Here is a 57,671-nt window from a genome sequence, read left to right on the forward strand (position 1 = left end):
AGGAAATATGGGTTTTTACTCGATGCTCTAGAGTGACAAAGTTAATCGGTTTATTAATGAAATCAACACAGCCGGCATTCCAACACTGTATTTGGGTTTCGTCATCATTGCGTGAAGTGATAAAAATAATCGGAATATGCCGCAAGATGGGAGAATCTTTAAGTTTGGCGCACACCTCCCAACCATCCATATCTGGCATCATTATATCCAACAGGATCAAATCGGGCGGGTTTTGCTCGGCTAAGCGCAGCGCTTCGGCTCCACTCGCCGCACTGTAAACGGTAAAATCGGCACTCAAACATCCGCTCATGAGTTCACGATTGAGCAATTCATCGTCAACCAACAAAATACTGGCCTGCTGGCTGCGATCTTCTATGTCGTATTGCACGGCCTTAACCTGTCGTTTTCACATCCTTGCTTAAGCTAACTTTAGCATACATTTACCCTAGCCTGACTTTGTTAGCGCCGCCCAAACCGCTTGATTTAAATACAACAGTATGATTTTCAAATTATTTATATTTTGTGCTCTACCACTAAGCAAAGCGGTTAAAGCTTTTGGAATTATGCGTAAAAACTAGTTGCTCACCACTATTCTCAAGCCATAAAGCAGCTAGGTTGAATTTAGCGTCACCTACCAAGATCTGACGCGGATCAATGCGCTGCTAGAAAAAGTGGGCGAACTCGGCGCCTTCAAGGTTTTGGTGGGCACTTCATCTAAAACGGAAGATTTTCTCAGCGCAAATTTCTACGTGAAAGAAAATAACTTCCTTTGCCATAACTAAACAGGCCTCTCAAGCTAGCTTGAGAGGCCGTTTTTTTTAGCCTTATCGCTATTCTGATTCAGTGTTGCTGAATTGAGCACTCTCTTCATCGTCAAAATAGCTCATGTCTCGGGTATTCTTTTGTACTGCAATCGCGGCAAATAAGCTGAGCGCATAGGCCATGGCATAGAAGCCTTTTTCACTTAAGGCCAGGCTGGCATTAAACAAGCCCACTGCCAATAACACCAGCGCAGCGACAAATGCAAACCAACTCACTGCATAATAAATGGCAGTCACTTTTAGCCCTTCTAATTTATCACGTACCGACTTCTGTAAAGAAATGGCAGAAAACAAACCAAACAGCAACAAAGTAAAATAATAGCCCTTTTCATTAAGCTGCATCGCAGCATTCCATAAGCCAATCAGATAGGCTCCAGCGCCCAATAACAGAGCAGTCCATGAAGCGCCAACAAAGGCTGGGGTAGGTTGAACAAATGTCTGTTTTTTCATATCCTTATGCTTCCTTAGATTGACACTTTCTGTATCGCTATTCGGTTGATTGAGAGTCTCTAATTGATCGTTTAACTGGCTCATAAGCAGCTCCTTCATTGGTTAATCCTTAAGTCTTTACAGCAGTGCTTGCGATACATCGTTCGGCAACAATATGGCAGAGTGTTCGAGTAGCTGCTGTTGTTCTAAGTAACGAGCAATGGTAGTGAAGGTAGCGGTTTTCGGCTTACCTTGATGATCTGCGAGAGTTACATCATCAAACAGTAGTCCCCCCATGAACAATTTAAAGCGATTAACCTTGATGGGCTGGGCTTTGAAGTGGGCCCGAGCCAAGCGTTTTAACTGCTTAGTATCACTGGTGGCAAAGATACTGGCATTAAGCATGTCCAAGGTATACTCGGTACAATTCTGAAACTGACTATTAAAAGGATTAGCCAACACCGAGTAATTAGGGTTATGTAACAAGTGATTGTCGCCACTATTAATCAGCTTTAACAAACCGGCTTGAAGCTGTTTATTGGGAATAATGATGCCCGCCTTTAAGCTGTCGACGCCCCAGAAGAAGTCCACTGGGTAGTCAGTCACCAAGCTGCTATGGCCTAAATCTCCCAGCTTTTGATACAAATTGTAAATCGCATAGCCTTTGGCGTTTGTCCCATCATCTAAAGTGATATTGGAATACACCGCCAAGGCTGTATGAGTAAACTGCACCCCCTCGGGTAAGTCAGCTTGAGGGCGCCCCACTCGGCCAATAATAAATACGTTGGCGCGGTATTTGGCGGCATAGCGCTCCACTTCCTTAGAAAACTTAGCGATGGCCTCTGGCTCTAATTTTACATCTTCGGCTGGCGCACTGCCGGCAAAGCAAAGTGCACTCGATAAACTGAATAAAGCCAAAACAACTAATTGTTTAATTCTCATCATGAGTCGTTCCTTCTAGTGCTAAGTGGCGGCTTATTGAATGACGATCACGTCATCAATTTCAAAAGGAATGGGAGCATCAACGGCCTTGGCTATACCTTCTGCACTGCTTGCTGCAACACTGCCAGTAACGCCAACAGAAGCGGCGGGAATGACCACCGATGCTCCAACAGGACCACTCTCAGCGCCACTTTGGGCAGCTGTACTTCCTGCTGCAGCGCTAAAACCACCAACCAACATAACGGGGGTAGTCGCAGTACTTACCGCCACTTGGCCACTGCCTTTAAATCCATTGGAGGAAGCTAAAGCGGAATGTTTAGCCGATTGATTAAAATGTTGACCAGACTCAGTCGCAGCTACATGCAAACTAGTAATAGCAAGACTAGCGATAAGTAATGATTTCCATGTTTTCATAATATCTTTCCCGGTGATTAAGTTCGTATTAACCATAAGATCCCGGAAATTAAGTGTAAACGCCGCTGTATTATGTTTATTATAAATACCCAACAAGTATAGTATTTGTATACCATGAGCCAATTAGAACAGATTAGAAACACCCTTAAGCAGGTATTTCGCCAGCAGGGTTTAACCTATAAAGATGTTGCTCAGCAGCTAAATATGAGCGAGGCCAATGTAAAACGCATGTTCTCAACCAATAGCTTTTCGTTAAGCCGTTTAGAAGAAATGTGCCATATTGTTAAGCTCAATCTTATTGATTTGTTTTTGTTAGCCGACCAAGAAAAAGAAAAGCTCACCCACCTCACCAAAGAACAAGAACAAGAACTAATCGACGACCATAAACTCTTTTTGGTGGCCGTCTGTGTACGCGACTCTTGGAGCTTTAATGAAATTATTCAGCGCTATCAGCTCACTGAGCATGAATGTATTCGCTTAATGGCTCGCTTAGATAAGCTGAAAATGATCCAATTACTGCCCAATAACGCCTACAAACTGCTGATCGCGCAGGACTTTCGCTGGTTACCCAACGGTCCACTGGAAAGGTTTATGGAAAAGATCGTGCTTAACGAATTCATGAATTCCCGCTTTAACGGCGACGACAGCTTTCGCTTTTATTTACGTGGCCATTATTCACAAAGCTCCATCGAAATAATTTTACGTAAGCTGAACCAACTCACTAAAGAAGCTGCTACGCTCAATCAACAAGATGCTTCACTACCATTGGAAAAACGCCGCCACACCGGAATGTTATTGGCTTTGCGCCCTTGGGAAATATCTATATTTGAAAACTTAAGCCGTGACAGTAGTAAGACAAATTAACAAGCTAACTTGTTGCTCTAGATCGTTTCACTATGACTGAATCAATACTAAGGACCAGCCATGTTTTATCGAAGCACACATTTTGCCAAGCCAGTAAGCCTGCTATTCGGGCTGCTTAGCCTAACCCTCAGCAGCCTCAGTTTGGCTCAGTCTAGCGAAGAAAACTGCGTCAATATTAATTCTCAAGCAAAACTCATTGAGCAATACCTTGAACAGGCGCCTTATCGCCAAGCTATTACATCGAGGGTCGAAGAATTTTCCTATCAACCCAGCGCCAGCTATCAAGACTACTTACACTACGCACAAAAACTCATCGCTAAGCGTAATCCTCGCGCGATGATGGCCTGTCCAATTAATACCCCCAGCTATCAACTGCTAGCCACACAACAAAAATGGCTGGGCATACCTAAGGTCATTCAGTTACTGGCACCTTTTGAGCTACATCATCCCGATAACGATAAGGCAGTATTGTTGATCCACGGCTTAACTGACTCTCCTTTCCACTTTCACGATCTGGCTTGGTTCTTTTACCAACAAGGTTATGACGTACGTACACTGCTTTTACCCGGCCATGGCACCGCTCCTTCAGACTTAGTGGATATTGACTACCAGCAATGGCAACAAGCGGCAGACTACGCCATCAGCCGCAGCAGTGAAGATTATTCAGAACTGTATTTGGGCGGTTTCTCTACCGGCGGCGCGCTAATTTTGCGCCACCTGCTGAAGCACCCCAACAATGATGAACAAATAAAAGGCGTACTGCTGTGGTCTCCAGCTTCTAAAGCTGCCAGTAGTTTTGCTTGGTTAGCTAAGCCAGTTAGCTGGTTGCGCACCTGGCTAAGTAAAGATGCCGACATTGATTTCGCCAAGTACGAATCCTTTGCCACCAACGCCGGGGCTCAAGTCCATACGCTAATGAAATTACTGAGAAATGAATTAAAACAGGCCGAACAACTACCGGCGATTCCCCTGCTAATGGTAGCCAGCGAATACGACCAAACCATTGATACTCAAGCCAGCCTCGCCATCTTACAAGACTGGCAACAGGCCAACCCGAAACTCCAACATCAATTGATTTACTACGGTGAGCAACAAAGCCTACCCGCAGGTTTAAACGAGCAAGTGAAGCTTAATATTCCCAGCTGTGCCACGGCTTCTTGTGAACAAATCCAGCAGGTTGCTCATACAGCAACCATTAATGCCCCCAGCAACCCTTACTACGGTGAAAACGGGGTTTACCGCAACTGTAGCCATTATTTGAGTGATGTAGCTAGCTATCTGCGTTGTAAGCAAAGCGATGAAATAGTTAAAGGCGAAACCAGCAAACAGAATTTACAGCGTTATCCTACTCTTCAGCGCCTCACTTATAACCCTTACTATCAGCAAATGCTGCAGCAAATCAACGCATTTATGCAGCCTTAATCTCAGGCTATTAGGGCAGAACACGTCGCGCTGGGCCAAGCTGGCCCAGCGCCAACAAATCAGTTTTATTTTATAAAAAAGCGTTATTATTCTACTATTTATCCTTGGATATTTCTTAAAAATAGGTTTTTAAGCTACAAAAAACCTCACCTCCTCCATCGCCTCATTGGCTAAAAACAAAGAAAAAAACGGCCAAATTCAAACAAATTTATGAGCAATCCGAACAAAAAACACCAAGCATTAACCTTAATAATGATTTAAAATAAGTTTTTTTAACTCAAATCAAAGTAAAAAACAGCAATAAAAACTATTGTGAGTTAATGAGCTTATTTCTTATTCGTTTTACTAATTAATCACAACAAAAAGAACTAAACCAGAGAGTTTAGAAAACCCAGAGGTATATATGAGTGTAACCACCACCAGCGAACCGATCCCAAATAAGGGAGGCATAGCCCGCTTTCTAGACGTGATCGAGCGTGTCGGTAACAAACTGCCCGATCCAGCCATGTTATTCCTTGGCTTAATGTTAATTGTGTGGCTAATCTCCGCCGCCCTCGCGCAGCTCAGTTTTACTGAAATTGACCCTCGCAGTGGCGAAGCCATTGTTATCAATAACCTGCTTAGCGCTGAGTGGCTCACCACTTGGATGACCAGCATGGTGAAAATCTTCACCGGCTTTGCCCCTTTAGGCGTAGTGTTGGTAGCTGTATTAGGGGTGGGCGTAGCCGAGCGTTCTGGTTACATTAATGCCGCCTTAAAAGCGATGTTGAAAGTCACACCAGCTAAAATGATTACCCCCGCTGTGGTGATGATCGGCGTAATCTCTAGCGTCGCCACCGATGCCGGTTATGTAGTAGTGATTCCTTTAGCTGGCGTTATTTTCCATGCCATGGGGCGTCATCCCATCGCCGGTATTACCGCAGCCTTTGCCGGTGTTTCTGGCGGTTTCTGTGCTAACTTCATTCCTTCAGGTTTAGACCCGCTACTACAAAGCTTTACTCAAAGTGCGGCTCAATTATCTAACCCTGATATGCAAGTGAACCCACTAAATAATTGGTTCTTTGCCTCAGCTTCTTGCTTACCGATTGTGGCGACTATCTGGTACATCACCGATAAAATCGTCGAGCCACGTCTGCAAAAAAACAGCCCTATTGCCAAAGATGACGTCTCTGCCACAGACATGCATTCTCGCGACCCTAAAGAAACCTTTGCCTTTAGGGTGGCCAGCTTAGTTATGTTAGCTTTGATTGGTTTATTGGTATTAGCCGCTTGGGGTGAAGACTCGAGCCTGCGCGACGCACAAGGCTCCCTCACCAGCTTTAGCGCACCGATGATGCAAATCATTGTGCCACTGATTTTCATCTTCTTTGTGATCCCAGGGGTGATTTTTGGCTACCTCAACGGCAGCTTCAAAAACTCTAACGACGTAGTAGCGGCCATGTCTAAAACCATGGAAACCATGGGCCACTACATTGTAATGGCCTTCTTCTGTTCTATGTTTGTTTGGGCTTTTGGCCAGTCTAACATTGGGGTATTAATGGCGGTTAAGGGGGCAAACTTCTTACAAGCCATTGGTATGGCGGCACCTGCCACCATCGTGGGCATGATTGTATTAGTGGTATTGGTTAACCTATTTGTGGGTTCTTCATCGGCTAAATGGGCACTGATTTCACCGGTGCTAGTACCGATGTTAATGCAAATGAACATCTCACCCGATCTCGTGCAAGCGGCATATCGTATTGGTGATTCTAGCTCGAACATCATCACCCCATTAATGCCTTACTTCCCACTGGTAGTTGTGTACTGTCAGAAATACATGAAAAATGCCGGTATCGGCACCTTGGTCGCCACCATGCTGCCTTACTCGATTGCCTTAGCTATTTTCTGGACCTTATTCCTACTCGCCTACTGGGCCTTGGGTTTACCGCTAGGCTTGGGTGCCAGCTACATTTACCCAGCTATGTAGTTTGGCTTGAATAAACAACTAACGCGCCGCTGTGGCGCGTTTTTTATTGGTGCGTTTGGCGGTAGCAGCGCGCTGACCACCCGCCTTACTCCGCCGCGCATAGTTTTTACGCCCGGCCTTGGCGGGCTTGGCTAGGCCAACAAAGGCCTGAGCACTCACCATCGCGCTTTGTTCCACCAGCTGATGCAGCTGACTTTGCAGTTGCTGCATAAAGGCCTGATAACTGTGTTGACGCTGACTAATGGCATTTAATTGCTGCTCCCAGTGCGCGGTCATATCTGGCCACACACATAATTCTGGCAAGGCAGCGACCAAAGCCTTAGCACTGTCGCTAGCATGAATTTGCTTGGCCTGACGCAGCAAAAAACCGCGCTTGAATAGCAAGTCGAGGATCCCCGCTCGGGTCGCCTCGGTGCCCAAACCGTCAGTCTCTTTTAATACCGCCTTTAAGCTGGGATCTTGCACATACTTGGCAATGCCAGTCATGGCCGCCAACAGGCTAGCGTCGGTAAAGGCTTTGGGCGGCTGAGTTTGTTTATCCAGCACTCTGGCATCAATACAATGTAGTTTTTGTCCTTGGCTAAGTGGCGGCAGCGTTTGTTCCTCGTCATTCTGTTTACGGGGAAACAAAACCTTCCAACCTAAGTCTTGCACCTGATTGGCGCTAGCCTTAAACAGGCCCTCGGCAATCTGCACTGTGACCTCGCTATGGGCATAACGATAATGCGGATAAAACTGCGCCAAATATTGGCGGGCAATTAACAGATAAACGCGCCGCTCCGCTTCGCCGAGTTTGCCCGCTGCTTGGCGCTTGGTGGTGGGAATAATCGCATGGTGAGCATCTACCTTGGCATCGTTCCAGGCCTTGCTACGCAACCTGGGATCGGCCTCACTACAGGCTTTGGCCAATTCTTCACTATTGGCCTTAAGCGCGGCGAGCACCTCCGGCGCCTCGCCATGATGTTGCTTAGGCAAGTAGCGACTATCGGAGCGCGGATAGGTAATTAGGGTGTGCCGCTCATACAGGTTTTGGCAAATATCTAAGACCTGCTTGGCGCTATAGCCATAACGCTTGGCCGCATCAATTTGCAGGCTAGAGAGGTTATAGGGCAAGGGCGGCGCTTGTTGCTTGTCTTGCTGCTTGAGCGTATCCACTGTTGCGGGCTGCTGCTGAATCCGCTTTACCACATGCTCGGCTAGGGACCGACTCAGCACTCGACCATCCTCATCTTGATAAGGCAAGCAGGCCTCACTAGGCTGCCACAGCGCCTTAAAGCGCTCGCCTTGCTGGGTTTGCAGCTCGGCTTCCACCTGATAAAAAGGGCGGCTAACAAACTCGGCAATGGCTTGGTCACGCCTCACCACTAAACCCAGTACTGGAGTTTGCACTCGCCCCACCGACAGCACCCCAGAATAACCCTGCTGTTGGCCTTTAAGGGTATAAGCGCGAGTGAGGTTAATCCCATACAGCCAATCGGCGCGAGTTCGCGCCAAGGCCGAGCTAGACAGCGCAGCAAACTGCTGGTTGGGTTTTAACTGTTTTAAGGAGCGCGCCACCGCCGCGGGGGTGAGATCACTCACCAACAAACGTTGGCAAGCTTGCTTTAAGGCCGCCTTGGTTTTGCAGTGCTCGATGACTAAATCCACCAGCAACTGCCCTTCACGGTCTGGGTCGCCGGCATGCACCAAGCTAGTGGCTTGCTTAATTAAGCCTTTAATCGCTTTCAACTGGCTAGCGGTTTTAGATTTAGCCCGCCATTGCCACTGCTCAGGGAAAATCGGCAGGTGTTCAAAACGCCATTGCTTGTATCTGGCATCGTAATCGGCGGGTTCGGCTTGCTCTAGCAAATGACCAATACACCAAGTCACGCAGTCACCATTGGCCAGTTCAATATAGCCTTGATACTTTTTCTGAGGTTTAGGTAACACCGCAGCAATGGCCCGCGCCAAACTGGGTTTTTCGGCAATATAAAGACGCACAACGACAACCACTGTTATTTTATACAGTCATTCTAGTATAAGTTGGCGTTTTATTGGAAGGTTTTCTGTTGGCTAAGGTTATCAAGGGAAATAATTAGAAGTAAAAAAACAAGGGTTAACTTTGAATCCACTACTTAAACTACTCTAAATGAAGCACCTTGTGTCGAACTGCATTACGAATGAAGTGGGTGCAGGAGTTTAAATACCTCCTGCTATCCTATTATGGCTTTATGCCAATTCAGCTTGGCAGTGCTTGCAAATAACAGCTTCATTTTTTACTAACTCTGCGCATTTAGGGCATTTTTTCTGGGTTCCCGACTCAATTGCTGCAGCTTCAACCTTTTCAGTCACTGGAGAAACTACAAGAGTAATTATCAAACCAATTAATGGCGACAAAATTAAAGAGATCAGAAAGAAACCTATTCCTGAACGCCCTTTATTTGCAGCCAATACTCCGACGCAAACTGCAAAAACTAACCATAAAATAACTCCGATCATAATGTTTACTTCCTTGTTGTTAATAATTTCATAAAGCCATAGCAATAATGATTCTCAGTGAAAGCGCCAACTTCCTCGCATTCATCATGATTTAGTCAAACTAAAATCACACCGTTAAAGGCAAAGTCACAATCGAACAGCACCGCGATATGTCTATATCTGAGCCGCTGTTCATAGAAAGAATACTAATAAAGAAGCCACTGATGTCGCCTATTATGTCTATACATTGATAGATGAACTCATAAATAATGGCGCCATATAGAGCAATATCACCGACGTTTATAAATCTATCAAAAAAAACAGGAGATTGGCTAGTTATCTTTGCGTTATTTATGACATTGTGTTTTTTGCAGACTTCACTTGAATAGCTGAAACAGGATGGGCACTCTATTCATTCGCCCTAACCAGCAAATTATAATCATCCACGGTAAGAATGGCACTCTCAACTCTCGCTAATATCATCCTGCTACGCAACTATTTTATCAATTCTTCTCTAGCCAGCTTTGTACACCTAGCCAAGCATCTCTTGGCTGAGTTTAATCGTGGCTGCAACGTTTTGCGCCGCAACTAATAGGTTAGCTTCGGCCTGCTCTATCGCGTGGGCTAAATCACAGGGGCCGGGCACGATGGAAAAGACCGCGTTAATACCATGCTCGTGCACCACCTCGTAACCCGGTAACATGGCTCCGGCAAAGGCAATCACCGGCACGCCATATTGCATGGCGACTTGCGCCGCACCATAGGGAGTTTTACCAGCAATGGTTTGGCTGTCGATGCGCCCTTCACCGGTAATCAACAAGTCGGCACCTTCTAGGCTGCTCGCTAAATCCACCGCTTCGGTAACAATTTGCACTCCGGGGCGCAATTCCGCCTGCATAAAGGCTAACAAGGCCGCACCTAAGCCGCCAGCGGCGCCACTGCCTGCTACGTGCATAATGTCGATACCAAACTGACTAAATACCACCGAAGCAAAACGCCCCAGTGCGGCGTCTAACTGGCGGATCATCTCTGGCGTGGCCCCCTTTTGCGGGCCAAATACCGCGCTAGCACCCTGCTCGCCGCAGAGGGGGTTATCTACATCGCAGGCCACTTCTATTTCAACTTCGGCTAAGCGCGGGTCTAGGCCTGAAATATCGATGCGTTCTAGCTCGATAAGCTCGGCGCCGCCGCGTTTTAGCGGCTTGTTAAACTGGTCAAAAAACTGTGCGCCCAAGGCTTGCAACATGCCCACACCGGCATCGTTGGTGGCGCTACCGCCCAAGCCGATAATCAGTTTAGTCGCGCCCGCATCTAGGGCGGCGGCGATTAACTCGCCAGTACCGTAGCTAGAGGTTTTACGCGGATCGCGCAGGGCCGGCTCCACTAAATGCAGCCCAGAGGCGGCGGCCATTTCAATCACCGCGGTTTGCTTGTCGCCGAGCACACCAAAAAAGGCTTCCACTTGATTGCCTCTTGGCCCAGTAGCTAAGACCGGCATAATTTGCCCGCCCGTGGCATCTACCATGGCCTGCACCGTGCCCTCGCCGCCATCGGCCAGCGGCACTTTACAGTATTCGGCATCGGGGAAAACACTTTGAAAGCCTTGTTCTATCATCTCCGCCGCTTCCATGGCAGTTAGGCTTTCTTTGAATGAATCAGGTGCAATAACAATCTTCATCGGCTGTCCTTATCTATCTATGTTCCTAGCAACTGACTAACGCTGCGGTAAACAAGTTTGAGTATAGCTGCGAATTTGTTCACTTAAGTCTTTCATTAACTTACCTGCTAATTGCCAATGATGCCAGTATAGTGGCACCCGCACTTGTAGCTCGGGCAGCAGGTTAATCAGTCGCCCATCGGCTAAGTGTTCGGCCATTTGTAAGCGCGGATTTAAACTGTAGGCACCACTGGCTAAAGCCAGCTCGATAAAGGCTTCAGACGAACGCACCGTATGGCAGGGGTACTCTCCCGGCTGCAAAGAAAAATGCTCGGATAAAAATTGAATGTGCATGTCATCGTGCTGGTCAAAAGACATCGCCGGCGCCTTGCTCAAACTGTCACGATTCACCCCTTGAGGAAAAAAGCGCTGGGCAAATTCCGGCGTTGCTACACATAAATATTCCATGTAACCCAGAAACTGGCTATCACTGCCAGCTATCGGTTTTGCCTTGCTGGTGACGCAGGCCAGCACTTCACCGCTACGCATCCGTTGCCAGGTGCGCGATTCATCTTCCACATATAGGTTCATTTCCACATGCTGCTGTTGCAAGGTGGGACTTAAGGCCGGAATGAGCCAACTGGCTAAGCTGTCAGCATTAACCGCCAAAGGCAGGGCCTGAGCCCGCTTATCGCCCAAGCTTAGCTGCTGAGCCAGTTCGGTTTCTAGCTGTTGCACCCGCTGGTAGTGGCCTAATAACTGCTGGCCCAATTCAGTCGCCATTAAGGGCTGGGAGCGGATCAATAAGGGCTGGCCCAGCTGATTCTCTAGGCTTTTAATTCGTTGCGAAACTGCCGATTGGGTAAGGTGTAAACGCAGCGCGGCACGCTCAAAACTTTGCTCACTCACTACCGCCTCTAAGGCTTTAAGTAACTTGTAATCGATATCGGCGAAACTCATTAGCAAAACTTATTTAAGATTAAAATTATTAGCTATATTAAAGCAGATTAGCTGGGTATAGTCCTGCCATTCCCCCTTATTTATTGGATATTATGTTTAGCAGTTACTTCACCGGCCTCAGTTTAATGGCCTCGCTGATCATGCCAATTGGCATGCAAAACGCCTTTGTGCTGAATCAGGGGATCCGTCGCCGCCATCACTTACTGGTAGCCAGCTTTTGCTCGATGGCCGACGTATTTTTTATGAGCTTAGGCGTATGGGGCGGCGCACAACTTTTCAGCACCTACCCGTGGCTGCTGTACAGCATTAGCGTGCTAGGTTCGGGCTTCATGCTGGTTTATGGTTACCAGTGTTTGCAGCGCGCTTGGCAAGGCAAGAGTCAATTTGCGCGGGGTGAAGCGAAACACGAGCTAAAGGCGATCATTCTAGCCTGCTGCGCTTTTACCTTTCTTAACCCTCATGTGTACATCGATACCATTGTGATCCTGGGAGGTTTTGCCGCCAATATCAGCACCGAGCATAGACCGATGTTTGTGGCTGGCGGCATTAGTGCGTCTTTTCTGTGGTTTTTTAGCTTGGCTTTATTGGGCGCAAAACTCGCGCCTTGGTTGGCTAGACCGCGCGCCCAGCAAGTCATTGACGGTGTGATTGGGCTGATGATGTTTGGCTTGGCCGGCTACTTATTAAAGTTTGTATTTGGCTAGGCTCTATTTCGCCACTGCACGCCGCCAATTGGCGTGCTTGGCAGTTAAATTAAACCTAGATTTCATAGTTATCGCGCTTGCCCACATCCAGATATAGCGCTTGGCGACACTTTTGGTAACTAATATAAGAGCACAGCCCGGCAATCACTAGCAGCAAGATCCCGCGCGAACCTAACCACGGTGAAAACCGCAGACCATATTCCAGCGCCAGCAAACCGCCCAACCAACGCAGCTGCCCCAAGTTAAAACAAAAACTCTCTTTAAAGGCGAGCCCTGCCACAACGGCGTAAAAACAGGCCAAGGAAAGGTAGGATAACAGCGGCCAATGCCATAAATAAAAGGCCATGGCCAGCCACAAACCCAGCCAGGCTAGGCCTTGTATAAGGTAACGTATAGCCTTGCTATAAAGGTGTAAATTAAAGGCTTGTAAGGCTACACAGCCCGCCAATAACCATAACGGCTGCCAGACCCATTGGTTCACCAGCAGCTGATAGGCGGCCGCGATAAAACTGAAGCTTAAACCAAGCCAGCCTAAGCGGTAGCTCAACACACTAAACACATCGATGCGGTCTAGATTTTCTTTATATTCAGGATTGGCCACCAGCATGCTCCTTATGCACTAGCGACAACAAGATTAGCTGTATTAAAGCGCTGGCCACAGAAAATAGCAATCGCTACTAGGCATTTTAGCGAAGCCTAACAAAGCCCAGAGAATAACAATATTAAGGCTAAGCAAGCTACAAAAAAGCCACCCGCAGGTGGCTTTATCAAACAGCTAGACCACTCGCTAATTAGCGAGCAGCTTTAATGTGGTCGGCAATTAGGAAGGCCAACTCTAAAGCTTGGTCAGCATTTAAGCGTGGATCACAGTAAGTGTGGTAACGCTGAGCTAAATCGTGCTCGGTAATTTGGAAAGCACCACCTACACATTCGGTCACGTTACGTCCGGTCATCTCAAAGTGAACACCACCGGCATAGCTGCCTTCGGCTTTGTGGATTTGGAAGAACTGCTGTACTTCGCGTAATACGTCGTCAACCCTACGGGTTTTATAACCATTTGGCGCTTTAATGGTATTGCCATGCATTGGGTCACAGCTCCAAACAACATTCTTTCCTTCACGCTCAACCGCTTTAATTAAGGCAGGTAGGTGATCAGCCACTTTATCAGCGCCCATACGCACGATCAGGTTTAAGCGACCGGCTTCGTTGTTCGGGTTAATAATGTCGATAATTTTTAGTAGCTCTTCAGGATCGGTAGTCGGGCCAGCTTTAAGGCCAATGGCATTTTCTACACCGCGCAAGAACTCAATATGAGCATGGTCGATTTGACGAGTACGGTCACCAATCCACAACATATGTGCCGAACAGTCGTACCACTTACCGGTTAAGCTGTCACAACGAGTCAGTGCTTGCTCGTAAGGCAATAGTAGCGCTTCGTGGGAAGTGTACAGGTTGGTTTCACGCAATTGCGGTGCGGTTTCAGGGTTAATACCACAGGCATTCATGAAGGCTAAAGATTCTTCAATGCTACCGGCAATCGCTTCGTAACGCTCGCCTAGTGGGCTCTTCTTAATGAAGTCTAGATTCCATTTGTGCACCTGATTTAAGTCGGCCAAACCACCTTGGGCGAAGGCGCGAATTAAGTTAAGTGTTGAGGTAGATTGGTTATAAGCTGCCACCATGCGCTGCGGATCTGGCACCCGGCTTTGCTCATTAAAGTCGATGGCATTAATAATGTCGCCACGGTAAGAAGGCAAGCTAAGGCCGTCGATGGTTTCCATATCGTCGCTGCGTGGCTTAGCAAATTGACCCGCAATACGGCCAATTTTAACCACTGGCTTTTGCCCACCAAAGGTGAGCACCACAGCCATTTGCATCAAGGCTTTAAAGGTATCGCGAATATGACTAGTACGGAACTCGTCAAAACTCTCGGCGCAATCTCCCCCTTGCAATAAGAAAGCCTCACCCTTAGCCACTTTGGCTAAGTCGGCACGTAAAGCACGTGCTTCACCAGCAAAAACTAGCGGTGGCTGATCGGCCAAGTGGGCTTCAACTTCTTGTAGTTTTTGTTGATCAGGGTAAGTGGGTAATTGTTTTACTGGTTTGTCTCTCCAGCTTGAGGGGGTCCATTGCGTCATGTTGCGTTCTCGAAACTCTAGTAAAAACCCCATAATAGGCATTCTAGAGCGCAAGAAAAGCGCTAATTTAAGTTTTTTTACTCACTATGAATTTTTATCTAATTATTAAGCTAAACCAGCTCAATTAACTGGTTCAGCAGAAGACCGTTAGTTGTTTATACTGAAGCCCCACCAAGGAATGGCGCTTAACAAGGTGATAACACGTCTAAGGAGGCTAGCGCTGTAACTTGTATTCTAGCGCTTGTTTCACACAGGGCCATTCAGCCTGAATAATTGAAAATACCACGGTATCGCGAAAACGCCCCTGCGCATCAACGCAGTGATGGCGTAATACCCCATCCTGTTTTGCCCCAAGCCGAGCAATGGCCGCTCGCGAAGCATGATTATGCCAATGGGTGCGAAACTCAACCGCTATCGACTGTAAGCTCTCAAAGGCATAACTTAGCAATAACAGCTTAGTCTGAGTATTCACCGCAGTGCGCTGATAGGATTTAGCGTACCAAGTATGGCCAATTTCTAAGCGCCGATTAAGCGGGTCGGCATTGCAATAGCGGGTACTACCAATGAGTTGACCACTGGGTTTGTGGATCACCGCAAAGGGTAAGGCCACACCACGTTGCTGGTCATTTAAGGCGGTGTCTACGTACTGGTCAATAGCAGCGGCGTTCGGCACGCTGGTATACCACAGCTGGCTTAAATTACCGTCAGCTTCGGCGGCTAACAATGCTGACTTGTCGGCAATGCGCAGCGGGCGTAATAATACCTCCCCAGCTTGCAACTCAGTTTCAATTAAATACTGACCTTCGCTCATGTGTGCCTCCTTGCTCTGCTCTAAGCTGTACTCAGGTTAATACGCAACAGCATGAATAGAAAGAAAAACTACCCGCAGAACATTTATCCGTAAGCTTAACTACACTTAAGTCAGGTAAAAACAAGGAGGACAATAAATGGGCATTATCATTTGGTTATTAATTGGCGCCGTAGCTGGTTGGTTAGCAGGCAATATTATGAAAGGTGGTGGCTTCGGTTTAGTGGGCAACATCATCGTTGGCATTGTAGGGGCGATTATTGGTGGCTTTGTATTTGGCCTGCTAGGTTTTAGCACCACCAGCATGCTCGGCTCGCTCATTACTGCGGTAGTTGGCGCGGTAATTCTGCTCTACTTAGTGAGTGTGGTAAAAAAATAGCAGCAAAAAATTAACAAAAAGCCAGCACGAAGCTGGCTTTGTTATTAGAGTTAGGTGTTTAACCTTTTACAGCACCTGCTGTTAAACCGTCGATCAACTTACGAGAGGTCATAACAAACAGTATCATTAGCGGTACAACGGCAATCGCAGCACCAGCACAAATTGCTCCCCATGGTACCTGACCAGTACCTTGTAAGGCCCGTAGCGCTAGCGGTACGGTAAACATCTTCATGTCGTTCATTACTACCAATGGACCCATGAAGTTGTTCCATTGACCAATGAAGGTAATCAAACCAAGCGTACCGAAGGCTGGAGTAATTAGTGGCACAACCACTCGCCAGTAAATCGCAAACTCGTTACAACCGTCCATACGTGCCGCTTCAATTAGCTCTTTTGGAATAGCACTAGCAATGAACTGACGCATCATGAAGATACCCATCGCACCACAGGCCATTGGAATATATAGCGCACGTGGTTGGTTCATCCATTCCAATTGAGACATGATCAAAGCAGTTGGAATCATGCCTAAGAACGGTGGCAATAACATGGTGCCCATAATCAAGATGAACATAATGTTGCGGCCTTTAAACTCGAACATCGCAAAGGCATAACCGGCCAATGAACAGAAGAACAAGTTCAAGATGGTGGTCATTAGCGCCACATAGAAGCTCAAGCCGATGTTGTGCCAAAAATAAGGTAGAGCGTCTAACAGAATGCCCACGTTATTGATGAACTCACTACCGAACCACACTGGGGGTGGCACCGATAGAATGTCAGAGTTGCTATGCGTAGCGAATACAAACATAAAGTAGAACGGCGCTAGCATGATTATCGAACCCATGCCCACAATAAAATACGCGACGATATGGCTTTTAGTAATTTTATTCATAATTTGGTCCTACTTCTTCTCACCAAGTAATTTATTGTTACCCCAGGTGAGGAAGGCAATCAAAGCAAACAGAATCCAAGAAATAGCTGATGCAGTACCAAAGTCACCTTCAACAAAGGCCGTAATATACATGTGCATGGCCGCAGTTTTACCCGCTTGTTCAATACCACCAGTACCACCGGTAATAATGAAGGGTTCTTCAAACAACTGCAGGTTACCAATAATGGTTAGAGTGACCGCAAAGAACATCATCGGTTTAAGCATTGGTACGGTAATGTACCAGAATTGTTGCCAACGTTTTGCACCATCAACGGTAGCGGCTTCATACAAATCTTTTGGAATGGTCTGCATCGCTGAAAGATACAATACCGTGTTCCAACCCACGTAACGCCAGAATACAACGAAGGCAATCATCGTTTTAGTGTATTCAGGTCTATTCCAGTCAACGTTAGCGGTTGGGAATAACCATGCTAGTGGTTGAATATCGCCAACAGACCAGTTACCCGCAGCAGTAAACAGCATGTTAATCACACCGAAATCACGCGAGAACAAAGTGGTAAATACTAGCGAAATCGCCACTGAAGAAGTAATAAACGGTAGGAAGTACATGCCTACAACGGTATTACGACTGCGCTTAAAGCTAGTATGTAAGAAATAAGCCAAGGGAATTGCAACAGCGTGTTGCGGAATACCCGCGGCTAATGCGATCCAAATGGTATTAAATACCGACTTTTGGAACCAATCATCGGTTAGAGTAAAGGTGAAGTTCTCGATCCCTACCCATTCCATGGCACCTAGGCCTGAAGCTGGTTCCCAATAGTGAAACGACAAAAACAATGAAAACAGTAAGGGAAACAACCCAAACACAGAAAAAATAATAAAGAACGGACTGACAAACAAGTAAGGAGCCCACTTATAGCCACTAGCGTTTAGTCGCTGCTTTAGGGTCCGCTTTCTTATTTTAGCTACTGGTGGTCTTACGGCAGACTCTACAGAAGACATCTTTAACTCCCGACAAAAAATAGAGAGGGAGACGAGCTCCCTCGGTGTTAATGTTAACGTCTAGCGCGACGTTTGATTTGTTTCGCAGCGTTAGCTAACTCGGCATCGATGTCAGCATCACGCTCTAATACAGCTTCTAAAGCATCGTTTACGATTTGCTCAGCCACTGGATCATGCTTGTGAACATCCATTGCTGGAATTTTAGCCGCAGCTTCTTTCCATTGAACGCGAGCGACTTGGCCACCTAAGTACTCAATAGGTTGATTAATGAAATCATCTTCTTGAGCTTCAAGTAACGCAGGGAACGCGTCTAAGTCACGGAATGCAGCAATTTGCATTTCTTTGTTCATAGTCATGAACTTAATGAATTCCCAAGCTTCCGCTTTGTGCTCAGCTTTCTTAGGAATAGCGTAGAATGAACCGCCCCAGCTGGCAAATGAACCTTCAGGTAGGTGAGATGAACGCCATAGGCCTTTACTTTCTGGAGCAATCCAGCCAGCTAAGTGACCACCTAACCAAGCACCCATCATTTGTGAAGCGATGGTGCCGCGACGTAGACCTTCGGTCCACTCTGAGCTCCAAGCACCAACTTGAGCGTCGATACCAGCTTCACGAACCGCTTTAGCTAAGCGGAAAGCTTCTTTAAAGCGTGGGCTTTCAACAGAGATATTATTTTCAGAATCGAAGTAGATACCTTCACCATCTTTTAGGCCACTACGAATCACGATATCTTTAATATCTACGGCACTGGCTACTAAGTAAGAACCAGTGGCTTCTTTAATTTTCTTACCAGCGGCAATGTAAGAGTCCCAATCTTTGGTTAGGTCTTCTTTAGTTACGCCAGCTTTTTCTAAAATATCTTTACGGTAGAACAAAGCACCAGGACCGATGTCAGCAGGCATCGCTGCTAAAGTACCAGTACCGCCAGTCGCTAAAGGAATGGTGAACTTAGAAAACAAATCTTCATACTGTCCAGCGTTATAAGGGGCAGCACGCAAGTCTTCTAAACCGCCAGATGCGGCAAAACGACCGATGTAACCGTATTCCACACCCATTACATCCGGCAAGTTACCACCGGTTGCTAGAGCAGTGGTCATCGCATTATGGTGATCACCATAGGCTAAACTTACCAACTTAATTTCCACTTCTGGATGTAACTTTTTGTAGAGTGGAATGGCTGAGACAACGGCTTGGTCAAAGCTAGGAAACGAAGCCACGGTAATAGTGGTCTTAGCCCAAGCAGAGGTAGCAGACAAAGCTAGGCTTGCGCCCAAAGCTAACGCGACTGTTCCAAGTTTCTTTTTATTAAACATCCTATTCTCCTAAGTACATGAATTTTATTATTATTCAGTATCGCAACTGGCTAGTGCGCCAACGCAGTAAAGCGTAGGGAGTAACTAGTTCATTTGTGGCATGATTGCCTTTCCGGTTTCATTATCAAACAAGTGGATCCGCGAAATATCGAAGAACAACTCCACTTTATCGCCCATATCAGCGTTTACATCGTCAGAAATAGCCACTTCAGCAATAAAACGAGCACCGTCTAGCTCACACTGAATGTGGTAGGTAGCGCCTAAAAGCTCGACGCCGATAACATCGGCTTTCACACTACCAATAGTTGCTGAGTCAATAGAACGCTGATGGAGATACAGGTCACTTGGTCGAATACCGAGAGTACAATCTTGATCAACCGCAGCGTAGCTTGCCGTTAATGCTATCTCTTGGTCAGAAAATACCAAGCTCGAATGATTAGCCGCTTTTTTCAAAGTAGCGGGAATCATATTCATTTCAGGTGCACCAATGAAAGAAGCCACAAACTTATTAGCTGGCTCTTCAAAGATTTCTTTTGGTGTACCTACTTGTTCAATGTAACCATCTTTAAGAATCACAATGCGGTCAGCAAGCGTCATCGCTTCTACTTGGTCGTGGGTTACATATAGAGTAGTCGTGCCAAGCTTATCGTGCAGGCTCTTAATTTCTGCGCGCATAGAACCACGCAGCTTAGCATCTAGGTTAGATAAAGGTTCATCAAACAAGAACACTTCTGGAGTACGCACCATCGCACGGCCCATTGCCACACGTTGACGCTGACCACCAGAAAGCTCTTTTGGTTTACGTTGTAGTAATGGGGTTAGCTCTAACATTTCTGCTGCGTATTTCACACGCTTAGCAATCTCGTCCTTAGGCACGCCTGTCATTTTTAAGCCAAAGGCAATATTTTGCTCAACACTCATGTGTGGATATAGCGCGTAGCTTTGAAATACCATAGCAATGTTTCGCTCCATTGGGTGCAAATCATTGACTAGTTCATCGGCAATAAAGATTTCACCATCTGAAATATCTTCCAAGCCGGCTAACATTCTTAAAGTGGTAGACTTGCCACAGCCCGAAGGGCCTAATAGCACCACAAATTCGCCATCATTAATATGTAGGTCAAAACTTTTCACCACTTCGGTTTTACCGAAGCGTTTTTTCAGATTATTAAAAGTAACTGCTGCCATGATGTTTCATTTCCAAAGTTTAAAGTGGAGAGGCCCTAGCCGAGTGAACAGAAGACTCTATTAAACAACTCGTGTAAGCGCTTTCTTGATTGCACTTTAGCTAAGCCTGAAAAGGTATTCAAATGAATAAAGGTTAAGATTTGAGGCCTGTCATAAAAAAAACGGATATCATGACAATTCACAATTATTAAACAATAAAACATAAATTGAGCGCTTACATAGCGCCTATTTGGCACAAATCCAACTAGCGGACTTTGCCTACTTTCCCCTATCACAACCTATGTTTCAGAATAAAAAACTAAGAGTTAATACAACTCCTCAAATTTTTCTCTGTATTGTCGTGGAGTCATTGCCATTTCACGCCTAAATAGATGATACAGGTAGTGCTGATTTGAGAAGCCAGCCGCTTCGGCAATACTACTCACGGGCACTTGAGTGAGCCTTAATTGTTGTTTCACAAACTCCATTCGCAGCTGATGTAACTGCTGATGCACGGTTTTCCCAAGAATTTCTTTGAAACGAGTTTCAAGAGTTTTGCGAGATACCGCACAATAGTCCACAACCTGTTCAACTTTTATCCGCCGATGGAAATGATTATTTAGAAACCACAGAGCCTTAGTGATTAACGGGTCACAGAGTGTTGAACCACCTAAGGAATCACCTTTAACCAACTGTTTTGCTTTAACTAATACTTCCTTATCCAGTACCGATTGATGCTGGAGTTGAGCCAGTAACAAAGCTAAAGCTTGTTCCGCCATGGCCGCGATAGGCAGCTCTACCGAACATAAGGTAATCTTCGATAAAGCGCTTTCAGTAGGATCTGCATCCACCCCAATTAATGAATAATCTTGAGGGATTCTCAAATCTTGTTCACAACAAAGATTGCTAAACTGGCGCGCTTGGGTATCGGAAGCCGCTACCACACCAATCGGAGTAACCGAAGCGCTAAGGTGTTGCGGATCCAGCACGACCTCTTCTAGCTGGTAGCGACGCAGTAGTTGCTCGAAAGCCCGCCGCCGCTCCTGCAACCAAGCGGAAGAGCTGTCGGCAAAGCCGCTGTAAAAAGCCAACTTGCGGATCCCTTGAGCTAAAAATGCTTGCACCATCAGCTCTACTACACTGTTGTTGTCAAGGCATACACGACTTAAGCCATCGTTAGCAGACAATGCCAAGCGGGCACCAGAGAGAGCCACCAAAGGAAGCGTTAACTGGCGACAAAACTCTGCAATACTAGGCTTAGCAAAATCACCAATAACCCCGGCAAAACGCTGCACTTCACAACAGCGTGCTTCGGCGAGTTCCATGACTTCGCAAGAATGAAAAAACGGCTTAGACGCAGCCGCGAGAGTGATGCTTTCTAGCATCTTTCGATCGTAGGGGTGTTTTACATCCAATAACAGCAGAATGGGTTTATGCTTCTGCACGTTAATATCCTTTTTGATAGGCCTAAACACTCACAAGAGAGCAGGCAACTTGGCCTGAGTTGCTCAGGCCAAGTAAGTTTTGGCTAATCGTTACTCCTGTAGCCACAAGATGTTTGTTACACAACGTGGATAGTAAAGGCTACCAATGGGTTTGCCAGAACTAAACTGATCACAACAAGCATGCTGACTAGCACCAATGGTTTGCCAACGCTGATGTGCAGCATCACTAGCCACATTGTCGGCAATATCCAATTTTAAAACCTTGCGAGCAACATACTGATTTAAATAAATTTTACTTACCCAAGAATTATCTGCAGTGGACGACAGTTTCCACGCACCATCGGCATACAAGCAGTAGTTTTCATTCAAAATGAAACTAAAGTGGGTCTTCAATGCACTGATATAACGAGCATAAGGCCCCTGCTCAGATACCGCGTCTAATAAACCCATTTCGTAAGGGTAAACCAAGGCTTCAATGGCCGGAATAATAGCGCTGCTAGAGTGACCGTCTAACACAGCAGGAATATAACCCAATTGCGGGTCGAGACTATCGGCGAGCTTATCGGCACAACGTTGCGCTGCAGTTAAGGCGAGTTCAGCTTGTTGCTGTTCACCTAAATCTTGCATCACTTTAGCGATAGCCAAATAGGCTGCCCAGCTCTTGCCTGCGAGGTAAATATTACCGCGCGCCTGACCTAGGCTGTGATCGAGTGAATCATAGGTAGTAATTTCACCGCCCTGCTCGGTACGAGCCGATTCAAAACTCATGATGCCATCGCGTTTTTCCGCATCTGGATGGTCTCGGTTTAACAACGACTGCAAACAGTCAATCAATCGGCCACGTTGCTCGGTCGCAAACTGCGCATCGCCAGTTTTACTAATATAAACACCACAGCACAATACCCAGTTGGTGAGCTGCTCATAGGTCATGTGACTAAAACAGGCGCGGTCTAAACCTGCCATTTCATAAGAGCTTTGCCCCTTAGGACTCCAGTTATTTGCTACCCCCATATCATGGGTAAACGAGATCCCTCCACGATAGTTTTTCTCTGGCTGGTCGGGGTGGAAAATCTCATCGTAGAAGCTGTAATGGTTAACAAATTGCTCTAGGGTATTTTTTACCGTCCAAGGGTTTTGCTGCAGTTCAAAAAACAACATATCAACGGTCAAGTCTAGCGTATTCATCATCAAATACTCGCCTTCGTTAACCACCCAAACAGACTCAGTGCCATCAAATAACCACTGGGTTGAACCGTAGTAACTGCGAGTAGCATGGGCGACTAAAAACTGCTGATGTTGATTCAGCTTACTAGCGGCTAGCTGTTGGTCATTTTGTTGGGCAATGGCGGCATAATCATCAAAGTGATTAACAGCATATGCTAAGACCTGCTGCAAGCCGGTAAAATGCTGGGTGTAGTAATACTGCATGGCACGGTTATAGGTAACATTACCGGCCAAATAAAAACCTAATACTAGCGGTACGGTCACCTTCTCACCGGCCTTAACGTCGATCATCAAACCCGCCGTAGGGCCTAACATGAAACACTCGTTGTTGCCCATCTTGCTCAATGCACTTTGCACCGAAAAATGGCTAAATGCACGGGCATTGGGGTGCTGGCTAGCAATACCAATTTGATCACGGCAGCTCACACCAACTAAGCCTTGCTCGCCACCGTCAATTAGCTTATTCCAACGTAACTCGTCGCCTTGCAACGCAAAAAAGCCGGTCCAATCTTGGTCGCTAGTATTATCAAAAGTCAGCTCTACGTATACCGCCGGGCAACAAGCCTGCTGTAGTTTTTGCTGCTGCGCTAGCTGCGGATCAGGAATATCGAAAAACGGGGTGATAATTTTGAAGCTGATACCCGGCGCGGCAAAACCGTCGGTCGCCCAGCGGTAATCTCGGTTAACATCTTCAAAAATATGTTCTTTTAAACTAGATACATCATCCTTTTGCACATAACGTTCGCTTTGATCCTTAGCGCCTTTGTAAAACGGAAAGGCATTTACCACACCTTCACCATCTTGATAACCGATAAATACATTACCAGCGTATGGAGCTCCCAGCTCTAAACCCATTCCTCCATGAGCACCAAATTCCCCTACAGTAAAACTGGCTAACGCACCCATCGGTGAATGGTGAGCATGAAAAAACTGCTGATTTTGTTCCATAACAACTCCTAAGGAATGATAAAACGGGACGCTTTAGCTAATATCAGCCCTCAATATGGCTTAACTAGCGAAGGACCCAAACTACTGTGGACGATTTCCAAAGCTTTATGTAAGCGCTTTCACGAAAACGAAATGTACCCAAGCTAAGGCCTCGATTCAAAGGAATAAACAGGAAGTTTTGAGTTTGGTCATAAAAACACAGCACTTAAATAAATTCGTTAATAGTCCTTAAAAAAAACGTAACGCCACAAACAACAAGGAGCCTACCGGCTATAAACTAACAAGCCCAATCGTTGGCTAAGAGAATTGTTACTTAGACGTACACATTACCCTGAATCTGCCAGACAGACTTGAGGGCTTACGGGCTCAAACCAACCATATGAAACGAGCAAGAAGCAAGGGATAAGTAGAATAACTCCCAAATGTGGCCATTTAGGCATCAGTAGAGTGCTCAGCGCGGATGTTTTAGCCTTTATCTAGACAAACAACAACTTAGTTAACCTGAACCAGGGATAAGAATAGAAGTGAACTAAAAGCTGGTTCTGCGATCAGATCTTTCGACCAAGAGAGAACAATCGCAAGGGAACCAACTATGCATAATTAGTAGACTTATTTTGCCATGTCGATGGCTTTAGTAAGGCTTTTCTAGCTCAATGGCAAAACTTCAACTTGAAAGTGGTGAACGTACGCGAAACCGCAAAGGACGCATGTCTGAAAGTGAAATAATGACCATCATTATCGCTTTTCATATGTCATATCAACGTGATTTTAAGAACTGCTATCTCGGTATCATCCACCGATATTACAAAAGTGAATTACCTACTTTACTGAGCTACACGCGTTTTCTTGAAGTGATGCCGTCAGTGCTCGTTCCTTTAAGCCCCTTCTTCACTCACGTGAAAGGAGAGCCTACAGGTATTGAGTTTATTGATTCTATCAGTATCAAAGTCTGCCATAACTTACGTATCCCAAGACACAAAATGTTCAAAGGGACGGCAGCAAGAGGTAAAGGTACGATGGGTTGGTTTTACGACTTTAAACTTCACATCATCACGAATCACCTTGGTGATATTGTTGCAGCCAAACTGACGCCAGCAAATACTGATGATAGGAAGCCTGTTCGTGAATTATCAAAGGGGCTATTCGACAAGCTTTATGCCGACAAAGGCTATATCAGTAAAGCGCTCACTGAAGATTTGAAGGAAGATGGGATTACACTGATAACAACGCATCGAAAAAATATGAAGCCGAAAGCCATCGCAGCTTGGGGTCGAGCGATGCTGTCGAAACGGTTCATTATCGAGACGATAAATGGCCAACTAAAGAACATATCTCAGATTGAACATTCTCGTCATCCTAGCTTACACGGGTTCATGCTGAACTTACTAGGAGGCTTAATCGCTTACTGTTTAAAACCAAAAAAGCCATCACTCAACATCACCAATGCTGAAAAGTCTGGGTTGGTGGCGATGGCTTAAAGTAATTTCAGGTTAGTTAGAAGAAAGCGAGTCATTATCACGGTGTCAAAATGAAAACAGCACACCAAGGTGTGCTGTTAAAACCGCGTCATTAGGCGAAGCATGTATCTTAAAGAAGCAAAGGCCAACAAAGCACTCCCCTTGCTTCATTTAAAAAACACCAGCTCGATATTCTAGATGTATGGCCTAAGAGTTGTGCTAATAGACCGAACTAAACCTAATATTTTTCAGATGATAGGTCACTCCCGGACTACCTTTACCAAAGGTGATCGCAAACGCCCCATTCTTTTCATCATTTGGCATAGCAAACTGATAAGTAAATACTTGAGGCTGGGTAGTGACACGCTCAGGTCGATGGAAATAGGTCGTGTATTCCCCCCCATCTTGCTGAACCACAAATGCGATATCGCTAGGTACATCAGCTGAAGCTTCTACACTAATCTCATACTTCATGTCTTCAACTAAGAACAAAGGACGTTTCAGCTGAATATTCCATTCATTGGTCGCTTGTTTCTTAATTTGAACATCAGCCTGTTCATCTGCCACCCTAAACTCAGCAACACCATCCCCCCAGCCTTGCAAGCCAGCGCTAACCTCTTCCCAATCTTTCCCATCATTTAAGGTATAAGTCACCATAATAGGAACACCGGTAGGAGTGTAAGCGATATCTTCAATAGAAGAATTGGTACTTGCACAGGCCACTAACAAAGAAGAGAAAGCGATAGCGGAAATAAAATTCAAACTTTTCATCTTTAGCTCTCTTTATTAAAGTCACCACGCATTGTGGAATACGTGGCGACCAGATCAGTGCTTATTCACAAGTCCAAGCAACGGCACCCTCAGGAGCAACGGCACTGTTACTAAGTACTACGCTACGGATTTCATAGGTAACTTCCGCATCGTTCTTAATAACAAAACGTAGCGGCTCATTTACCTTGGTGATGTCAAACGTGTCACTTGGTGTGATACAGCTCATAGGGATGGCCACTTTTTTCTCGCCTTGGCTTTCCAAAGCAGCTAATTGGTTTTGACTAAAATAAAATGCGCTACGGTTTTTCCAGTCTTCGGTGCCAGTAGTTGTTTGCATCTGAACCTGATGGGTTGCACTTGACTCTGCTGCAACTAGTACCGAAAGGTCAATCAACATAGTACCGTTTTGGTAATCTGTTAAATCAACTGAAGCAGCATCATTAACGATAAGAAAATTAACTTCTGCTGCGTCACCGCTACCAGAGTTAAACGTCTCCATCTTCCATACTCCACTTTCTACACCGGTATCTTTTACCGCTGCAATCTTGAAAGAGTTAGCTTTCTCGTAAGTGTCGTCTATATTCTCTAATACTTTGTGGGCATAACCATCGGTATTAGACCCAACTTTAATGCTCCAATCTCCAGCTGCAATGCCGTTTTCCATGAGGCTTAAAGTGTTGACTTCTGCTGGTGGGGGAGTTACTGGTTCTTCCGGTACAGTAATATCATCACATGCCACTAAAAAAAGTGAACCCGCTAATACTGTTGTGGCAAATACCATTTTATTATTCATTTCCATATCCATCTCCATTTGTTTAATTAAGGCCAATAGCGCTTACACTGAAAAGCCATAGGCCTATTCTAGCTCTGAGTAATAAATAGGAAATAGACAAGCCGCCGCTAGAAAGCCTTTTCATGGAAAATCATAAAACAACATAAGCAATGTCAAAATTTCAGCACATTTCACCTGAGGAAACGCATAGCTGAACAGGCAAAGCGCTAACTATTTGATAACTAGAGCACTAAAAATTGTGAGCCAACAACGAAAAATCGCCCTATTCAAGAGTCTAACGGTGAAAAAGCGCTGCTTTTGTTCACATTTACCGAAGTGCTGGAGGATCCCCTCATAAATCTTTGAGTCCCGCAGAGTGACTCAACCAGCGAAATTCGTTAATTGCCCAGCGTATTCGCTGCTCTGTGATAATGTACTCAGTTCTTCGCCGTACTTCTTTTCCTAACCTTACAACAGATAAAACCGCCCGTTCACGGATGGTATTCGCCTGAAAGTGTCGCTGCCAACCCACTTGCTGAGCCACTAAACCTAACCACCACAAAATAATGTCAGCCAGTAAAGCTATCAGCAGCAGTACGTCATACCGGCGTGGGCATCGTGAGCGACTGTGGCGTAAACCAAAACCGTATTGTGGGCTTTTTAAGTCTCGAAAGGTTTCTTCTATTTGCATCCGTTTGGCATATAACTTCGTCACTTGTATCGCATTAAAGAGTTCGGGCGGTAAGTTAGTGGCGAGTACCCAAGGCTCTTTGGCTGAGCGGTGATACAGCTTCTTGGCTGAATGGTTATTACCTGAGCGACGAGAGCGTTTATCTTTACGGTGTTTATCCTTGGATTTAAATACATATAAGTGACAGGGCATGGGTTTCTTTCGCGCTACTTGCACAGCGCCTATATATTGCGCTTTATTGTTTGCTGAAGCATAAAGCGTTTTGGTGAGTACCCATCGGTCACGAAGCTGATAACAGACCTCGCCACGTAGCCTACCCAACCAATACCAGCCATAAGAAGCCACTTCTCTAAACCAGGTGTTGCGATAACCCGCATCCGTCACTATCAGCGGTGTACAGCCTGTTGGTAACACACTGGCTAGCTCAGATAAGAACTGATTATGACTACGAGGTGCATTGTAATCTTTGAACTCGAAGGTGCGTTCATACAAGGTAATGGAACGGCCTTTTATTGAGACAGAAGCGCGTAATGTCATCATCCGTAATTGCTCACGTACATCAGCCCAATCGACCAAGACCACAGGCATGGGATTAGCCCCGCAAATCTGCCGAGCATGCCATTGGTATATCGCTAAACGCTCACTATTTAAATGGTGGTTACCGAGCAAGCGGTCTATACGTTTAATGCAGTGTTTAGGTGAAACCCTGCTGGTTATATTGCGCCCGAGTTCAGTGAGAGACAATTTGTCGCCATCTAGTAGTGATGTAGTGGCAACCATCAGAGAGTTAAGGCGTTTTTTGTGAATATTGGGGCACAGCTCAATAAGCATTTGGTGTAGAATTTGAGTTTCGCGCATCCTGACTGCCTCCGTGCAGGTTTGATAGGATTTGTTTTTGGCGAAATTAATTAGATCAAACAACAGGGTGCGCGTCTACTTATATGAATTCTCAAGAGATTATGAGGGGATTCGCTAGACCGAAGTGTTAGGCGTGGCCAGATGGCAAGCTAGAACGGTAAAGCTGATATATAAAAAGAATAAAATGTAGGGAATCAGCTTAAGGGGCACGAATAGATAGAAGACTCAAACCACCTACTGTGTGTAAAAAAGTTAAGTCCTAAAAACCTTACAAATAATAAGCCTTTTGATTTTTAAAAGGCTTAAAACTGGCTCATCCAAGCTGGCAACTAATAAGAAATGGATTTTATAGTTCAAAAAACCAACAATAATTATATTGTCGGCTTTTATATATTATTAAAAAGACCCCTGTTAGTAATGAATAAACCGAGTGTCTAAAGTAAGTGAAAAAGAGTTTAATCTTTTTGATTAATCTTCGCTTCCAACTCAGCCACTTTGGCTTCTAATTCGGCGAGCTTTTGGCGAGTGCGCAGCAGTACTTGAGTTTGCACCTCAAAGTCTTCTCGGTTAACCACATCGAGTTGGCTCAGCTTGGCCTGCACCACTTGCTTCACCTTGCGCTCAAACTCATCGCCCACATTTTTTAAGCCAGGAGGAACCAGCTCGCTCACTTGTTTGGCTATTTCTTCAATCTTACTCGGATTAATCATTCGAATCTCCTTAATTTGGTCTCATTCTATAGAAGCTTAATAGTTGGCTCAAGCTCAGCCCTTTGGCTTAATAACGCTTGGCCAAGGCCCCTTCCAACATGAACATCCGTTGCAACTCTCCGCGCTCGCGCAAACCAAGCAAGGCCTGTTTAAGACGCTCGGCTTGTTGCTGTTGCGAAGACTGCTTCGACCAATATAAATGCCCATAACGTGTAGCAAGGTGGTATACCGGCGTGACCTGATTAGCGTGAATATGCAAGGCTTGCAAACCGTAATAAATTGAATAGTTGGTCGCCACCAATACCTCGATTCGATTTAAAACCAACATTTTAAGTGCTTGCTCAATGTGATTAAAACTGACCCGCTCGATGTTAGGGTTGTCGTCAATCTCAGGCCCATAAGCAGCGCCGCGCATTACCCCGACTCGCTTACCGTGCAATTGTTTTACACTGGAAATAGGCGCTTCACCCGCATTAGCCAAAGCCAACACTTTAACCGTAACAACTCGCCCCAGATCAACGGCGATGGCATCTGACTCAGGGCTAGCAAACATCACTGCAAAGTCGCTTTCACCACTGGCGATTTCTTTAATCACACGCGGGTAAGGAAGCATTTGATTGCTCATGGCTATGCTAGCTTCTGCACTTAACGCTCTGGCAAAACGCAACAGTAAACCTTGTTCTACCAGTTCGGGCTCAAGATAACCCCAAGGTTTAATGATGGAGGTAGCAAATTTTGCGGGAGCGAGGGACTCAGCCGATAGGCCAACGCTAAACAACACCAGTAATAGCGCTAAGCCTTTCACTTTTAAGCAGTAAACAAACCTAATGACTAAGCGTAACAAATTGCGCCCCCAGCACCGTCGCTAGCACCTTGGCATTTAGCTGCAAAGACAAGCCGCGCTTACCGGCACTGACCACGATTTCCGTTAAGTTGTCGGCACTGCTATCGACAAATGTGGCTAGCCGTTTTTTTTGTCCAAAGGGGCTAATTCCCCCTTTTACATAACCGGTAGTGCGCTCGGCAACCGGCACCTCTGCCATGCGCATTTTTTTAATTTTAGCCGCTTTGGCTAGGGCTTTAAGGTCGAGTTGGCCAGTAACCGGCACTACCGCCACCACCATGGTTTTAGGGTTATGTTCATCACAGGCCACTAAGGTTTTAAACACCTGCTCGGCAGGCAGGCCAAGTTTTTCGGCGCTATCCAAGCCAAAGTTACCCTGCTGAGGATCGCTTTTATATTCTAAAAGCTGAAAGACTTGTTTGGCTTTTTTAAGCTGCTGCACTGCTGGCGTCATGTCTTCCTCTTTTTAATCTGTTAATTATTGGCGGCTATTTGCCAAAAGCGTTGCATTAGCGGCTCGTGTAAACGGCGCGACAACATACATATTCCCATGTCGAAGGGCTCTAATTCTACCCCCACAGGAATGCTTTGTATGCGCTCACGCACTGGGCTGTTGTCTACCACCACTTGCGGGGCAATGCCCACCCCACCACCTAAGGCTACCATGCTGACTATGGCCTCGTGTCCCGCCACTTTAGCATAGACATCGGGGCGAATACCCATTTGCTTAAACCAGTGGTCGATGCGCGCCCGCGCCGGACCATGCTCGGGCAAAATAATCGGTATTTGCTCCCAAGGTATTGGATCTTGTACCAAGAGTTTACGAACATTGCAGGCAATGGTGGGGCCAATAATCGATAAGGGCACCTTACCAATACTGGCAAAAGCGATATTTAAGGGCAAGTGTTCTGGGCGCGCCGCCAAAGCGATGTCGACCTCGCCATTGGCGACCTTATCAACCGCCAGCGCCACATCGCCGGTTTCCAACATAATGTCGGCCTTAGGGCAGGATAGACGGTATTTATCTAAAATATCGGGAAGGTGGCTGTAACTCGCCGTCACCGAACAATAAATGGTGAGCTCGCCGGCGAGTTCGGTGGAATGCAAAGACAAATCCATTTGCAGCTGCCGCCATTGCTCTAACCATTGCTCGGCAAAACTACGAAAGCGCAGCCCTGCATGAGTGAGTTGTACACTGCGTTTGTCGCGAATAAACAAACTACTGCCCAGCTCGTCTTCCAAACGTTGAATCACTCGGCTCAAGGTAGAGGCACTAACATGCATGGCGCGACTGGTTTTAGCAAAATGCAGGCTTTGGCTTAGGTGTAAAAACAATTCGACACTTCTTACATCCACGGGTTTTCCTTCTTTTGCCAAACAGCTTGTATTTCACTTTGTGCAATACAATATCCCAAAATCATCATTTTACGCAATTCAATTTTAGGTTTATATTGAGCCCATCACGAGACAGCAATAAGAAACGCATCCAAAGAGGTGCCTTGGGATCTCGTAAACACAACGAACCAAACAATCATCATTAATTAACGCTATTTTTACGGAGTCGAACATGGCTAATTATTTCAACACCCTAAGCCTACGCGAAAAGCTAGAGCAATTAGGTAAATGTCGTTTTATGGATCGCAGCGAATTTGCTGATGGTTGTAACTTTATTAAAGATTGGAACATCGTTGTGGTGGGCTGTGGTGCTCAAGGTCTAAACCAAGGCCTAAACATGCGCGATTCAGGCCTAAACATTTCTTACGCTTTACGCGAAGCCGCCATCAAAGAAAAACGCGCGTCTTTCGTTCAAGCTACCGACAACGGTTTTAAAGTTGGCACTTACGAAGAATTGATTCCTCAAGCCGACATGGTACTAAACCTAACTCCAGACAAACAACACAGCAACGTTGTTGAAACTGTAATGCCACTAATGAAAGAAGGCGCAACTTTAGCCTACTCTCACGGCTTCAACATTGTTGAAGAAGGCATGCAAGTACGTAAAGACATCACCGTAGTGATGGTGGCGCCTAAGTGTCCAGGTACTGAAGTACGCGAAGAATACAAACGCGGTTTTGGTGTACCAACCCTAATCGCTGTTCACCCAGAGAACGACCCTCAAGGTAACGGCCTAGCGATTGCTAAAGCCTACGCTTCTGCCACCGGTGGTGACCGTGCTGGCGTACTAGAGTCTTCTTTTGTTGCCGAAGTTAAATCTGACCTAATGGGTGAGCAAACCATTCTTTGTGGTGTGCTACAAACTGGTGCGATTTTGGCCTACGACAAGATGGTTGCTGAAGGTTTAGACGCTGGCTACGCTGCTAAACTCATTCAATTTGGTTGGGAAACTGTAACCGAAGCGCTTAAGCACGGTGGTATTACCAACATGGTAGACCGTCTATCTAACCCAGCTAAGATCAAGTGTTTCGACCTAGCCGACGAGCTTAAAGACCTAATGCGTCCACTGTTTGAAAAACACATGGACGACATCATCGAAGGCGAATTCTCTTCAACCATGATGAAAGACTGGGCTAACGACGACGTTAACCTACTGAAATGGCGTGAAGAAACCGGCCAAAGCGGCTTTGAAAATGCCCCAGTATCAGACGTAGAAATTACCGAGCAAGAATTCTTCGACAAAGGCATTTTATTGGTTGCCCTAGTGAAAGCTGGCGTTGAGCTAGCCTTCGAAACCATGGTTGCTGCTGGCATCATCGAAGAAAGTGCTTACTACGAGTCTCTACACGAAACTCCGCTAATTGCTAACACCATTGCTCGTAAGCGTTTATATGAAATGAACGTAGTAATCTCTGATACTGCAGAATATGGTTGTTACCTATTCTCTCACGCTGCCGTGCCACTATTGCGCGACACCGTGAACAACATCAGCCTAGAGTACATTGGTAAAGGTTTTGAAGAGCAAAGCAACGGCGTTGATAACGCTCGCCTTATCGAAGTAAACGAAGCACTACGCAGCCACCCTGTAGAAATCGTAGGTAAGAAACTACGTGGCTACATGAAAGACATGAAGAAAATCGCCGTAGGTGGTTAAGCTTCTCGCTGTTAGCTAATGACGATTAGCTAAGGCAGAAAATACCAAGCCCCGAGCCAAGCTCGGGGCTTTTTGTTTTTAATGCTCCGCATTGGATCAAAAGCTATTTCTTTCGCCTTCGGCGACGTCATTTTTCTTTTACGAGAAAAAAAACGAAGCAAAAAGAAAGCTCGCTCTGCATCTTCTTAGATCCTGCGTTGCGCATTCACAAGGGCGTTGAAGTAAACACTACGCTCAAACAGACTTCAACTTATATCCCTTGTTCATTTACGCTACTCGGCGAAGATGATGTGATTATAAATACAAAGTAAGATCATAAGCTTGGTGACTTATGATAACTTTACTCAATAAGAAAAGGTGGAGAGCATTAAGTGGTGGATAGAAACTATAACTTTAATTGGAATACCCTTCTAACAACAGAAAACAATGAAAAGTTTTCTGCCGACAAACTTAACCGCGCTACTTACGCTAAATTTCTAACCAAGTTTCTCCTTGCCCATTCTTCCACAGGCTACGTGCTCAATCTCAACTCTAGTTGGGGTACAGGCAAAACCTACTTTCTAAAACGATGGCAAGCATCTATCAAAGAAAAGCACCCCACGGTTTATATCGATGCTTGGAAACAAGACTTCTCTGATGATCCAATGATGACGGTAGTCGCTTCTATTACCGCTCAACTTCGCGACCAATCACAAGATAAAGATGAACAAGCAATAAGAAAAATAGGAAGTAAGGTGTGGGGCTTTTGCAAACATGCCGCGCCCGAGATAACCAAAGCCTTAATCAAAAAAGCCAGTGGTGTAAACCTAGACGAAGTAATAGAAAAAGGCACTAGTGACAACTTCACCAACAGCCCAGAATTTACCGATGCAGCGGGTAAAGTCGTCGCAGCTATGTTTAAAGACCACGAACAAAAACTCAAAAGCATCGACGATTTTAAAACCAGTATCACCGCCTTTATCGATGCAGTAAAAGGCTGCTCAGAAAAGCAAAACCCTACTTTTATTTTTGTGGATGAACTCGATCGCTGCCGCCCATCCTACGCGGTCGAGATGTTAGAGGTGATCAAACACTTCTTCGATATGCCAAACGTAATATTTGTAGTAGCCACCGACACTGAGCAACTACAGCATGCAGTTAAAGCCGTTTATGGTAACGACTTTGATGCCAACGTTTACCTAGGACGCTTTTTCAAACGTCGCTGCACGCTAAAAGAACAACCACGCTTAGAATTCATCTCCAACCACCTTGATTATTTAACCAACGCGCAAACAGATGAGTTTTTTCCAAAAATCTGGCCGCAATTAGATGGCGACAAAGACTACTTTTTCGAGTTGTTAGCTTCCATATCAGATATCTATACTTTGTCTCTACGAGAAACTGAACAACTAGTAGATAAAGTTCTCGCTATTCTAGTCAACCTTCGTGATGAGAAAGTCGACTTACTGCAGCTATGTTCATTAATAATTATTCATGATAAGTATAAAGAGTATTATCAAACTTTAGTGGAAAACCAAAACGCAACCAGCTTGATTAGAGCTGATTCGATTCAAGCTATGCTTCCTAATGTAAGATTGAAGAATAAAGTTAATATAAAAGTCACGCCCACCATTAACTTCCCTGATATGCAAATAGTAATAGATCGTATTTCAAGAGACTTGGATTTTAAAGATGATAAATACGAAGTCGACTATCGAGGCTTATGGGCAACTCAGCTAAACTTGTTAATAAAAACGGAGGCACCGGAATTTTTAGATAACATATCGAAATCTTACAAACACGGGCATAGTATTAATACATTCGATATGATAGGCCTTGAGCTGTTAAAAATGAACATACCAAGAACCAAATATCAAGACTGGGTAGAACTAACCACTAGCTTTGAATAACACTGAAGATAGCCACACCGAGTCCCTTCATCTTCGCCGAGTAGCGCAGCCAAACAGCGATAAAGCCGAGCACTGTTTGAGCGAAGCGAGTTGCGCAGGCGCGCTGTTTGATGAGCAACGCAGGAATTAAGAAGATGCGGGGTGGCCTTTCTTTTGTATACTTTTCTTAGGCCAGCAAAGAAAAGTATATCGCCGTCAGGGCAAAATCAGCACTATCAGCTGACGCTATCAATCGACTAGTTCGAAACACATACAGCAAAGAAGCTTTTGCTCTTATAGGCTCATAAATAATTAAAACTAACTCGCCCTAGCCAAAACCCTATTTAAGACGGGTTGCACCATCAAAAAAGGCCTCAATCTTGAGGCCTTCTATAAAACAAAGTGACCGACTAACGATGACGCCACCGCGATAAAGCCACCAACAACAAGCCCATTAGCAATAACATTAAGCTGGAGCTTTCGCTGACTGGTGCAGGGGGTAAAGCCGGTAATAATTGCGGTTGCTGCCAATCAAAGCCATGGCTATGGAACTCGCGCGCGCCGCTATAACTCTGCGCCGCTACACTGCCATCAAATACCGCGCCGCCAGTGATGTCGGCGTCCAAGGCAAGTACCGAACCCACCACAGCCAAGTTATTAAAGTCTATAGATTCGGCCTCAACGAAATTCCAAAGAATATTGCTGGCCCCTAGGTTGTTGGCGTCGCTTTGTTTGGTAAAACCATTGCCGGTTAAGTTTACGCCACCAGCAATATCAACGTCATAGCCCGTCACATTAATCACTACGGTTTCAGCCATGCCTGCATCTAAAGACAAATTGTTGTTCTGGGCGAAGATGTCGGCGAAATCGACATTAAATACCGCAAGGTCTTGGCTACCGCTATAAGACAAGTGGCTACCGTTTAATACTGCGTTACTTGGCAGGCTGGCGAAATAGGCAGAGTCCGCACGCAGCTCCGCCTCCACCGCCGCAAAGGTCGCAGCCAAATCGAATGGGTTAACCGCATTAATGCTTTGAACGGAGCTACCGCCACCATTAAGGTTAACATTACCCGCAACATTGTAAGCACCGCCATAACTTAAGCTACCGGCGTTGAGGTTAATGTTAGAAGCATTGACATCCCCTACTATGGTCACACTGTCTACACCCACGCTAGTGGTTTCACGAATAGCAAAAGTTGGCGAATGCCCAGCTGCGTTTAAACTACCACCTAACAGCGTACGGCCTTCTACTTCACCACCTTGGTAGTGGTAATCACCGGTCAAAATGAGGTTGTAGTCATTAAGCACGCCGGCCTGAGCGCTAAGTGAAAATGCCCATGCAGCAGCCAGACTAAGCAAACGACGAGAAATCCCCAAATACATAAAAACTTTTCCTATCAGTACAGCACTTGCTCAAAAATAACACAAATGAAATTATATTAATATTTTTCAAACAATTACAAACAAGCATAATAAATTGACCAAGCCGTTAAGCAGGAACCGAACCAACTTTCAAAAGATCATACAAATCATGCAATTGGAGCAACGACTCTAATAAATGAACATACAATATGGCATACACTGTAAAAAACGTTGACAGTCAGGTGCAGCTTAATCCTCCAGGTAAAATGTCCTTCTCGCCACTTCCTGCCCGTTTACATGCAGGGCAACAGAATGCTCTCCAGCATAATAGTTACGAGTAGAAATTGGCTTAAAAGAATGGCTTTTTTCCATAGCAAAACACTCATCTTTGGTTAAGGCTATATTTTTTAACTTAAATACCTTGGCAGCCTTCTGGCCATTGGCCTTCATGAAATGTACGGCGTAATCTACCACCCAGTTTTGCTGTGGCTGGGTAGCTCGCAGGGCAAAACCAAAAGTGAGCGCCTGCCCCTGCTTCACTTGCTGGTTCAATAAGGCAAACTCTTCCACTACTAGCGCGGGCTTCGCAGTGTAACCCAATAAGGTAAAGCTTCTCGGGTGGCCTTGTTTTATTAAACTTCGGGTTGCATGTTTAATCAGCCATTGGCGCGGCTTGCTCGCATTAGCCAGCCAAGACTGACATAAATCTAGCACCCACTCTGGGTGGTCTTTGCTAATGTCATTCAAATTATTGGCCACCGAACGACGCACGTATAAGCTAGCATCATCTTTTAGTGCATCTACTATCGGTAATATTGGGCTAGGATCGGCAATTAAGTCCTTTAGTTGTTTGCCCCAAGGCAAACGTGGGCGACAGCCTTCACTGGCTAAACGCCGCAAATGCTCGTCTTCAGCCTGGCTCCAAACCAATAACTGCCGCCAGCTTTGTTCTGGGTAACGCTCGATAAAAGGACGAATAGCAAACTCGGCGCTAAAGCGAGGCGTTAAAGCCGCCAGCACCGTATAGGCTAATTGCGGTTGCTCAAGACCGGCAACGGCAACATAGTCAATTAAGGGCCACACCGCAAAGCCGCTCATTCGCTCAGCTTCTGGCAAGGCATCCCAATAGTCTGGCAAGGCGGTTAATAACTTGGCGCTATGGGCAAAGTCCTGCGGCAGGTGCTGCACTAAGGCATTAATAATATGCTGCACTCGTTGTTTAAGCTCTAAGCTGGCCAGCCCATCGCTGGCTAAAGCCACAAAATGCTCACGCTTAAAATCTGGGTAAACGGCCAGCAAACTATCTGCCATCGCTTGGACTACCGCTGTGGAAAGGCTGTTTTTCATTACCTGCTGCTCACTGTGCTTAACTACTTACTCACGCCATTTTCGCTGCGAGAGGTTGGATTTTCCCAAGTTACATGCTGCGCATAATATTTGTAAATTATCGATATCTAAGGCCAATTCAGGATGACTTGAGCGCGGTTTGATGTGATCCACATGAAGTACGGTATTAGGGTCATGCGCTGGCGAAGCCCCGCAACAAGCACAGCGATTATTATCCCGCTCAAATACTTGTCTACGTAAGTTCAACCAAGCTTGGCTACTGTAAAAATTAACCTGTTGACTTGCTACTTCATCCAGCTCACTGGCATCACTAAAGCTAAGTGGAGCTTCATCCGGGCTATATAAAATGGCACGGCATCCCTCGCTAGACTGATGTTGTTGCAACCAGCGCAGTATCGCGCGCTTGGCTCCGGCCTCGGTTTGATAGGGCTTTCTGCGGGTGCGGCCAGCAACCGCATAACTCACTTGATACATATTTCTCCCACACGGCAAGCTGATGCTAAGTCAACAGCATAAGGGAATTAATTCAGCGGCGAAAGATGAGCTAAGTTTGTTTTACTACAAAGATATTTACTCAAAGGGGTCGGCATAATCATCGCTTACTTTCTAGGGATGGAGATAATCATGTTATTGCGTTTACTTGTTGCTGGCCTATTGCTGCTTAACATTGGAGCAGCCACAGCCTTCGAAAATACCGACACCACCACGTTTAAAGCCAATAGCCGCGAAGTCGCCCACTTCCAAGATCAATACGGAGAAATGAACAAAAATGTGCCTTGCCCCTGTATCTTTGACCAAGGGCGCTACTTTTACCAACAAGAAATCAATGCCTTCGGCTATGTTTGGAGCTGTCGTGAATATAACGCTGAAGGCTTGTGTCTAGACATTATTCGCCGCCTACCAGAGCCTTATAAAATATTAGCCTTCGTGGCCAACTGGCAGGAGGATAGCGAAATTTTTAGCGATTTAATTCAGGTGTATAACGCCGAACACCAACAACAAATTGAGCTGGTGAATGTCGACGAGCAGCCAGCGCTAATAGAACAGTATCACCTAACAGAAATGCCGGTATTACTGTTATTAAAAAACCAAACAGAGACCGGCCGCCTCACCGGGCTGCATTCACGCAGTCAGTTCAGCCAGTGGTTAGAACAAAAGCAAAAATAAGCGCTACAAGGCTGGCTAGCGCCAGCCTAAGGCACCAACCAACGAGTTAAACTGGAGCGAGTGAGCAACCAAGTGAAGGCAAAAGCCAAAACCAGCGTCGCTACAGTTAACACCAGTAAAGCGATACTGGAGTGAGCAAACCACTGATAGACCCCGTTGGCTGGGTCGCGCACCGGAATAAGCAGCAAAGGATGCACTAAATAAATACCAAAACTGTATTTAGACACCGCTTTAATTAAGGGACGCGCTCGCTGGGGAATTCGCTCGGCATAGGCTTTCACCAATACAAATAAACTGATGGCTATCACCGCGGTATTAAGGCTCTTATAACCCATAAATACGCTGCTATATTCACCTTGTTGCCAAATATAATAAGCGCTACCCAGCACATTAAAAGCCAACATGGCCGCGCCGGTAGCCAGCCAAAACTTAAGCTGGCCTCGTTGGTCATGATTAAACAAATACCAGCCCATCAGCAAATAGCCGGAGTACATAATAATATTTTGCCGTAGTGGCGTTTCTACCTTGAGCCAATACATTAGCGTGAGCACTAACCATGCGGCTAACAATAATAATACCCGCTGCGGCTCCATTTTATTCACCAGCGGCGCCAATAAGGGGATCACAAAATACAAGGGGATAAAGTCGTAGAAAAACCACAGGTGATACCAGGTATGTTCATTAGGCGAGTTCTCCAGTAGCTCGGCACTCACCTGCCAAGACCAAACCCCATCTTGAAAACCACCAATCAGCGCGTAAATTACCGTCCATGCCAAAAACGGTAGCAATACTTTCGCCAAACGACGTCGCAAGTAATAAGCAGCATTGAACGGACGTTGGTCCGACATCAATAAGGCTCCACTCACCATCACAAATATTGGCACCGCCCAGCGGCTCATCGCGTTCAGGCTGACCGGCGGCAACCACTGATGCCAAGGCAATTCAGCCACTAACTCTCGATATGGGCCAAGGACATGAATTACAACAACGGCAATGGCAGCGATAAAACGCAAACATTCAATATAAAACAGTGCGGGTCTAGCGGCTGGAGCTTGAGCCATGATGGGTGCAACCTTGAGCTAATAGAAATCGAATAAGCGGCGAGTCTGTTGCCTCGACCTAGCTTTAACTTTACACTAAGAGCTTGAATGAAGGCCAGTTTGCAAGGAGTGCAATTGCCAAAATTTAGTCCATGGACTGACAAACGTAAGTTCATCTTACTGCTGTCTGTGATGCTGCTGTGTGCCTTTTGGTTATGCGCTTGGTTAAGTTATCAAGTGGCTTATCAATCCTTAAGAGAGCAAGTCGAAAATAACCACCTTCCTCTTACCAGCGATAACGTCTACTCAGAAATTCAACGCGATCTATTGCAGCCAATATTTATTTCCTCCTTAATGGCGCAAGATACCTTTGTGCGTGATTGGGCGATTAATGATGAACACCCCAGCCAAGATATTATTCGCTACTTAAGTAACATTCAGCAGCGCTATCAAACCATTACCGCCTTCTTTGTCTCGCTAAAATCGGCCCGCTATTATCACCCCAATGGCATCCTTAAAACCTTGTCGATAAATAACCCCGACGATGCGTGGTTTTACCGAGTCATTCAGCTGCCGCCAGAACAAGACTACGAAATCAATATTGATTACGATACCGCCGATACCAGCCGCACCACGGTATTTGTTAATTACAAAGTATTTGATTTTAACAACCAATTAATTGGCGTGACCGGTGTTGGCTTAAACATTGAAGCGGTTAAGCAGCTAATTCAACTCTACCAAAAACGCTACCAACGCAGTGTTTATTTTATTGACCCGCTGGGTAACCTGAGTTTAAGTGGCCCCGACTATACTGGGCCTCGCAATATTAGTTTACGCGAGGGCTTGGCCGAGCATGCGGCCGAGTTACTCAGTCAGGCTAATGGACGTTACCGCTTTAAAGACCACCACCAGCAGTACTATTTAAATGCCCGTTATATTCCAGAATTTAACTGGTATCTAATTGTAGAGCAGCAAGATTTACCGGCGAGCGTGCAATTAAAACACACCCTGTGGTTTAACTTAGCCATCAGCAGCTTAATTACGCTACTAATGTTAATACTGGCTAACCTCACTCTCGGTCGCTATCAACGACGCTTAGAAACCCTGGCCACCACCGACAAATTGACCGGAGTTTATAATCGACAAAGTTTTGAATTCCATCTAGAACAAGTATTGGATATTCAGCAACGCGCCAAACAGGCTTGCTCGTTGATCATCTTCGATATCGACCATTTTAAACAGATCAACGACCAACATGGCCACTTAGTTGGTGATGAAGTGCTCAAACAAGTCTCCAAACTCTGTCTAGAACAAGTGCGCCAATCAGACGTAGTTTGTCGTTGGGGCGGTGAAGAGTTCATCGTTTTACTGCCCAACTGTGATGCCTTAGCCGCTTTTGAAGTGGCAGAAAAAATACGTCTTACCATTAGCCAACAAGCATTTGAGGTAAATCAACACCAGATAAACCTCAGCATTAGCTGCGGGGTGGCCCAAATCAAAACCCACGAAGTACTGGCTAGTTTGTTGATAGATAGAGCCGACAAGGCGATGTATCAGGCTAAACAGCAGGGACGAAATCGTAGCCAAATTGCCGAGTAGCAGAAAAAACCACCGGCTGAGCCGGTGGTTTGCTGTTTAAGCCTCAGGCTTAGGTGGGTAACTTTCTAACATCAGGCCAAGCTGTTTTTGAATAAACTCAGCACGCCTTTCTGGGCCCATGGTTTCACCCAGTTTACTTTGAGAAATAGAGCGCCAAATCAGGCTTTTTGCCTTAGGGTCGATAAACTCAACCACCAACTTACCGTATTTTCTTTCTTTATAGCGATCCGGCGAACTCACTCCAATCATGCCGTGGCGCGAGCCCATGCCAAAAGTAAAGTTACCCCCAATGGCTTCTAATTCGCTAGCCTCATCAATTCGATAAGCCACCAACATATCGGCCTGCTCTTGCTCTACCGCTTGCAAGCCTTTAGCTTGTAACTGCTTAGCCAGCTCAGCTTGAATACGCTGCTCATCAATGCTTAATACCGCATCTTCCGCCAATGGGGCGAAAGCAAAATCCTTGTACTGGGAGAAGTCCTGATCCACGTTATAGTCTGTTGCTGGTCTAATGGTACATGCCGTCAAAGAGACTAAGCACAACAGCACACTTAAAAATCGAAACATAATTAACTCCAGTCATTTAGGCTAAATCTCACCTTGCTTAAATCTACCACAAGTCTTGGCAAATTTGCGGCTGAGTTTTATTCAGCTAAAGCTGACTCAAGCAGCAGCGCTTTGCTATAATCGGCCGGTTATTTTTTTAAGGTTGATCATGTCTCAGTTTTCACAACGTTTTGGCGGCATTGCCCGTCTGTATGGGCAGCGCGCGCTGGCTACCTTCCAACAAGCCCATGTGTGCGTAATAGGCATTGGCGGCGTCGGTTCATGGGCGGCAGAAGCACTCGCACGTAGCGGCATTGGTCATATCACCCTGATCGATCTTGATGATATTTGTACCACTAATACCAACCGACAAATCCACGCCTTACAAGGCAGTGTGGGCCAATCAAAAACCGCAGTAATGCGCGAGCGGATCTTGCAAATCAACCCCGACTGCGTGTGTCACGAAATAGAAGACTTCGTCACAAAAGATAATCTGAGCCAATACATCAGCCAAGACTTCGACTACGTGATTGATGCTATCGACAGCGTCAAAGCCAAGTCTGCGCTGATTGCTTACTGCAAGCGTAACAAGATAAAGCTGATTACCGTGGGCGGCGCCGGTGGCCAGATAGATCCCACGCAGATCCAAATCAGCGATTTAGCCAAAACCATTCAAGACCCATTGGCCGCCAAGGTACGCAACGAGCTGCGTCGTTTTTACAACTTTAGTAAAAACCCTAAACGTAAGTTTGGCGTAGACTGTGTTTATTCCACCGAACAACTGATTTACCCCAGCAGCGGTGGCGAAACCTGTATGGCCAAGCCCGACACCGGCGGCAGCATGCGCATGGATTGCAGCAGCGGCTTTGGCGCTGTCACCCATGTCACCGCTAGCTTTGCCTTTACCGCCGTTTCTCGAGTTCTAAAAAAACTAGCCGCAGCCTAAGCCTAAGTGCTAGGCTTCGCTCCGCAATGAGCAGGGCCATTATAAAGAAATCTCATATTAGTAGTGACTGTTCTATGCTTAAGCTATCTACACAGGAGAGTTGCCATGTCTTGGGATAACACCAGCCTACGTTTTAAAATACTATCAGTGATGTTTATTTCGGTGCTGATTGTGATTGCGGTGGGTCTGTATACCGCATTTAAATTACAGCAAACCGCCAATGATTTTGACAAACTTACACACACCGAAGTCTACCTAGAAGAGAAAACCCTGCTGGCGCATTTGGCCTTTAAAACCCAAGTGCAAGAGTGGAAAAATGTATTATTGCGAGGTCACGATGCCAAGCAAAACAGCAAATATTGGGGGCAATTTTTAGAGCGCCAGCAATATGTGCAGCAGCAAGTCAGCGAATTAGCCCAAGAGCTACAAAGCGCAAATTACCCAGAACTGGCACAAATTGCTCAAGACTTTCTACGCTCTCATAAAACCATGGGCCAAGCCTATAGCCAAGGTAAAGCCAAATATGAGGCGGCAGGTTTCGATTTTAAAGCTGGTGATGCCGCCGTAAAAGGCATCGACCGCGCCCCCTCCGATGCCATGGACCAACTCAGCGAAAAACTCGCAGCGCTCACCTTAGAGAACGTTAATCGCCATACCGCACAAGCAGCCCAAGTCAGTACACTTAGTTTTGTCATTATTGGAATCAGTGGTCTTGGAGTGTTGTTGGTGAGCTTCATATTCATGGATCGTCAATGTATTCAGCCCATCAATAGTATTGTTAAGGATATTGAGATCCTGGCCAACGGCAAACTTAACGTGACCATTCACCTGCAACGCAACGATGAGCTAGGCAAACTGGCCAATGCCACGCGTAAACTGCAAACCTTTTTACAAGATACAGTGAGTAATTTAGGCCAGTCCGGCGAACAGCTACAGCGTTCCTCACAAATGCTAAATAGCATGTCTCACGATCTGGCCGAAGGCGCCAACCAACAGCGCGAAAGCTCTGATTTAGTCGCCACCGCCATTGAAGAAATGTCTCACTCGGCCAACGAGGTTTCACAAAACGCCGCCGCCACTGCCGATACGACCCACAATACCGATTTAACCGCTCACAGTGGCGCCGAAGCAATGCAGCGAGTAATCGGCAGCATTCAATCACAAGTCACCGATATTAGCCACGCGGGAGATGTGGTGAAGAACTTAGCGGCCGACAGCAACAATGTAGGCGCGGTGTTAGATGTAATTAAAGGCATTGCCGAGCAAACCAACCTACTGGCCTTAAATGCCGCGATTGAAGCGGCTCGCGCCGGAGAACAAGGGCGAGGTTTTGCGGTGGTTGCCGATGAAGTAAGAACCCTGGCGCAAAAGACCCAGCAAAGCACCAGTGAGATCCAAGCCATTCTAGAAAAAATTCAAGGAGGCGCAAACAACGCGGTTAGCGCGATGCAACAAAGCCAAGACCGCACCGACGAAGTAGTACAACAAGCACAAACGGCTGAAAGCCTACTCTCGGAAATTGTCACTGCGATTGGTAGTGTTAATGAAATGAATCTACAAATCGCCTCCGCCGCCAAAGAGCAAACCACGGTGGCCGCAGAAATCGCTTCACTGATTGGCCGCATTGCCGATGTGGCGGCGCAAAATGCTCACCAAGTGGATGAGTCCAATCAAGTCAGCAGCCAGCTCGACGCCTTAGCCAACGACTTTACCCAACAACTTAAGCGCTTTGTTTACTAAGCTCAGCCAATAAAAAGCCCGGCATTGGCCGGGCTATTAAGTCATACCGTGGCTATTCATTACAATGGATGAAGTACATCTGAATGTAACTCGTTTTTGGACAAAAGTGTGTTAGTGCAAAAGCACTATTTGGTAACGTTCGAATTAGGGTTTGTAGAGGTAACGCCGCAATTTGCGATGAGCGTAGCGAATCCGCAACATTGCTTTGTTAGGCATTTTTCATTGCTTCGATCTCATTTAGATATTGCTGTCTATTGAATTCAAAACCTTTAAAATTCGAATAGTCCCAGTCTTCGTCTCTATGAGGTTGCTCAAAATCGGACCAAATAACTTTGTTCCCGTCTATAGTGATCTTGCAGAGTAACGGCCAACATCCTGCGATACCGCATGAACAGCCGAGCACCATAGTTTTGTTTTTATCGTCTCCCCAATAAGCCTCCGCGCTTCCAAGATAATATTGTTCCATCGAAGAAGTTGCTACCTCAATTGCATGGTAGTCGCCAGCAAGACCTGGATGCCCTTCCTTTGTTGCGAATGGAATCTCATGGGCGAGCATAATTTCTGCCAAAGGCCTGTCATCAACAACGATGTTAACGGTTGAAACTTCATGGCCAGAGTCATATTTATACCTCTTAATTACTTTAAATGAGATCTTATTCATTCATATACCAACGCCGAGATAAGGGGACGACAAAGCATAGCTTTGGCGTTCCCACGCAGTGGCGGAGTGAACTTGACCGCCTTGTTATGTGTGTAATTAATTAACATATAAGGCTAAATTGATGGCCTAATATAAAACCAACCAAAACCATCGCACATTTCAAATTTACTATTATTCGGATTATTTCCTGTGGCATTGCATTCTGAACATTCTTTCCAGTCATTAGGAGCAAGGGCGCTACCCCATACACCTTTGCACTTCTTTCCGTCATATCTCTTGTGACAGCTTTCATTGATTGCACGACTCAGCAAAGTGTTCTGTAATTATTGGCACCCAGCAGAAACCAAATAATTTGGACCTAGATTCTCAACTGCACAAGCCCCATTTTCAAAACCTTTCGCAACACTTTTCATCATTTCACGCTGATAGCTTTTTATCTGCGCTTCTTCATCGGGCGAGCGCCATCCGGCCTCGGTCATTACCAGTGTTCGCTGCACATGTTCACTTACCTTCTCTTCAGCGGACCCTGTTTTTAACTTAGTAACTTCACGCACTAATAGCGCGCCGCCTTGGCCGCTATAATAGATAACACCCTCTAGATCAAAACTGCAATTGAACTGGCGACCGCCGCCGTGGCATACAACATTAGAGATATCATCAATGCGAGACACTATATGGCCACCAAAATACGGGCTAGCATAACGACTTGCTCCATACTGTATATCTGCATTGGAATTAAAGGCCACTTCGCGTAACAGCATCATTAAAATGTCGTCTTCCTTGGGCGCCTGTAGATTGTCAGGCAGTGCTATCTTGCCGTTATCCTGCATAAGACTGGCTTCATAGGCGCTATATTTCTCCATATAATTGCCGCGACTCCAGTACGCCTTTACATCAGTAGTACTCGACTCGGTAACTGTATAGTATTCTGGTGAACGAAATTCGTTATCTTCTAAATACACAGATTGGAGTTGCTTGGACGGCACCTTTTCTGGCAACCAGTTGCCAGATTGGTTGACGAATATAGTTTGCCCAATACGCCAATCCATATTCGATATCAAATCGTTAAATCTATGTTTAATAACGATATAACGTAAATCTGGACACCGCTTTGCGACAGGCTCAACAACGCTGGCCACTAATTGCTTCTGGTAGTCTGTATCGACGGCCGAAGTACCTACCAAGGGAATCGAATCAGTGAAACGCTCCAGTTTATGAAACACATAAACCGTGGCGAAAGGGAAAGATTCCTTGCCGTTGCCGCTAGCATAACGCTGTGCCTTTTCGTACTCGGCTTTCTCTGCATAGACCTCGTTTTCAACCTGTTTTATCTTCTTATCGATTGCTTTCAATCGAGTATTTTTTTTCTGCTGTCCAAGGGTTTTGTCTATTGCTATTTGGGTTCTTTGCATCTGCAGAGGAAGCTTCCGATAGGTGGCTTCTGCCTTAAACCAATCGTTATTTTTTACTCCCCCCATCGCCTGTAAACTACTTTTTTGCACCCATCGCTGGTAATACTGATTGTAACTAAGCCTATCCTCATCAGACATTTCCACTTGATACATTGTAAACAGCATAAAAACATCGTTGTCAGATAGCTCAGAGATGTTGGATACACCCTCCCTCTTTAGCGCTTGATCGATCATCATTGGCAACATGGGTGAAGTGCCTTTTTGAATGTACTTAACCCTCTCTAACGAAAGCTCTCTAGCCAAAGCATGAATGTCTTTATCACTTATACTAGGGCCAGTGGCAGGCTGAGTTTGCTCTACCTCAATGCTGGCATAATTGGTAATACAGGCATTGTTCGATTGTATGCCATCTTCCGGACGGGATAGCCATGCATCGTATGCAGACGTTTCGACAACTCGATCGTGAAAACGAGCGAGCCTTTCTTGCTTCTTTTCGGCCATTGCTTCCGCCGAGATTGGCCCCGCGAACGCTGTTTGGCTGGCTCCAGCCCAGAATATACCACTCAGAATCGCCAAACACTGGAATCGTCCTAAATTCATTTCGCAAACTCCTGTTTCATTTCTGTCTTGATTAACCGCTTCTCTATAACAGTAACGTATCGGTTAGCAGAAAATCGTTGTCGCTACGCCTCTCTAGAAGGCAAATATTTTTGTTCCAATATATAGAGCTACGAGAAATACATAAAATGAGCCTAGCAAAGGTTGCAGCGTGCAGCTACTTGTTAGTGCACTAGCATTCGGTTTAGAGCAACATCAATGTAGGCAGCTTTCTGAATATAAAGAATTTCTGACCAATCTTCGTTTTCTATTTTTCTAATAATCATTATTAGATTAAAAGCCTAACAGTTTGTTACCCGGAACTCTCGTTAAACCCCAGCCATTTCAGCCTAGATTCAACTCATCCCAAGTTAAATTATTTAATAATGACAATAACTTACCAGTAGACATCGAAGCTTTACAGCGCCTATTGACAAAAGACAAAGCGAGAATAGGTTTACCGCGCCAGATTTTGGCGCGACAAATTTAATACCATCAACAACAAAATCAGTAAATTCATAAAGTTATAAAAATAGACAAAAACAAAGCGAGAACAGTTTGGCTAATTTTGGGCTCGCTTTGTCGTACATTTTGTTGAGTTCCGTTACCAATGAATAAATAACCAGTAGTATAGATAGAGGAAAAGTTGGCGGGTTGCTACTAACTCGTTTTGGGGCAAAAACATTTCACACCCTCGACAGTCAAGATTGCGCTTTTAAATCCCTTCATTATCGCCGAGCAACGCGGTTGACAAGCGATGACGCCGAGCACTGTTTGAGCGCAGCGAGTTGCGCTGGCGCGCTTGGAAACAAGTCGCGCAGGATGAAGATAATGCAGGGCGAGCTTTCTTTTTGCTTAGCTAAGCTTTGCTCGTTGAAGCTTAATGACGTCGCCATAGGCGAAAGCTTTTATCCCGTTAATAACACAGAATGAGGCAAACTCAAGTTACGGGTGAATCGTATTTTGAGAGCCTTAAACTGTCTCGCGCTCTCAGCGCCTTACCAAAGTGACTTTCACCTCTTGTACTGTCAATTAGCTTACCAAAGTGCTTTAATGTGTTAACTATCAGTTAATTCAAGCATTAATTATCTAAGGAGAAGATATTGAAAAGCTTATTCATGGCTTTTGCTATGTTAGTTTCAACGGTTACTTTCGCTGGTGAGTTGGTTGTTTCACCTTCGTTAAAAGTCACCTATACAGAGCCCAAATTGATTTCTCATAGCTCCGAGACTTTGATTCTAAAGTACGAAGATTGGTATTTTTCGCACTCCTTAATCAACCCACAAACCATGTACTCATCTATTGATTTGTCAGGATTAGAGCTCGAATTCGTAAAATCAATTTTCTCTCCACAACTGAGAGAAACCCAACCTGCGTGGTTAGCAGCACTCTCAGCTGAACAAGCCGAGACATTTGGGCTACCAACAAACAAGGCTATTGAGAAAACTCTAGGCACGGCAACAATCTATGCCGTTTATAGTGCAGATGAAAACATGGGGCATATTTTCGTAATCGAAGAAGGACAGGCTCACCAACTAACAATGCTAGGCAATAAAGAGCGATTTTCAGAACTAATGTCAGCAATAAAGGAAAGATAAATGGCGCTCGACACAACAGACAAACAACAACTTAAAACCTTTCTTGCTTCTGTATATGGCCAGCAAGTTAAAGGGTGGGCAGTTAACGATAAAACTTTTGACTTAACTTACAAGTTATTGAACGAGTCTAGAAAGTGCTCTGATTTGATGGACTTAGTTCCACGGCCTATCCCCTACGGTCAATCACCTATCAAATGGCTATCAAAAGAAGCTAGAAAAGCCATTCTTCGAAAGGTGAATGATAGCCCTAAGCATTATTCCGCTTGTGTAAAAACCAGTGCGTTAAAGATGAAAACTCAATTCATCATGTCAGCTAACGGTTTATAATAGTCAATTGTGCTAGAGCAGTCAGACATGCTGTTCTAGCTAATTCGCTTTCGCCTCACGCTTCAATCTATCCACCATATTCAAGAGGCTCAACCGCTTGACTCAAGCTTCTATCTTCTCAGGGAAGTACTTGTTTCGACTGTAGATACCACTCACTTTGGATTCTGAGACTCCAGCTGAGAGATTTATGCAGTGTATTGCATCGACAGATTAAATCCGCACATCAAAGAAAAATGACGTCGCCATAGGCGAAAGCTTTTATCCCGTTACTAACAAGGAATGGGGCAAAAACCTTTTAGAAGGTAACATCGAAAAACCTTAGAATTTAAAGCTTAAAACACTGATTTATATAGACTTTAAATATAACAAAGGCCGCTCTATTACTAGAGCAGCCTTTGTTTCATTTAAAAGCCCGGCGGATTAGCCGGGCTTTCAGTGCAACACATAGTTATTAATCAGCTACGGTTTCACCCTGTAAGTGAGCCACACTTGGCACGGGTTTATGATTAGCGCCAAAGTAAGAATAAATCACCGGCAATACAAACAAGGTGAACACGGTTCCGATTGACAGGCCAGCACAAATCACCATACCAATATCGAAACGCGCCGCAGCACCAGGGCCCACTGCTAGCAATAGCGGAATCAAACCGGCCACCATCGAAATAGTGGTCATTAAGATGGCGCGTAAGCGGATCCGTGCGGCATGGCGAATTGCCGTCATTTTATCTTCACCACGTAGGATTTGCCGCTCTTTGGCCACCTCACACATCAAGATACCGTGTTTGGTAATCAAACCCACTAGAGTGATCATACCAATCTGGGTATAGATATTGAGCGTCGCTAAGCCCCAGCCCATCATTAGCAAGGCTCCACAAATCGCCAAAGGTACCGACACCATAATCACAATTGGGTCTCGAATACTTTCAAACTGAGCGGCCAATACCAAGAAGATAATCGCCAACGCTAAACCAAAGGTGGTAAATAAGGCCGAACCTTCTTGCACATACTGGCGAGATTCCCCTTTGTAATCAAAGCCATAACCTTTAGGCAGTATGTCATTGGCTTTTTGCTCAAGGAAGGCCAAGGCATCCCCCATGGTTTGCCCGGGCATCAACGCGCCATTCAGGGTTATGGAGTTGGTTTGGTTCATCTGCAACAGTGACTCAGGCTGACCACGTAAATCCCACTCAATAAGGTTGCTCAGTGGCACGGCGCTGCCGTCTACGGTTTTCACATAGAACTGCTCAATGCTTTCTGGGCTTAAACGATCCACCCGCTTAACTTGAGGGATCACCTCGTAAGAGCGCCCATCATAGTTAATGTGGTTGATATAACCATCGCCCATTAAGGTGCCTAAAGTATTAGCAATATCAACCATCTTCACGCCATAAGCACCAGCCTTGTCACGATTAACACTGATGTTTAGCGTGGCCGTTTCAAACTTAGTATCAAGATCACTAAAGACAAAGTAACCACTTTGCATCGCCGCTTGTTGTAACTCTTGAGCCAGACTCACCAAGGTGCGGTAATCCCCCGGGCCTTGCAGAACAAACTGCACCGGAAATCCACCACTGGCACCGGGCAATACTGGCAAGGGGAACGAGGCCACAGACACGCCGGCAATATCGGCAGATTTCTGTTGAATTGCTTTCACTAAAGTATCTTGATCCATGGTGCGCTGTTCCCACAGCGTGGTATTCAAGAAACCTAAGCCCTGGGTAGAACTGGGAATACCGGCCAAGGTAAAGGCGCTGGCGATGTCCTCTAGTTCCATACCCTTCATGCCCACCTCGGTGGTATAAGCGTCCATATAGTCAAGGTTCGCGCCCGCCGGACCGGTCACCATGATCATCGCGGCGCCTTTATCTTCTGCTGGAGCCAATTCGCTAGGAATGATTTTCAGCAAAGGATACAACGAGCCCATTACGATTAAGGCAAATACCAATATCACCGGACGGTTATTCAGTACCCCACCAACCAGCTTGTCATAGCCGCTATCTAGTTTATCTAGGAAATTATGTACGCCCTGCTCAAAGCCCCCCGGATTAGGATTGTGTTTTAACAATACCGAACACATCACCGGTGACAAAGTTAAGGCCACAAAGCCCGACACCACTACGGCACCAGCCAGCGTTAAGGCAAACTCGGCAAACAATACCCCAGTTAAACCCTCTACCATGGCAATCGGAGAATACACCGCCGCTAGGGTAATGGTCATGGAGATAACCGGCAAAGCAATTTCACGGGTGCCCACAATGGCGGCGTCAAAAGGCTTCATCCCCATTCGAATATGCCGATCCACGTTTTCCACCACCACGATGGCGTCATCCACCACCAGACCAATCGCCAATACCATTGCCAGTAGGGTTAATAGGTTTAACGAGAAGCCCATGGCCTGCATTGCCAAACACACCCCAACCAAAGACAAAGGAATCGCAATCACCGGAATTAATACCGCACGCAAACTCCCCATAAACAGGAAGATCACCACCACCACAATCACTGTGGCTTCTACAATGGTGCTTAATACTTCGTTAATTGAAGACTCGATGTATTCGGTTGAATCATAGAGTACCTTCATGTCCATGTTATCGGGCAAGTTAGCTTCAATATCGGGTAACATGTCTATAATAGCTTTGGCTACCGTCAAAGGGTTAGCCGTTGGAGTGGGGTCAATAGCCACCACCACCGCAGTTTGGCCATCACCTTTGGCTCTCACCATTTCCCGCGCCGCAGCCAACTCCACCTCGGCCACATCGCTCAAACGCACAATGCCACTACCACTACGGGCAACGATTAGCTGTTCAAACTCAGCCTTGGTTTTTAAGTCGGTATCAGCTTCTACGTTATAAGTGAAGAAACGACTCTTTGCCTGTCCGGGGGCCGATCTAAAGTTGTTGTTTTGCAGCGCTCCCACTACTTCGGCAGCGGTCAGCTTGTAGTTGGCCAGTTTTACTGGATCCAACCATACCCGCATCGACAAGGCAGGCCCGTACACGTTAGCCTTAGCTACACCGGTTACGGTTACCATTTGCGGTTGTACGTTACGGTTCACGTAATCCACAATCTGTGCCGATTTTAGCTCACCACTGGTAAGCGCGATGTACATAATAGAAGTACTAGAACCGGTAGAACGCGCAATATTAGGGTCTAGCGCTTCACTGGGCAAACTGGCCCGTACCGCATTCACCTTAGCCATAATCTCCGACAAGGCGGCATCAGGATCGGAGCCGGTTTTCATGTAAGCGGTAATGGTACTGCTGCCCATGGCCGACGTTGATTCTAAAAAGTCGAGGTTATCGGCCTCGGCAATCGATTGTTGCAAAGGCTGGGTGATGAAGCCCTGAATCACCTCCGCCGGCGCACCATAATAAGCGGTGGTAACGGTAATCACCGTATTGGTTAACTCTGGGTATTCACGAATTTGCAGCTTTAATACCGCCTGAACGCCCACAATAAGCAATAGCAAACTTAAGGATAAAGCGAGTATCGGCCGCCGAATAAAAGTATCGGTAAATCTCATAAGCTAAGCTCCTAATCCTTTGGCAAGCTTTGGTCGCGTTGCAGGAAGCTATCTTCTACGATGCGCACTTCAGCGCCATTGCGTAAGCGTACCTGACCCGATACCACTACCTGTTCGCCGGCCTTAATGCCTTTAGCAATCACCGCACTGTCACCACGACGCTCAGCTACTGTTACCGAGCGTTGCTTAGCAATTAAGCTTTCGCTGCCATCCTCTGCAGTTTGCTTCTCAACCACGTATACCGATTCGCCGTAAAGCGAGAAAGAGATAGCTTGCTGAGGAATCACTACCTGATTCGGCTGCACGTCTTGCCAAATGCGCACCGTGGCGTACATGCCAGAACGCAATAAACCATCGGCATTAGGAATGGTAGCCTGTACCTGAATCACCCCACTTTGCACATCAACGGTGGGTTCAATGGCGGTAATTTTGCCTTTAAACCACTGCTCTGGATAAGCATCAGTATTCAGCTCAATTTCGGTGCCCAAGCTAATTCGAGAGATCTCTTTTTGCGGCACAATAAAGCGCAACAACATGTGTTCAAGATTTTCTAAACGCGCAATATCGCTACCCGCTTGCAGGTACTCACCCAAGTTAATTTGACGAATCCCCATCACTCCATTAAAGGGCGCACGAATATCACGTCGCTCAATGGTGGCCTTAAGGGCCTCGATGTCGCTAACCAAAGCTAAGTAGTTTGCTTCTGAATCGTCGAACTGCGTTTGCGATACCGAGCCACGCTCTAACAGGGTGCGGTTACGTTCTAATTGGCGTTTAATTGCCGGAAGCTTAGCCTCGGCACTGGCCAAGTTGGCTTTTTCAACATCGGCTTCAAGGCTAACTAATAAATCACCCGCTTGCACTCGATCACCCGAGGCAAAATGAATTTTATCCACCAAGCCTGCCACCGAACTGCTCAAATTCACCCCTTGAAAGGGTTCGATAAAACCAATTGACTCAATCATCGATTGCCAATCTTGAGCCTTAGCGTCTGTCACTTCTACAGGCGATTCTGGTATCGTTCGATTTGCCATGTATTGAGCAATCATTTTTTGCTTAAAGTGGTAAAAACCAAACACGCTACCAAATAGCAGAAGTGCCACGGCAAGCATGATTGCCATCCATTTTTTCATGTTCCCTACTCCATATCACTTAAGGGTGTACGGTAATAGCATCCCAGCTAGCTAATAGCGCCACATCCATGTCTTGCTGTGAAAAATTAACATCCCGCAAATGCGAGAAACGACAGATTTCGTATAACGAACCAAATGCCAAGGCATACAACATTTCGCTTGGTAAGGCTTTAAAGCACCCCTGCTCCACACCTTTTTCGAAGAACAGTTCAAGCGGTTGAAACAGCTCTTGAATTAATTGTTTATGACGCGTATTGCGCGGCAACGTTTCTAAATGAACCCACAGGCGCTGCACATTGGCATTACTTTGCTGATAACTAAAACCGTTGCGCCATAACTGATGATGCTGCTGTTTTAGGCTACTGCTAGGGTCTACATCGGCCAAAAATGCCTCGGCAAATAGACGTAAATTCCGCTCATGTAACTCGCTCATTAAGGCGTCTTTATCTTTGAAATACAGATAAATAGTCCCAGTGGCCAGCTTCGCCTGTTTGGCAACTCGGTGCATCGACAAGCCCTCAACACCAAAACGGCTGACTAGGGTTTCGGCGGCAAGCAATATGCGTAAACGTTTGTCTGCAATCATAAAATAAGGCTAGTACGGTTAGAGCTGGCGATTATATAAGCAGCTCAAAAACATGCAATGAATAATTGTTCATTTTACAAAATTTTACCTTTTGACAGCCCTCTAAGCGTAGTGATCAACATAGAATAGCCCCGCTTTATCAGCTAAAATGCAGCCCCAATAAAGAAGGAAGCCGCCGTGAAGTTAAATCCCGCCCAATCAAAAGCCGTGAGTTATGTATCAGGCCCCTGCTTAGTATTAGCCGGTGCAGGCAGTGGTAAGACGCGGGTAATTACCAATAAGATCGCCCATCTGATTCAAAACTGTGCCTATCAGGCAAAAAACATTGCGGCGGTCACCTTTACCAACAAAGCCGCGCGGGAAATGAAAGAGCGGGTGGGACAAACCTTGGGCCGTAAAGAAGCGCGTGGTTTACGGGTATCTACCTTCCATACTTTGGGCTTAGACATTATTCGCCGTGAATATAAAAGCCTTAAGCTCAAGCCCAATTTTTCGCTGTTTGACGACCAAGACCAAATGGCGCTACTGAAAGAGCTGAGTGAAACTCAGCTACAAGGCGATAAAGACTTACTTAAACAGCTGCTGAGCCAAATCTCCAATTGGAAAAACGATTTAATCCTTCCCACTCAGGCCGTCGCTAGAGCCTCCGGGCAAAGTGAACATGAGCAACTGTTTGCTCATCTATATCAGGCTTATCAACGTCAACTTACCGCCTACAATGCCTTGGACTTTGATGATCTAATCTTGATGCCCACCCTGCTGCTCACTCACGATGCCGAGGTGCGCCAGCGCTGGCAAAATACCATTCAGTATTTGTTAGTGGATGAGTATCAAGATACTAATACCAGTCAATACCAACTGGTGAAACTACTCGCCGGTGAGCGGGCCCGCTTCACCGTAGTGGGTGACGACGACCAAAGCATTTATTCTTGGCGTGGGGCTCAGCCGAAAAACCTGATGCAATTACAGCAAGACTTCCCCGCTTTGGAAGTGATTATGCTGGAACAAAATTACCGTTCTACCCAGCGGATCCTAAAGTGCGCCAACATTTTAATTGAGAACAACGAGCATATTTTTGAAAAGAGCCTGTTCTCCGAATTGATTTATGGCGAACCCTTAAAAATTCTATTTGCCAAAAACGAAGAGCAAGAAGCCGAACGAGTAGTAGCGGAATTAATTGGCCATCGCTTCATGAACGATGCCAGTTACAAAGATTACGCGATTTTATACCGTGGTAACCACCAAAGCCGTTTATTAGAGAAAACCCTAATGAACAACCGGATCCCCTACAAAATTAGCGGTGGTACCTCGTTCTTCGCCCGTGCCGAAATTAAAGACATCATGGCCTATTTGCGGATCTTGGTGAATCAAGACGACGACAATGCACTACTCCGCGTGATCAATACCCCGCGCCGTGAAATTGGCACCAGCACCTTGGAAAAAATCGGCAGCTTCGCCAATCAGCTGCACATTAGCTTATTTGAAGCGGCCTGCCATGAGCAAATGAATGAGATCTTGCCCACTCGTGCCCTCAACTCGGTGAATCAATTCTGCCAGTGGTTAGTCAACTTGGCCGATCGCACCGAGCGCGACGATGCCCAGCAAGCAGTGCGCGACATGATCCGCGATATTCATTACGAAGACTTTCTCTATGAAACCAGCCCCAGCCCTAAGGCGGCGGAAATGAGAATGAAAAACGTCTCGGAGCTATTCCGCTGGGTCAGTGGCATGCTTGAAGGTGACCAAGACAACGAGCCAATGACCCTACCGCAAGTGGTGAACCGCTTGATCTTAAGAGACATGATGGAGCGCGGCGAAGAAGATGAAGACAGCGATCAAGTTCAGCTGATGACCCTGCACGCTTCCAAGGGTTTGGAGTTTCCTTTTGTTTATCTGATAGGCATGGAAGAAGGCTTATTGCCCCACCAAAGCAGCATCGACGAAGACAACGTAGAAGAAGAACGCCGTCTGGCCTATGTGGGCATTACTCGCGCACAAAAAGAACTCACCTTTACCCTAACCAAGGAACGTCGCCAATTTGGTGAATTGATAAAACCCGAACCCAGTCGCTTTCTTTATGAGCTACCGCAAAACGACCTTATTTGGGAACAAAAGCGCAAAACAGAAACAGCCGAAGAACGCCAAGCCAAAGGCAATAAAGGCATCGCTGCGTTAAGGGCCGCACTTAATCAAAATAAATAGCGCGAAACGGTAACGCTCAGTCACAGATCCTCTGAATGGGCTAATTTAAAGTAAATCCACACAAGATTGCGGGCTTTATCCTTTAACCCCATTGCTTCAAGGGGGCCCGCGGGTGTATAAAGCAGGCTTTCACGTCGCTCTAAATTGCGCCGCAGCGTTGGGTGCTGCCGCTGCGCATAAATATCTCGCTAAACGCCCTTATTCGAGCACGTGATCAGAGCACCTGTCACTATCAATATCGAGATGCCGATGTTTTCTGCGCTAAGAAAAAGCCTACAAAGCCAACCTTCAGCTCAACAAATTCAAGCCAATGTGCTCGCCGGTTTAACGGTTGGGGTAATTGCCCTGCCGCTATCGATGGCCCTAGCTATCGCCAGCGGCGTTCCCCCGCAACACGGTTTATATACCGCTCTAGTGGCGGGCATAGTAATCGCCCTTAGTGGCGGTTCCAAAGTGAATATTTCTGGGCCCACTGCGGCCTTCGTGGTCATTCTGCTGCCGATTGTTCAGCAATATGGTCTGGGCGGGTTGCTGATGGCTGGCTTCATGGCCGGTTTTATCTTGATTTTCATGGGCCTAGGTAGGCTGGGTAAGTTTATTGAAATTGTGCCCTACCCGGTCACGGTTGGCTTCACCGCGGGTATTGGTGTGGTCATCGCGACCTTTCAAATTAAAGACTTTCTAGGCCTGCAAGTGGCCGCCGTCGACGGCCACTATTTGGCTAAGCTAGCCGCGCTAATACAGGCCTTACCCAGCGTCGACTGGCGCGAGGCGCTGATTGGTGCTCTTACCTTAGCAATACTGCTGGTTTGGCCCAAGTTTCGCTCTAAGATCCCCGGTCACTTGATTGCCCTGCTGGTTGGTAGCCTTAGCGCTTACTTGCTCAGCCTTGGCTTGAGTGAATTTTCAGTGGC

49 protein-coding genes and 1 pseudogene (2 of these 50 only partly in view) are annotated in these 57,671 nt (G+C 46.0%); 16 read left to right on the top strand and 34 right to left on the bottom strand.

The genetic code is table 11. The features are described 5' to 3' along the window. The 4 genes from AR383_RS10305 to AR383_RS10320 form a co-directional block, all read right to left on the bottom strand. A protein-coding gene (locus AR383_RS10305) for a GGDEF domain-containing response regulator (protein WP_055733051.1) crosses the window boundary here: on the bottom strand, positions 1-388 show its 5' portion. Its footprint begins 539 nt before the window's first position; the window shows 388 of its 927 coding nt (coding positions 1-388); its start codon is at positions 386-388; the stop codon falls past the left edge of the window. 442 nt (positions 389-830) lie between these two features. After that, entirely contained in the window at positions 831-1,271 is a 441-nt protein-coding gene (gene yiaA / locus AR383_RS10310; protein WP_055735021.1) for an inner membrane protein YiaA, read from the bottom strand. Positions 1,272-1,388: 117 nt separating this feature from the next. Continuing rightward, entirely contained in the window at positions 1,389-2,195 is an 807-nt protein-coding gene (locus tag AR383_RS10315; protein WP_055733052.1) for a DUF2145 domain-containing protein, read from the bottom strand. A gap of 30 nt (positions 2,196-2,225) precedes the next feature. After that, positions 2,226-2,606 (bottom strand): hypothetical protein, encoded by a 381-nt coding sequence (locus tag AR383_RS10320; RefSeq protein WP_055733053.1) that lies wholly within the window; start codon positions 2,604-2,606, stop codon positions 2,226-2,228. 114 nt (positions 2,607-2,720) lie between these two features. On the opposite strand from AR383_RS10320, the gene AR383_RS10325 reads away from it, so the two are divergent. The 3 genes from AR383_RS10325 (at position 2,721) to AR383_RS10335 (ending at position 6,858) form a co-directional block, all read left to right on the top strand. Beyond that, positions 2,721-3,470 (top strand): helix-turn-helix domain-containing protein, encoded by a 750-nt coding sequence (locus tag AR383_RS10325; protein WP_055733054.1) that lies wholly within the window; start codon positions 2,721-2,723, stop codon positions 3,468-3,470. Between the two features lie 60 nt (positions 3,471-3,530). After that, positions 3,531-4,892, top strand: a complete 1,362-nt coding sequence (locus tag AR383_RS10330; protein ID WP_055733055.1) for an alpha/beta hydrolase — start codon at positions 3,531-3,533, stop codon at positions 4,890-4,892. 403 nt (positions 4,893-5,295) lie between these two features. Continuing rightward, the gene (locus AR383_RS10335) at positions 5,296-6,858 is read left to right on the top strand and encodes an AbgT family transporter (protein ID WP_055733056.1); all 1,563 of its coding nucleotides are present in this window, start codon (positions 5,296-5,298) and stop codon (positions 6,856-6,858) included. 18 nt (positions 6,859-6,876) lie between these two features. Here the strand turns inward: AR383_RS10335 and AR383_RS10340 are convergent, their stop codons facing one another. The 4 genes from AR383_RS10340 to AR383_RS10355 form a co-directional block, all read right to left on the bottom strand. Beyond that, complete coding sequence (locus AR383_RS10340) at positions 6,877-8,838, bottom strand: DNA topoisomerase III (protein ID WP_055733057.1); 1,962 nt, start codon at positions 8,836-8,838, stop codon at positions 6,877-6,879. 228 nt (positions 8,839-9,066) lie between these two features. Next, a complete protein-coding gene (locus AR383_RS10345; protein WP_055733058.1) occupies positions 9,067-9,336 on the bottom strand; it encodes a hypothetical protein in 270 nt (89 codons plus the stop codon). Between the two features lie 511 nt (positions 9,337-9,847). Next, positions 9,848-10,993 (bottom strand): glycerate kinase, encoded by a 1,146-nt coding sequence (locus AR383_RS10350; RefSeq protein WP_055733059.1) that lies wholly within the window; start codon positions 10,991-10,993, stop codon positions 9,848-9,850. A 36-nt stretch (positions 10,994-11,029) separates the two neighbouring features. Continuing rightward, positions 11,030-11,932 carry a LysR family transcriptional regulator ArgP gene (locus AR383_RS10355; RefSeq protein WP_055733060.1) on the bottom strand — a complete coding sequence of 301 codons (903 nt, stop codon included), beginning with the start codon at positions 11,930-11,932 and terminating at the stop codon, positions 11,030-11,032. Positions 11,933-12,024: 92 nt separating this feature from the next. Between AR383_RS10355 and AR383_RS10360 the strand changes: the two genes are divergently transcribed. Continuing rightward, entirely contained in the window at positions 12,025-12,636 is a 612-nt protein-coding gene (locus AR383_RS10360) for a LysE/ArgO family amino acid transporter (RefSeq protein ID WP_055733061.1), read from the top strand. 55 nt (positions 12,637-12,691) lie between these two features. Here AR383_RS10360 and AR383_RS10365 read toward each other — a convergent pair whose 3' ends face one another. The 3 genes from AR383_RS10365 to AR383_RS10375 all read right to left on the bottom strand — a co-directional run bounded on the left by AR383_RS10365 (position 12,692) and on the right by AR383_RS10375 (position 15,585). Beyond that, complete coding sequence (locus AR383_RS10365; RefSeq protein WP_157051697.1) at positions 12,692-13,237, bottom strand: DUF2301 domain-containing membrane protein; 546 nt, start codon at positions 13,235-13,237, stop codon at positions 12,692-12,694. 190 nt (positions 13,238-13,427) lie between these two features. Continuing rightward, on the bottom strand, positions 13,428-14,774 hold the full coding sequence (locus AR383_RS10370; RefSeq protein WP_055735022.1) for a class II 3-deoxy-7-phosphoheptulonate synthase: 1,347 nt from the start codon (positions 14,772-14,774) through the stop codon (positions 13,428-13,430). A gap of 214 nt (positions 14,775-14,988) precedes the next feature. Next, complete coding sequence (locus AR383_RS10375; RefSeq protein WP_055733063.1) at positions 14,989-15,585, bottom strand: GNAT family N-acetyltransferase; 597 nt, start codon at positions 15,583-15,585, stop codon at positions 14,989-14,991. Between the two features lie 136 nt (positions 15,586-15,721). Here AR383_RS10375 and AR383_RS10380 point away from each other — a divergent pair, with 136 nt between their 5' ends. Continuing rightward, the gene (locus AR383_RS10380) at positions 15,722-15,961 is read left to right on the top strand and encodes a GlsB/YeaQ/YmgE family stress response membrane protein (protein WP_055733064.1); all 240 of its coding nucleotides are present in this window, start codon (positions 15,722-15,724) and stop codon (positions 15,959-15,961) included. Between the two features lie 58 nt (positions 15,962-16,019). On the opposite strand, the gene AR383_RS10385 is transcribed toward AR383_RS10380, so the two are convergent. The 6 genes from AR383_RS10385 to AR383_RS10410 form a co-directional block, all read right to left on the bottom strand. Beyond that, complete coding sequence (locus tag AR383_RS10385) at positions 16,020-16,850, bottom strand: carbohydrate ABC transporter permease (RefSeq protein WP_055733065.1); 831 nt, start codon at positions 16,848-16,850, stop codon at positions 16,020-16,022. Between the two features lie 9 nt (positions 16,851-16,859). Next, a complete protein-coding gene (locus AR383_RS10390) occupies positions 16,860-17,639 on the bottom strand; it encodes a carbohydrate ABC transporter permease (protein ID WP_232304791.1) in 780 nt (259 codons plus the stop codon). A gap of 266 nt (positions 17,640-17,905) precedes the next feature. Continuing rightward, the gene (locus AR383_RS10395; protein ID WP_055733067.1) at positions 17,906-19,165 is read right to left on the bottom strand and encodes an ABC transporter substrate-binding protein; all 1,260 of its coding nucleotides are present in this window, start codon (positions 19,163-19,165) and stop codon (positions 17,906-17,908) included. Between the two features lie 84 nt (positions 19,166-19,249). Continuing rightward, on the bottom strand, positions 19,250-20,353 hold the full coding sequence (locus tag AR383_RS10400) for an ABC transporter ATP-binding protein (RefSeq protein WP_055733068.1): 1,104 nt from the start codon (positions 20,351-20,353) through the stop codon (positions 19,250-19,252). A 305-nt stretch (positions 20,354-20,658) separates the two neighbouring features. Beyond that, positions 20,659-21,777, bottom strand: a complete 1,119-nt coding sequence (locus AR383_RS10405; protein WP_055733069.1) for an AraC family transcriptional regulator — start codon at positions 21,775-21,777, stop codon at positions 20,659-20,661. Between the two features lie 90 nt (positions 21,778-21,867). Then, positions 21,868-23,949, bottom strand: coding sequence for a glycoside hydrolase family 52 protein (locus AR383_RS10410; RefSeq protein WP_055733070.1), 2,082 nt, complete (start codon positions 23,947-23,949; stop codon positions 21,868-21,870). A gap of 600 nt (positions 23,950-24,549) precedes the next feature. Between AR383_RS10410 and AR383_RS10415 the strand changes: the two are divergent. Next, positions 24,550-25,427, top strand: a pseudogene (locus AR383_RS10415) (IS982 family transposase); the annotation flags it as partial. Between the two features lie 198 nt (positions 25,428-25,625). Here AR383_RS10415 and AR383_RS10420 read toward each other — a convergent pair. From AR383_RS10420 to ilvY, 7 genes are all read right to left on the bottom strand, one after another. Further along, positions 25,626-26,177 carry a carbohydrate binding domain-containing protein gene (locus tag AR383_RS10420; protein WP_055733072.1) on the bottom strand — a complete coding sequence of 184 codons (552 nt, stop codon included), beginning with the start codon at positions 26,175-26,177 and terminating at the stop codon, positions 25,626-25,628. A 61-nt stretch (positions 26,178-26,238) separates the two neighbouring features. Next, positions 26,239-26,976: a putative glycoside hydrolase gene (locus AR383_RS10425; RefSeq protein WP_055733073.1), complete on the bottom strand. Its 738-nt coding sequence runs from the start codon at positions 26,974-26,976 to the stop codon at positions 26,239-26,241. Between the two features lie 325 nt (positions 26,977-27,301). Beyond that, positions 27,302-28,498, bottom strand: coding sequence for an IS4 family transposase (locus AR383_RS10430; RefSeq protein WP_055733074.1), 1,197 nt, complete (start codon positions 28,496-28,498; stop codon positions 27,302-27,304). A gap of 455 nt (positions 28,499-28,953) precedes the next feature. Further along, complete coding sequence (gene ubiK / locus AR383_RS10435; protein ID WP_055733075.1) at positions 28,954-29,208, bottom strand: ubiquinone biosynthesis accessory factor UbiK; 255 nt, start codon at positions 29,206-29,208, stop codon at positions 28,954-28,956. Positions 29,209-29,275: 67 nt separating this feature from the next. Beyond that, positions 29,276-30,052, bottom strand: coding sequence for a substrate-binding periplasmic protein (locus tag AR383_RS10440; protein WP_055733076.1), 777 nt, complete (start codon positions 30,050-30,052; stop codon positions 29,276-29,278). Further along, positions 30,033-30,506, bottom strand: coding sequence for a Cys-tRNA(Pro) deacylase (gene ybaK, locus AR383_RS10445; RefSeq protein WP_055733077.1), 474 nt, complete (start codon positions 30,504-30,506; stop codon positions 30,033-30,035). The genes AR383_RS10440 and ybaK overlap by 20 nt, the downstream gene beginning before the upstream one ends. Before the next feature lie 20 nt (positions 30,507-30,526). After that, positions 30,527-31,408: an HTH-type transcriptional activator IlvY gene (gene ilvY, locus AR383_RS10450; RefSeq protein WP_055733078.1), complete on the bottom strand. Its 882-nt coding sequence runs from the start codon at positions 31,406-31,408 to the stop codon at positions 30,527-30,529. Positions 31,409-31,619: 211 nt separating this feature from the next. Between ilvY and ilvC the strand changes: the two genes are divergently transcribed. Together ilvC and AR383_RS10460 are read left to right on the top strand one after the other, a co-directional pair. Further along, entirely contained in the window at positions 31,620-33,101 is a 1,482-nt protein-coding gene (ilvC, locus tag AR383_RS10455; RefSeq protein WP_055733079.1) for a ketol-acid reductoisomerase, read from the top strand. A 374-nt stretch (positions 33,102-33,475) separates the two neighbouring features. Then, positions 33,476-34,990 carry a KAP family P-loop NTPase fold protein gene (locus AR383_RS10460; protein WP_188407569.1) on the top strand — a complete coding sequence of 505 codons (1,515 nt, stop codon included), beginning with the start codon at positions 33,476-33,478 and terminating at the stop codon, positions 34,988-34,990. 389 nt (positions 34,991-35,379) lie between these two features. On the opposite strand, the gene AR383_RS10465 is transcribed toward AR383_RS10460, so the two are convergent. The 3 genes from AR383_RS10465 to AR383_RS10475 all read right to left on the bottom strand — a co-directional run bounded on the left by AR383_RS10465 (position 35,380) and on the right by AR383_RS10475 (position 38,154). Further along, a complete protein-coding gene (locus AR383_RS10465; protein ID WP_055733081.1) occupies positions 35,380-36,354 on the bottom strand; it encodes a choice-of-anchor A family protein in 975 nt (324 codons plus the stop codon). Positions 36,355-36,582: 228 nt separating this feature from the next. Beyond that, positions 36,583-37,680: a DNA alkylation repair protein gene (locus AR383_RS10470; RefSeq protein ID WP_055733082.1), complete on the bottom strand. Its 1,098-nt coding sequence runs from the start codon at positions 37,678-37,680 to the stop codon at positions 36,583-36,585. Positions 37,681-37,707: 27 nt separating this feature from the next. Then, on the bottom strand, positions 37,708-38,154 hold the full coding sequence (locus tag AR383_RS10475) for an HNH endonuclease (protein WP_055733083.1): 447 nt from the start codon (positions 38,152-38,154) through the stop codon (positions 37,708-37,710). A gap of 150 nt (positions 38,155-38,304) precedes the next feature. Here AR383_RS10475 and AR383_RS10480 point away from each other — a divergent pair, with 150 nt between their 5' ends. Next, positions 38,305-38,847 (top strand): thioredoxin family protein, encoded by a 543-nt coding sequence (locus AR383_RS10480; RefSeq protein ID WP_055733084.1) that lies wholly within the window; start codon positions 38,305-38,307, stop codon positions 38,845-38,847. 26 nt (positions 38,848-38,873) lie between these two features. On the opposite strand, the gene AR383_RS10485 is transcribed toward AR383_RS10480, so the two are convergent. Then, a complete protein-coding gene (locus AR383_RS10485) occupies positions 38,874-39,908 on the bottom strand; it encodes an acyltransferase (RefSeq protein WP_055733085.1) in 1,035 nt (344 codons plus the stop codon). An 87-nt stretch (positions 39,909-39,995) separates the two neighbouring features. Between AR383_RS10485 and AR383_RS10490 the strand changes: the two genes are divergently transcribed. Then, on the top strand, positions 39,996-41,486 hold the full coding sequence (locus AR383_RS10490; RefSeq protein WP_055733086.1) for a sensor domain-containing diguanylate cyclase: 1,491 nt from the start codon (positions 39,996-39,998) through the stop codon (positions 41,484-41,486). A gap of 36 nt (positions 41,487-41,522) precedes the next feature. On the opposite strand, the gene AR383_RS10495 is transcribed toward AR383_RS10490, so the two are convergent. After that, positions 41,523-42,053, bottom strand: a complete 531-nt coding sequence (locus AR383_RS10495) for a DUF4136 domain-containing protein (protein WP_055733087.1) — start codon at positions 42,051-42,053, stop codon at positions 41,523-41,525. Between the two features lie 148 nt (positions 42,054-42,201). Here AR383_RS10495 and tcdA point away from each other — a divergent pair, with 148 nt between their 5' ends. Further along, entirely contained in the window at positions 42,202-42,978 is a 777-nt protein-coding gene (tcdA, locus tag AR383_RS10500; RefSeq protein WP_157051700.1) for a tRNA cyclic N6-threonylcarbamoyladenosine(37) synthase TcdA, read from the top strand. A 105-nt stretch (positions 42,979-43,083) separates the two neighbouring features. Beyond that, positions 43,084-44,718, top strand: coding sequence for a methyl-accepting chemotaxis protein (locus tag AR383_RS10505; protein WP_055733088.1), 1,635 nt, complete (start codon positions 43,084-43,086; stop codon positions 44,716-44,718). A 208-nt stretch (positions 44,719-44,926) separates the two neighbouring features. On the opposite strand, the gene AR383_RS10510 is transcribed toward AR383_RS10505, so the two are convergent. Together AR383_RS10510 and AR383_RS10520 are read right to left on the bottom strand one after the other, a co-directional pair. Continuing rightward, a complete protein-coding gene (locus tag AR383_RS10510) occupies positions 44,927-45,379 on the bottom strand; it encodes a hypothetical protein (RefSeq protein ID WP_055733089.1) in 453 nt (150 codons plus the stop codon). Between the two features lie 323 nt (positions 45,380-45,702). Continuing rightward, a complete protein-coding gene (locus AR383_RS10520; protein WP_055733091.1) occupies positions 45,703-47,391 on the bottom strand; it encodes a hypothetical protein in 1,689 nt (562 codons plus the stop codon). A gap of 1,100 nt (positions 47,392-48,491) precedes the next feature. Here AR383_RS10520 and AR383_RS10525 point away from each other — a divergent pair. Both AR383_RS10525 and AR383_RS10530 read left to right on the top strand, forming a co-directional pair. Next, positions 48,492-48,986: a hypothetical protein gene (locus AR383_RS10525; RefSeq protein ID WP_055733092.1), complete on the top strand. Its 495-nt coding sequence runs from the start codon at positions 48,492-48,494 to the stop codon at positions 48,984-48,986. Further along, complete coding sequence (locus AR383_RS10530; RefSeq protein ID WP_055733093.1) at positions 48,987-49,313, top strand: hypothetical protein; 327 nt, start codon at positions 48,987-48,989, stop codon at positions 49,311-49,313. A 451-nt stretch (positions 49,314-49,764) separates the two neighbouring features. Here AR383_RS10530 and AR383_RS10535 read toward each other — a convergent pair whose 3' ends face one another. Genes AR383_RS10535 through AR383_RS10545 form a run of 3 tightly spaced genes read right to left on the bottom strand, consistent with a single transcriptional unit; the run spans position 49,765 to position 54,555 of the window. Next, positions 49,765-52,836 carry an efflux RND transporter permease subunit gene (locus tag AR383_RS10535; RefSeq protein ID WP_055733094.1) on the bottom strand — a complete coding sequence of 1,024 codons (3,072 nt, stop codon included), beginning with the start codon at positions 52,834-52,836 and terminating at the stop codon, positions 49,765-49,767. A gap of 11 nt (positions 52,837-52,847) precedes the next feature. Next, positions 52,848-53,969, bottom strand: coding sequence for an efflux RND transporter periplasmic adaptor subunit (locus AR383_RS10540; protein ID WP_055733095.1), 1,122 nt, complete (start codon positions 53,967-53,969; stop codon positions 52,848-52,850). A gap of 19 nt (positions 53,970-53,988) precedes the next feature. Continuing rightward, positions 53,989-54,555, bottom strand: a complete 567-nt coding sequence (locus AR383_RS10545; protein ID WP_055733096.1) for a TetR/AcrR family transcriptional regulator — start codon at positions 54,553-54,555, stop codon at positions 53,989-53,991. A 177-nt stretch (positions 54,556-54,732) separates the two neighbouring features. On the opposite strand from AR383_RS10545, the gene rep reads away from it, so the two are divergent. Then, on the top strand, positions 54,733-56,757 hold the full coding sequence (gene rep / locus AR383_RS10550; RefSeq protein WP_055733097.1) for a DNA helicase Rep: 2,025 nt from the start codon (positions 54,733-54,735) through the stop codon (positions 56,755-56,757). 210 nt (positions 56,758-56,967) lie between these two features. After that, positions 56,968-57,671 carry the 5' portion of a C4-dicarboxylic acid transporter DauA gene (dauA, locus tag AR383_RS10555; protein ID WP_229711263.1) on the top strand. Its footprint extends 1,024 nt past the window's final position, so 704 of the gene's 1,728 nt are visible here — the first part of the coding sequence; it begins with the start codon at positions 56,968-56,970; the stop codon falls past the right edge of the window.

The sequence above is a fragment of the Agarivorans gilvus genome, assembly GCF_001420915.1.
Lineage (GTDB): Bacteria > Pseudomonadota > Gammaproteobacteria > Enterobacterales > Celerinatantimonadaceae > Agarivorans > Agarivorans gilvus.

Bases quoted from the DNA above. Each gene is read 5' to 3' on its own strand.
- tcdA (WP_157051700.1), top strand. From the start codon at position 42,202: ATGTCTCAGTTTTCACAACGTTTTGGCGGCATTGCCCGTCTGTATGGG.
- AR383_RS10495 (WP_055733087.1), bottom strand. From the start codon at position 42,053: ATGTTTCGATTTTTAAGTGTGCTGTTGTGCTTAGTCTCTTTGACGGCA.
- ilvC (WP_055733079.1), top strand. From the start codon at position 31,620: ATGGCTAATTATTTCAACACCCTAAGCCTACGCGAAAAGCTAGAGCAA.
- ybaK (WP_055733077.1), bottom strand. From the start codon at position 30,506: ATGACGCCAGCAGTGCAGCAGCTTAAAAAAGCCAAACAAGTCTTTCAG.
- AR383_RS10350 (WP_055733059.1), bottom strand. From the start codon at position 10,993: ATGAAGATTGTTATTGCACCTGATTCATTCAAAGAAAGCCTAACTGCC.
- AR383_RS10535 (WP_055733094.1), bottom strand. From the start codon at position 52,836: ATGAGATTTACCGATACTTTTATTCGGCGGCCGATACTCGCTTTATCC.
- AR383_RS10540 (WP_055733095.1), bottom strand. From the start codon at position 53,969: ATGAAAAAATGGATGGCAATCATGCTTGCCGTGGCACTTCTGCTATTT.
- AR383_RS10400 (WP_055733068.1), bottom strand. From the start codon at position 20,353: ATGGCAGCAGTTACTTTTAATAATCTGAAAAAACGCTTCGGTAAAACC.
- AR383_RS10480 (WP_055733084.1), top strand. From the start codon at position 38,305: ATGTTATTGCGTTTACTTGTTGCTGGCCTATTGCTGCTTAACATTGGA.
- yiaA (WP_055735021.1), bottom strand. From the start codon at position 1,271: ATGAAAAAACAGACATTTGTTCAACCTACCCCAGCCTTTGTTGGCGCT.
- AR383_RS10330 (WP_055733055.1), top strand. From the start codon at position 3,531: ATGTTTTATCGAAGCACACATTTTGCCAAGCCAGTAAGCCTGCTATTC.
- AR383_RS10490 (WP_055733086.1), top strand. From the start codon at position 39,996: ATGAAGGCCAGTTTGCAAGGAGTGCAATTGCCAAAATTTAGTCCATGG.
- AR383_RS10320 (WP_055733053.1), bottom strand. From the start codon at position 2,606: ATGAAAACATGGAAATCATTACTTATCGCTAGTCTTGCTATTACTAGT.
- AR383_RS10315 (WP_055733052.1), bottom strand. From the start codon at position 2,195: ATGATGAGAATTAAACAATTAGTTGTTTTGGCTTTATTCAGTTTATCG.
- AR383_RS10345 (WP_055733058.1), bottom strand. From the start codon at position 9,336: ATGATCGGAGTTATTTTATGGTTAGTTTTTGCAGTTTGCGTCGGAGTA.
- AR383_RS10410 (WP_055733070.1), bottom strand. From the start codon at position 23,949: ATGGAACAAAATCAGCAGTTTTTTCATGCTCACCATTCACCGATGGGT.
- AR383_RS10485 (WP_055733085.1), bottom strand. From the start codon at position 39,908: ATGGCTCAAGCTCCAGCCGCTAGACCCGCACTGTTTTATATTGAATGT.
- AR383_RS10375 (WP_055733063.1), bottom strand. From the start codon at position 15,585: ATGAGCGAAGGTCAGTATTTAATTGAAACTGAGTTGCAAGCTGGGGAG.
- AR383_RS10355 (WP_055733060.1), bottom strand. From the start codon at position 11,932: ATGAGTTTCGCCGATATCGATTACAAGTTACTTAAAGCCTTAGAGGCG.
- AR383_RS10385 (WP_055733065.1), bottom strand. From the start codon at position 16,850: ATGAATAAAATTACTAAAAGCCATATCGTCGCGTATTTTATTGTGGGC.
- AR383_RS10510 (WP_055733089.1), bottom strand. From the start codon at position 45,379: ATGAATAAGATCTCATTTAAAGTAATTAAGAGGTATAAATATGACTCT.
- AR383_RS10360 (WP_055733061.1), top strand. From the start codon at position 12,025: ATGTTTAGCAGTTACTTCACCGGCCTCAGTTTAATGGCCTCGCTGATC.
- AR383_RS10420 (WP_055733072.1), bottom strand. From the start codon at position 26,177: ATGAAAAGTTTGAATTTTATTTCCGCTATCGCTTTCTCTTCTTTGTTA.
- AR383_RS10325 (WP_055733054.1), top strand. From the start codon at position 2,721: ATGAGCCAATTAGAACAGATTAGAAACACCCTTAAGCAGGTATTTCGC.
- ubiK (WP_055733075.1), bottom strand. From the start codon at position 29,208: ATGATTAATCCGAGTAAGATTGAAGAAATAGCCAAACAAGTGAGCGAG.
- AR383_RS10475 (WP_055733083.1), bottom strand. From the start codon at position 38,154: ATGTATCAAGTGAGTTATGCGGTTGCTGGCCGCACCCGCAGAAAGCCC.
- AR383_RS10530 (WP_055733093.1), top strand. From the start codon at position 48,987: ATGGCGCTCGACACAACAGACAAACAACAACTTAAAACCTTTCTTGCT.
- AR383_RS10335 (WP_055733056.1), top strand. From the start codon at position 5,296: ATGAGTGTAACCACCACCAGCGAACCGATCCCAAATAAGGGAGGCATA.
- AR383_RS10465 (WP_055733081.1), bottom strand. From the start codon at position 36,354: ATGTATTTGGGGATTTCTCGTCGTTTGCTTAGTCTGGCTGCTGCATGG.
- AR383_RS10390 (WP_232304791.1), bottom strand. From the start codon at position 17,639: ATGGAATGGGTAGGGATCGAGAACTTCACCTTTACTCTAACCGATGAT.
- AR383_RS10370 (WP_055735022.1), bottom strand. From the start codon at position 14,774: ATGACGCAATGGACCCCCTCAAGCTGGAGAGACAAACCAGTAAAACAA.
- AR383_RS10520 (WP_055733091.1), bottom strand. From the start codon at position 47,391: ATGAATTTAGGACGATTCCAGTGTTTGGCGATTCTGAGTGGTATATTC.
- AR383_RS10505 (WP_055733088.1), top strand. From the start codon at position 43,084: ATGTCTTGGGATAACACCAGCCTACGTTTTAAAATACTATCAGTGATG.
- AR383_RS10395 (WP_055733067.1), bottom strand. From the start codon at position 19,165: ATGTTTAATAAAAAGAAACTTGGAACAGTCGCGTTAGCTTTGGGCGCA.
- AR383_RS10545 (WP_055733096.1), bottom strand. From the start codon at position 54,555: ATGATTGCAGACAAACGTTTACGCATATTGCTTGCCGCCGAAACCCTA.
- AR383_RS10425 (WP_055733073.1), bottom strand. From the start codon at position 26,976: ATGGAAATGAATAATAAAATGGTATTTGCCACAACAGTATTAGCGGGT.
- AR383_RS10430 (WP_055733074.1), bottom strand. From the start codon at position 28,498: ATGCGCGAAACTCAAATTCTACACCAAATGCTTATTGAGCTGTGCCCC.
- AR383_RS10470 (WP_055733082.1), bottom strand. From the start codon at position 37,680: ATGAAAAACAGCCTTTCCACAGCGGTAGTCCAAGCGATGGCAGATAGT.
- AR383_RS10380 (WP_055733064.1), top strand. From the start codon at position 15,722: ATGGGCATTATCATTTGGTTATTAATTGGCGCCGTAGCTGGTTGGTTA.